Here is a 56526-nt window from a genome sequence, read left to right on the forward strand (position 1 = left end):
CAACGAGGAAGCTTACCTGTTCCAGAAGCTGGTGCGCACCGGTTTCGCCAGCAACAACGTCGACCACTGCACCCGCCTGTGCCATGCCTCCTCGGTGGCAGCGCTGCTCGAAGGCATAGGCTCGGGCGCGGTGTCGAATCCGGTGCGGGATATCGAACAGGCGGACGTTGCCATCATCATCGGCGCCAACCCGACGGTGAACCATCCGGTCGCGGCCACCTGGATGAAGAACGCGGCCGCCGCAGGCACCAGGCTGATCGTGCTGGACCCGCGCCGCTCTGAACTGGCAGCCATCGCCCATCGCCATCTGCAATTCAAGCCGGACACCGATGTGGCGCTGCTCAACGCGATGATGCATGTGATCGTGGAAGAGGGCCTGGTCGATGAAGGCTTCATCGCCGACCGCACCAGCGGTTTCGAGGCGCTCAAGGCAAATGTCGCCGCCTACAGCCCGGAGAAGATGGCGCCGATCTGCGGCATCGATGCCGATACCATCCGCTACGTGGCGCGGTTGTACGCCAGCGCCAAGTCGGCCATGATCCTGTGGGGCATGGGGGTGTCGCAGCATGTGCACGGCACGGATAACGCGCGCTGCCTGATCGCGCTGGCGCTGATGACCGGCCAGATCGGCAGGCCCGGCACCGGCCTGCATCCGCTGCGCGGGCAGAACAACGTGCAGGGCGCGTCCGACGCGGGACTGATCCCGATGATGTATCCCGATTACCAGCGCGTCGACAATCCGGAGGCGAAGGCGAGATTCGAGTCGCTGTGGGGCATGGCGCTCGACGACCGCCCCGGCCTCACGGTGGTGGAAGTGATGAAGGCGATCAAGGCCGGCGAAGTGAAGGGCATGTACATCATGGGCGAGAATCCGGCGATGTCCGATCCGGATGCCAACCACGCCCGGGAGTCGCTGGCGGCGCTCGAGCATCTGGTGGTGCAGGACATCTTCCTCACCGAAACCGCCTACCTGGCCGACGTGGTGCTGCCGGCCTCCGCCTTCGCCGAGAAGACCGGCACCTTCACCAACACCGACCGGCTGGTGCAACTGGGCCGGCAGGCGATCGACCCGCCGGGCGATGCGAGGCAGGACCTCTGGATCATCCAGCAGATGGCCAATGGCTTGGGACTCGACTGGCGCTACGGCGACGTGGCCGAGGTGTTCGACGAGATGCGCCGCTCCATGCCCAGCATAGGCGGCATCACCTGGGAACGGCTGCAGCGGGAAGATGCGGTCACCTATCCCTGTATGCAGGAAGGCGATCCCGGCGCGCCGGTGGTGTTCACCGACAGCTTTCCGACGGCCACCGGCCGTGCGCGCTTCGTGCCGGCCGACATCATCCCGGCGGCGGAAAGGCCGGATGCCGACTATCCCTTGGTGCTGATCACCGGCCGCCAGCTGGAGCATTGGCATACCGGCAGCATGACGCGCCGGGCCGGCGTGCTGGATGCGCTGGAGCCGGATCCGGTGGCCCTGGTGCATCCGCTCGACCTCGCCGATCTCGGCGTGGCGCCGGGCGGCGTTATCACCATCGCTTCGCGGCGCGGCGAGGTCAGCCTGTATGCCCGCGCCGACGACAGCTCGCCGCCCGGCGCGGTGTTCGTCCCGTTCTGCTACTACGAGGCGGCGGCGAACCGGCTCACCAACGATGCTCTCGACCCCTTCGGCAAGATTCCGGAGTTCAAGTACTGCGCCGTCCGCATTACCCCGGGCGGCACGCCGCCGCATCAGTCCAGCTTCGGCGGCGGCCAGATCCTCGCCCGCGCCGGCGACATGCGGGCCGCCTGACGCATGCCGCCGCGGCCGCTGCTGTCGAATGCCGAAGGCGCGCTGATCCACGAAGTGGAAGCGGTGGATGAGCGCGGCCGCACCACCACCATTGCCATTCCGGTGGAGCGGCCGCTCACGCTGTATCTCGACAGGCGCGAGATCGTCACGCTGATGACCATCGGCGCCGCGCCGGAGGCGCTGGCGCTCGGCTACCTGCGCAACCAGCGGCTGGTCAGCGCCATCGAGGATATCGTCGCGGTGCAGGTGGACTGGGAAGTGGATGCGGCCGCCGTGGTGACGGCAAGCGGATCGGCCGGCCTCGACAGCCGGCTTGCCCGCCGCACCATTACCAGCGGCAGCGCCGAAGGTTCGGGTTTCGGCAACCTGATGCAGGAAGTGGATGCCATCCGCCTCCCGCCCGACGCCCGGCTGCAGCAATCGACCTTGTATCGGATTATTGATACCATCCGCCTGCAGCCGTCGATCTACAAGCGCGCCGGTTCCATCCATGGCTGCGCGCTGTTGTCGGCCGGGGGCGACTTGCTGTACTTCGTGGAAGACGTCGGCCGCCACAACGCGGTGGATGCCATCGCCGGCAAGATGTGGCTGGATGGCGTGGCGGGCGGCGACAAGGTGTTCTACACCACCGGCCGCCTGACCTCGGAGATGGTGATGAAGGGAGCTCAGATGGGCATCCCTTTCCTGCTGTCGCGTTCCGGCACCACGCAGATGGGCAACGTGGTCGCCCGCAGGCTCGGCATGACCATGCTGGCGCGCTGCAGCGGCAGGCATTTCCTTTTGCTGTCCGGCGAGGAAAGGTTGGCCATGGATGTGCCGGACGATGACTGAGCCTTTCCCTGATGTCCATACCCGATGCCGTCGGCAGCGCCTTCCTGCTGCTGTTTTCCGGTGATGCCGCGCTCTGGCGCATCATCTGGATCTCCCTCAAGACCTCCATCGTCGGCCTGCTGATCGCCGCGCCGATCGCCATCCTGGCCGGCTATGCCATCGCCAGCTTTTCCTTCCGCGGCCGGCGCGTGCTGATCTGGCTGTCGCAGGCGGCCCTGTCGCTGCCGACGGTGCTGATCGGCCTGCTGCTCTATCTCACCCTGTCGCGCCAGGGTCCGCTGGGCGCATTGCAGATGCTGTTCACCCAGTCGGGCATCATCGCCGGCCAGGTGCTGATCGCGCTGCCGGTGCTGGTGGCCTTCACATTGAGCGCGGTGCAGGCGGCCGACCCGCGCCTGGCGGAAACGGCCATCGCCCACGGCGCTTCGAGCTGGCGGGTGCTGCTCACCGTGCTGCACGAAGTCCGCTTCGGCGTGATGGCGGCGGTGATCAACGGCTTCGGCCGGGTAATCTCCGAAGTCGGCTGCGCCCTCATGGTGGGCGGCAACATCGCCGGCGAAACCCGCACCATCACCACCGCCATCGCGCTCGAAACCAGCAAGGGCGATTTCGCCCAGGGCATCGCCCTCGGCATCGTATTGGTAGCCATCGCACTCGCGATCAACGCGGTGCTGGTTCTGCTGCAAGGCGATACCCGCACGGCGCGGGCGGCGATTTGACCGTATTTCGGAACAACCCATGCACGATCCGCTCACCCTGCACCTGTTTTGCCGTGTCATCGACAATTACGGCGACATCGGCATCTGCTGGCGCTTTGCCAGGCAACTGCATCAGGAGCACGGCATTGCGGTGACGTTGTGGGTGGACGACCTGCGCAGCTTTCACCGTATCTGTCCTGAGGTGTCCGTGGCCATGGACACTCAGGTCGTTGCCGGGATCGGTGTACGCTATTGGCGAACGCAGGACGGTGCGTTCTCTACGGATGACATTGCCGACATGGTCATCGAATTCTTCGGGTGTGATCTTCCCCCGGGCTATATCGCTGCCATGGCGCAGTGCGCGCCCCCGCCGGTTTGGCTCAACCTTGAAGGCTTGACGGCCGAGGAATGGGTCGAGGGCTGCCACACGCTACCGTCGCCGCATCCGCGCTTGCCGTTGACGAAATACTTCTTTTTTCCCGGGTTCACGGCGAAAACCGGTGGCCTGCTCCGGGAAGCTTCCCTGGAGGATGATCGTCTCCGATTCCAGTCGGACCCGGCGCGCGTGAACGCGTTTTTCGCTCGCTTGGGCGTCACGCCGACGGAGTTGGCAGCCTTGAAAGTATCGCTGTTCTGCTATCCGCATGCCCCCGTGGCCTCCTTGTTCGATGCGTGGCAACACGGGGAAAGTCCGGTCACATGCTTCGTTCCCGAGGGCGTGGCCCCTGATGCCGTGCATGCATTTTTTGGCAGGGTTGCAATGTCGGGGGATCTCTGCCGCCAAGGCGCATTGTCGGTCCGCATCCTGCCTTTTGTTCCCCAGCAGGATTACGACAAGCTCTTGTGGGCGTGCGATCTGAACTTCGTGCGCGGGGAAGATTCCTTCGTGCGGGCACAGTGGGCCGAAAAGCCCTTCGTGTGGCATATCTATCCTCAGGACGAAGACCTCCATCACAAGAAATTGCGGGCGTTCCTGGATCGTTATGCTACGGACAATGACGGCTTGCGTTCTTTTTCATTGCATTGGAATGGAGCGCCGCCGGAACAACCTTTGGCAGTGGCCAATACCTTGACGCAGTGGCGCGCTTTGCAGGCAAATCTCCCCAGCTTGGCGAAAAGGGCTGGCCAATGGAAAAGCCTGATGATGTCTCTTGGAGACTTCACCTCGAACCTGCTTGAATTCGTGCACGCACGCCGATCGGCGCCAGCGGAAAAATAGGTATAATGCGCGGTTAATTTACGCCGAGCGTCCTACGCTCGCGGTTCGATCCGATTCGAACTGTCAGCGCCGTTGGCCATGAAGCGGCAAATGGTTTTTATGCAATCCAATTCTTACCACTATTTATTATGAAACCTGCAAAAGAAGTTCGTGTTGGCAATATCATCATGGTCGACGGCAAGCCTTTCATCGTGCTGCGCTCCGATGTCAACGGTTCGAGCCGCACCGGCTTTACCTATAAATGGAAGATGAAAAATCTGTTGACCGGCGCTCCGCTGGAAAACGTCTTCCGCGGCGACGACAAGTTCGATGTCGTCGTCCTCGAAAAGAAACCGGTGACGTTTTCCTACTTTGCCGATCCGCTGTATGTGTTCATGGATGAGGAATACAACCAGTACGAAATCGAGAAGGAAAACCTGGGCGACGCCCTGAATTACCTCGAAGACGGCATGGCATGCGAAGCGGTGTTTTACGACGGCAAGGCGATTTCCGTTGAACTGCCGACCACGATCGTGCGCGAAGTGACCTACACCGAGCCGGCTGTCAAGGGCGATACTTCGGGCAAGGTACTGAAGCCGGCCAAGCTTTCCACCGGTTTCGAAATCCCGGTTCCGCTGTTTGTCGACATCGGCGACAAGATCGAGATCGATACGCGCACCGGCGAATACCGCAGCCGCTCGAAGTAAGCGCTGCGCGTCATGCGTTGAAATCAAAAGCCACGGCAAGCCTGCTTCCGTGGCTTTTTCTTTATCCATCGATTTTCTCAATCCCGATGCCAAAGCTTCTGCCATCCGCCTTGCTTGCCCTGTCCATCCTCGCCGGCTGCGCTACCCATGGCAGTGACCGCACGAGAGCCGATTCCGGCGTGGCCGCGCCATCGACGTCCGTCATTCCGGTTCCTGGTCAGATCACGATTCAGGATCGCGAGGGCGCAGCCGTGCTGGAGAAAGTGCAGCCCCATGTGGGCGTGTCCTCCAACGTGGTGGAGAAGCTGGCCCATGCGCAGGGATGCATGAGCGAGAAGGGCGCGGGATTGATTACCCAGAAGGGACCGGTGGAAATCTATCGCATGCAGTGCGACGACGGCCGCGTCTTCAATGCGCGTTGCGAGCTGCGGCAATGCGGGCCGCTGCGCTGAGCTACATCACCTGCCGTATCCTGGCGATGCGCTCGCTGGTGGCGGGGTGCGTCGAGAGATAGGCGACCGGGCCGTCATCTTTGGGCTTGATCGATTCCAGCAGCCTGACCAGGCTTGCGGCCGGCACGCCATTGGACTTCATCATCGCCAGCGCGTAATCATCCGCCTCCCGTTCTGCATCGCGCGAATAGTGCAGGTCGAGCAGCATGGCCGGCACGCTCGCCACGATGGTCGACACGTCGCCGAATAGCAGGCTCATCCCGGCTCCCACCACGGAAGTTTGAATCAGACGGCGCATGAAATGGCGCTGATCGAGATGGCCCAGTTCATGCGCCAGCACACCGACGATGGCGTCGTCATCCGCTGCCAGTTTCACCAGTTCATCCGTCAGCACGATATCGCCCGAAGGGAGAGCGAATGCATTTGGTCCGACAGGCCCGGAACGGAAATGGAGACGCGGCGTATCGCCTTCCTGATGCGGACGAAGCAATGCGGCGAAGCGCTTGAGTATCGCTTCTTGCCGCTCCTTGGGAACGCTGCTCGCTTTGAACAGTTGGTCATCCAGCATCCTGAAGCTTTCCTTCCCGATGCGCCGCTCGAGCGAGATGGGCGTCATGCCAGCAATCAGTTTCGCGCCGGCCGGCAGCAGCACCTGGTAACCGAAAACCAGGCCGAGCAGCACCAGGACTACCGCGATCAATGCGCCATGCCAGCTTTGCTCCAGGCGTTCGGTCAGCATCTTTGCGTGGCCGGTGCTGCGCAGCAGGTCCTCGAAGGCGGCGTCATCCCGGATTTCCAGGAAGGCGCCATCCGGAAAAGTCACCTTGCGGGGCGCGCCGCCCAACTTGCTGGAAACCCGTAGCTCCCTGATCGGCTGCACCAGCATCAGCGCGCTGTCAATGCCTCTGACATAAGCGACGCCGCGCTGCACGGACAGTTCCACGGAATGCTTGCGGGACGTGCGGCCATCGAAAAAGTAAGCGGCTATGGTCATCGTCGTCAGAGCGCGATATCGAAATCAAAGACGTCAGCCATGCCTTCGCCGAGCGCCGATACCGAGGCGGTTTCCGCGGCTACGAATTCATCCAGGCTGGAGGCCGGCTGCATTTGCATCGATTCGATGCGGTACTTGAGCATGCGGATCTGCGCGAAGGGCGTGAACAGGCCGAAGGTGAGGGCTGTGGCGACGAGATTCGTCAGGATGATGAAAATCGCTTTGCCGGCCTTCGCCCGGCTGCGAAAGCGATGGCGGCCAAGCGTGGTCTGGTTCCATACCAAATTCTGGACTTGAATCAGAACCAGAGAGACGAACGCACCGACCACCGCCATGATGGTGAAGCCGGCCGGTACGAGGAGCAGAAATCCGAGCCACCTTTTTTCAGGGCTGTCGATCGTCTTCTGCAGGAGCATGATCAACATACCGAATCCAAGGACGCTGACCAGGATGATGGGTATGCCGACAAGCGCCCATTTCCCGAAGACCCTGTAGAAGTCCTTCGCGCTGGCGGTGAAGCCGAACCTGGTGACGCCATAGGCGCTTTCGCCATGTTGAAAGCGCTTCAGCCGCTGATAGGCGAGGGGTCCCAGGCAGCCCAATGACAGTCCGCTCAGGGACGGCCACAGCAGGAATGCCGAATAAGCCTTTTTCCGGCTGCCGATGAAGCGAAAGCGCACGCCGCGATAGCTAGTGTTGTGCAGCTTGAATTGCAAGCTCTTCCACATCAGGATGGGTATCAGGACGGTCATTGCGATGGACAGGACGCCCGCAATGCCCGTGCTGAACTTCGCGACGAACTGGTAGGCAATCGCGATGACCACCATCACGATCCGCCCCTTCAGGATGGCGACCGGATCGCCGTGGTACTCGAAGCTGCATCCGTCGAGGCGGGTATGCCGGTAGAAGTAGCGTGTCTTGCGGACCTTGGCCCAGGCCGAGTAGATGCCCAGGGTGAGCACGGTCAAGGCAAGGTTGACGATCCAGATGCGGAAGTATTCGGCGCCGTTGCCGGTGAACTGGAAAGGCTCGACGATATGCTTCGCCTGATGCGCCGGCGGATTGAGCGCGCTCGCCTGAGGGGACGAAGAAAGCTCTGTGGTCATAAGGCTTTTCCTTTCATCAATATGATGGAAAGGTCGACCACAATTACCACTTTGTCAACGTTTTCGGCGCGACTTTTTCCTTGCTGTTGTAGGTATGCCAGAGAAGCGGTGAACGACGTCTTGAATTCACCGCTTCATGGCCGACTTCTACTCGCTCGCCACCTGCAGCACCAGCTTGCCGAAATTGCGGCCTTCGAACAGCATCAGCAGCGCATCTGGAAAATTCTCCAGTCCCTGTACGACGTCCTCGCGTGTCTTGAAACTTCCTTCCTTCATCCAGCGCGCCATCTCCGCGACTGCCAGGTGATAGCGATCGGCGTAGTCGAACACCACCATGCCTTCCATCCGCGCCCGGTTCACCAGCAGCGAGAGATAGTTGGACGGTCCCTTTACCGGCGCCGTGTTGTTGTATTGCGAGATGGCGCCGCAAATGACGATGCGGGCCTTGAGGTTGATGCGGGTCAGCACGTCATCCAGGATGTCGCCGCCGACATTGTCGAAGTAGACGTCCACGCCCTTCGGACAAAGGGTCTTCAATCCCTGCTTCACCGGCTCATGCTTGTAGTCGATACAGGCGTCGAAGCCGAGTTCGTTGACCACGAAGTCGCACTTTTCCCTTCCGCCGGCGATGCCGATGACGCGGCAGCCCTTGTGCCTGGCGATCTGGCCCACGCTCTGGCCAACGGCGCCTGCTGCCCCCGACACCACCACGGTTTCTCCCGGCCTGGGCTGGCCGACTTCGAGCAGGCCGAAGTAGGCGGTCATGCCCGGCATGCCCAAAGCATTTAGATAAGCCGGCAAAGGCGCGGCGCCCGGATCGATCTTGTGAAAGGCAGCGGCGCGATCATCGGCCTGGCCTATCCAGTACTCCTGCACCCCTGTTACGCCGGAAATCACATCGCCCGCCTGGAAGCGCGGCGATCGGGACTCCAGCACCTTGCCAATGCCGCCGGCGCGCATCACTTCACCGATGCCCACGGGCGGAATATACGATTTGCCTTCGTTCATCCACCCGCGCATGGCGGGATCGAGCGAAATGTAAAGGATCTTTACCAGGATTTCCCCATCCTGGAGCGGCCTTGTTGCTGCTTCATCGAATTGCCAGTCGCTGTTCTTGGGCAAGCCCACCGGGCGGGCGGCGAGGCGGAATTGGCGGTTCTTGAGCGTTGGTGCTTGAGTTGTCATTTTCCCTCCTTGATGGGATTGTCCCTCTGAATTGAACGCCATAAGCTTATGGGCGCTGGCGAGATTCGGAAGCATAACGCTAAATTAGAACAGGCGTTCTTTTTTACAAAGTTTAACAGTGGCGGAACTTTCCGGCTGGCATGATGACCAACGCTGGCACCACAACATTGCCGTGTTTAAACACGCAGGCGCCATTCAGTGCAGACGTCGTTCGCACCGTGTAACCGCTCATGCGGCGACGCGCGTTGACCTCGTCGATTCATGCAAATTCAGGACAGGTCCTGCAAACTTTAGGAGGTTCCATGCTTCGATCCGATTCGCTTTTTGGCAAGCGCGACAACCCGACCAATTCGCCGCTCAACGGCTCGCCTGCCACTGGCGTGATGCCGGCCAGCGCCGCTGGCGGCATGACCAAGCCGGCACCGATCGGCGGCCTTTCCGCCGTGCCTTCCGCACCCGCCTCCAGCGATGCCCAGGCCGGCAACGCTGAGGCCGGCAGCAAGCTGATCGTCGGTCCCAACATCAAGCTCAAGGGCGTCGAGATTACCGACTGCCATACCCTCGTGGTCGAAGGCCGCGTGGAAGCCACCATGGATTCCAACGTGATCCAGATTGCCGAATGCGGCGCCTTCATCGGCAAGGCTGAAATCGACATCGCCGAAATCCGCGGCGAGTTCGACGGCGAGCTGATCGTGCGCCAGAAGCTGGTGATTTATGCCACCGGCCGCGTCACCGGCAAGATCCGTTACGGCAAGCTGGTCATCGAAGAAGGCGGCCAGATTTCCGGCGAAATTCAAGTCGGCGTCAACGCTCCGGCCAAGCCGCTCACCGTGGCCAAGGCAGGCTAAGCGCAAGCAACAGCAATTCGAACGCATGCAGCCGCCCTTGGGGAAGAGTGCGGCAGCGTTGCAATGATCGGCCTCCCGCAGGGAAGCCGGTTGCGGGCGGCCCCTCGAAGAACCGCCCGATGACCCGGACCGCATGGCGTGTCCGGGTTTTTTTATGGCTTGCCGAAGACGCCTGTATGGACAGGCAGGCATGATCCGCTCAAGCCATGCGACAATAGCCGACTTTGGCCATCGCGCCCCAAGTGGCGATCGTTCGCCCGGCAACCCGCTTATTCTTTCATGATGCATCCGGAATACATTCTCACGCTTTCCTGTCCCGACCAGCGGGGCATCGTCCACCGCGTCTCCGGCTTTCTCGCCGAGCACGGCTGCAACATCATCGATTCGGCGCAATTCGGCGATGCCCAGTCGCAGCTGTTCTTCATGCGCGTGCATTTCGCGGCGGAGGACGCCAGCGTCAGCGATGCCGGCCTGCGCAGCGATTTCGCGGCTCTTGCCGCTTCCATGCAGATGAACGCGCGCATCGACGACGCCCGCCGCAAGCCGCGGGTGATGATCATGGTGTCGAAGATCGGCCATTGCCTCAACGACCTGCTGTTCCGCTACCGCAGCGGCCTGCTGCCGGTGGAAATTCCGGCCATCGTCTCCAACCACACCGAGTTCTATCAGCTGGCGGCGAGCTACAACATCCCGTTCCATCACCTGCCGCTGGCCGCGGGCGCTTCGCCGGACGCCAAGCGCGCGCAGGAGCAGCGCGTCATGGAGATCGTCGAGTCCAATGACATCGACCTGGTGGTCCTGGCGCGCTACATGCAGATTCTCTCGCCGCAGATGTGCGAGGCGCTGAAGGGCAGGGCGATCAACATTCACCACTCCTTCCTGCCCAGCTTCAAGGGCGCCAAACCTTACTATCAAGCGCATGAGCGCGGCGTGAAGCTGATCGGCGCCACCGCCCATTTCGTCACCAGCGATCTGGACGAGGGACCGATCATCGAGCAGGACGTGGAGCGGGTCGATCATGCGATGGACCCGGAAACATTGACCGCCATAGGCCGCGACGTCGAATGCGTGGTGCTGGCGCGGGCGGTGAAATGGTTCGTCGAGCACCGCATCCTGCTCAATGGCCACAAGACGGTGGTGTTCAAATAACTAGCCCAAGCCGGCATCGCCGGCGGCATGAAAACGAATGGCGCCCGCGGGCGCCATTTTCATTGGACATTCACCAATCTACCCATCAGGCCGGCAACACCCGCCGCAGCCAGCGGCCGATATCCTCGACCTCCTCCTGGCATACGGAATGCGGCATGACGTACTCATGCCACTCCACCGAATAACCCATCTCCACCAGCAGGTCGCGCGATCGTTCGGCGCGATCGATCGTGATGACGGAATCGCTTCTGCCGTGGGCGAGGAAAATAGGCGTCTGCTGGTTGGCGGCATGCCGCTCCGCCGCCACGGTGGCGTGGATCGGCAGATAGCCCGACAGGCAGAGCAGGCCGGCCAGCTTCTCCGGATGGCGCAGCCCGGTCTGCAGCGTCATCGCGCAGCCCTGGGAAAAACCGGCGAGCACGATGCGCTCGGCCGGGATGCCACGCTGCTTTTCCCGGGCAATCAGCTGCTCCACCATGGTCTGCGACTTGCGCAGTCCTGCTTCATCCTCGCGCCGCGACAGGTCGGTGGCGACGATGTCGTACCAGGCCCGCATCACATAGCCGTTGTTGATGGTCACCGGCATGGTGGGCGCATGCGGGAACACGAAGCGGATGGCCGGGCAGTCGGTGAGATCCAGTTCTCGCACGATGGGCACGAAGTCGGAGCCGTCGGCGCCGAGGCCGTGCAGCCAGATGACCGAGGCGGTGGGGTTGGGAGCGGTTTCAATCTGGATGGCGTCGAGTGCCTGAGTCATCGGAAGTCCGTGAAATTGTAAGCGGATGTGTTTTCGGTAAGCGCCCGCCGCAGGCGGCCGGGCGACGGATCAGCGCTGGCGGATGGCCGATTTCGGGCGGAATGCCTTGCACACCGATTCGTCGGTCTCGATGTACGGGCCGCCGATCAGGTCGATGCAATAGGGCACCGCGGCGAAGATGCCCGGTACCAGCTGCTTTCCGTCGGAATCCTTGAGCCCTTCCAGCGTCTCCTTGATGGACTTCGGCTGCCCCGGCAGGTTCATGATCAGCGCCGCATGGCCGGCAGTCTCGCGGATCACCGCCACCTGGCGCGACAGGATGGCGGTCGGCACGAATTTCAGACTGATCTGCCGCATCTGCTCGCCGAAACCCGGCATTTCCTTGGTGCCGACGGCCAGCGTGGCTTCCGGCGTGACGTCGCGCCGCGCCGGGCCGGTGCCGCCGGTGGTGAGCACCAAGTCGCAGCGCATCACATCCACCAGTTCGATCAGCGCCTGCTCGATGCGGTCGCGCTCGTCGGGAATCAGCCGGGTTTCCATCTTCCATGGGCTGGTCAGCGCGGCGCCGAACCAGTCGCGCAGGGCTGGGATGCCCTGGTCCTGGTAGACGCCGCTGGAGGCCCGGTCGGAAATCGACACCAAGCCGATCAGAAGTTCTTCAGGATTGGTCTTCGTCGCTGTCGTCATGCTCGTCGGTGGAAGCTTCGTCGGAAGAAGATGGGGAGGAGGCCTTCTGCAGATCCTTCAGGATCTGGAAGATTTCGCGGTAAGCCTTGGGCGGCTTGCTTTCCGCCTGCTCCTTGCGCGCATTGCGGATCAGGGTGCGCATCTGCTGCGCGTTGAGTTCCGGATGCTGCTCGATCAGGTCGGTCAGCGCCTTGTCGTCGGCCAGCAGCTTCTCGCGCTTGCGTTCGAGCGCATGCAGTGCCGCCGTCTCTGACTTGGAGGCGCCTTTCCAGGCATCGAGGGTGCGCTGGATGGCGGCGACTTCGTCTTCCTCTAGGGTGCGCATCTTCTTGCCGACGAACTGCATCTGGCGCCGGCGGCCTTCATGGTCCTTGATGCGCTGGCATTCGAGGATGGCGTCGCGCACGTCTTCCGGCATCGGCACGCGCATCACGCGCTCGCGCGGCTGCGCCACGAGTTCCGCGCCGAGATCCTGCAGCGCGGTCATTTCCCGTTTCAACTGGGATTTCGATGGGCGGTCGTATTCCTGCTCGAATTCATTCGATTTGAAACCGACCGAGCCCCTGTTTGCATTTGGCATGGTGAGGGAGTGGATCGCCAGAACGGCGATCGCGGTAGCAATTCATAAACGACGCTATGATAGCTGTTTTCCACCTCTTTCGACTGCCTGCCCATGACGACGACCGCGATCTTCACCCATAGCCAGGAACAATTGCAGGAAATCGCCCAGGATGTCCTGCGTTTCGCTAAGGAAAAGGGCGCGTCGCAGGCAGCGGTACAGATCAGCGAAGGCAATGGCTTGTCGGTTTCGGTGCGCAAGGGCGGCATCGAAACCATCGAACAAAACAAGGACAAGGGCATCGGCGTCACCATCTATCTCGGCGAGCCGGGCAATATGCGGCGCGGCAACGCGAACACGTCGGATTTCTCGCCGTCCGCCTTGCGCGATACGGTGGAAGCGGCCTACAACATCGCCCGCTTCACCGCAGTCGACGACTGCGCCGGCCTGCCGGAGGAGGACATGCTTGAGCGCTCACCGCAGGATCTCGGACTGTGCTTTCCCTGGACGGTCACGACCGAGGAAGCGGTGCAGTTGGCGCAGCGCTGCGAAGCCGCCGCCTTCGCGGTCGATTCGCGTATCACCAACAGCGAGGGCGCCAGCGTCTATGCCCAGCAATCGCATTTCGTGTCGGCCAACTCGCTCGGCTTCATGGGCGGCTATCCCTATTCACGCCATACGATGTCGGTGGCGCCAATTGCCGGCAAGGGCGCGAACATGCAACGCGACAGCTGGTATTCATCGGTGCGCGACCCGGCCCGGCTGGCGAATCCCGAAGCGATCGGACGCTATGCCGCCGAACGCGCGCTATCGCGCCTGAATGGCCGCAAGCTCGATACCCGCAAATGCCCGGTGCTGTTCGAAGCGCCGCTGGCCGCCGGCTTGATCGGCGCCTTCGTGCAGGCGGTATCGGGCGGCGCGCTTTACCGCAAGTCCAGCTTCCTGCTCGATTCACTCGGCAAGGAAGTGTTCGCGCCGCACATCCGTATCGCGGAAGACCCGCATATCGTCGGCGGCATCGGCGCCGCGCCCTTCGACGACGAGGGCGTGAAGACCCTCCGCCGCGACGTGGTGAAGGACGGCGTGCTGAATGGCTATTTCCTTTCCACCTATTCCGCCCGCAAGCTCGGCATGCAGACCACCGGCAACGCCGGCGGCTCGCATCACCTTGCGTTCACTTCCAGCCACGGCGCGCCCGAGGATGGCCTGAGCGGCATGCTGCGCCGCATGGGCACCGGCCTGCTGGTGACCGAGCTGATGGGACAGGGCGTCAATTACGTGACGGGGGATTATTCCCGCGGCGCGTCCGGCTTCTGGGTCGAGGATGGGGAGATCGCCTATCCGGTGGAAGAGATCACCATCGCCGGCAATCTGAAGGACATGTTTCGGCACATCGTCGCGGTCGGCGGCGATGTGCTGGCGCGCGGCGGGCGCGAGACCGGCTCCATCCTGGTGGAAAACATGACGGTTGCCGGCGGCTGATGCCTTGACATCCGGCGGCATCTGCCTGACGGTGGCGACGGGCGGCGTTCTTCCCTGCCTTGAGTGCTTGCGATGGTTTGCCTCACACCGGCTTATGTTGGTGCACCGGCGTGCCGTCGTCTTCCAGCAGCGCCTCCGGTTCCTCGGCTTCCGCCGCGCTTTCGCCATCGAGGTGCGCGCGCAGCCGCTGCATGTCGACGTCCCCGGTCCATTTTCCCACCACCACCGTGGCCACGCCGTTGCCGATCAAATTGGTCAGCGCCCTTGCTTCGGACATGAAGCGGTCGATGCCCAGAATAAGCGCCAGGCCGGCTACCGGCACGCCACCGACTGCGGATAGCGTCGCCGCCAGCACGATGAAGCCGCTGCCGGTGATGCCGGCCGCGCCCTTGGAGGTCAAGAGCAACACCGCAAGCAAGGTCAATTGCTGCGTCAGGGTCATCGGCGTGTCGGTCGCCTGGGCGATGAAGACGGCCGCCATGGTCAGGTAGATCGAGGTGCCGTCCAGATTGAAGGAGTAGCCGGTTGGAATCACCAAGCCCACCACCGACTTCCTTACGCCGAGATTTTCCAGCTTGGCCATCATGCGCGGCAGTACCGACTCGGATGAGGAAGTGCCGAGCACGATGAACAGTTCCTCCTTGATGTACTTGACGAACTTCCACACGCTGAATCCATGAAACATCGCGATCAGGCCGAGCACGACAAAGATGAAGATGAGGCAGGTCGCGTAGAAGGTCGCCATCAGCTTGGCCAGGGAAAGCAGGGAGCCCACGCCGTATTTGCCGATGGTGAAAGCCATCGCGCCGAAGGCGCCTATCGGCGCGGCCTTCATGATGATGCCGACGATGCCGAAGAAGACGTGCGAAATCTTCTCGATGAACTCGAACACGATGCTGTTGCGGCCGCCAAAGCGGTGCAGCGCGAAGCCGAAGAGAATGGAGAACAGCAGCACCTGCAGGATGTCGCCCTTGGCGAAGGCATCCACCATGCTTGTGGGGATGATGTTCATCAAGAAGTCGGTGGTGTCTTGCATCTTGCCGGGGCCGGTGTAGGCGGCGATGCTCTTGGTGTCGAGCGCCTTTGGGTCGACATGCATGCCGCCACCCGGCTGCACCACGTTGACGATGATCAGGCCGACGATGAGCGAGATGGTGCTGACGATTTCGAAATACAGCAACGCCAGACCGCCGGTCTTGCCCACCTTCTTCATGTCTTCCATGCCGGCGATGCCGAGCACCACGGTGCAGAAGATGATAGGCGCGATGATCATCTTGATCAGCTTGATGAAACCATCGCCCAACGGTTTCATCTCCGCGCCGAGAGCAGGGTAAAAGTATCCGAGCAGCACGCCGATCACGATGGCGGTGAGGACCTGCAAATAGAGTGATTTGTACAGAGGCTGCTTTTCCATGCTCGACTCCCGAGAGGCGCATCGCATTGCGTCAAGCCTTTGCAGGCCGAGGCCCCTGATCCAAGGAAGGGCGTCCCGGTTGGCTGCCGACACTGATGACGATGACTATTTGCGTAGAGTCGTGGTTTCGGCGGCAATTCCCGAAGATGGCCAAAAACGATGCTCAAAGCGCAAAAAATCGGGCGGTCTCGGATAAATCCCTAGGTTTCGATGGATGGTAGGGTCTAATACGTATTTATACGTAAGTTATTCTCCGAAAATCAGCGTTTTAGATTGCGGGTATGTTGCCACAATTCTAAAATCAGACCGGCTTCAGATTCGTGCATTCTTGCATCTCGGCCGTAATGGGTACTTTCAAGGGTTCTTCACTCTCAAGGAGACAATATGGAACGTCGTTCCTTTCTAAAAAAAGCTGCGGTTGGTGCGTCCGTCGGCGCGGTAGCCGCACCGGCTTTGGCGCAATCTCAGCCCACCATCAATTGGCGTCTGGCGTCGAGCTTCCCCAAGTCGCTTGACACCATTTACGGCGCGGCTGAAGTCTTGTCCCGACGCGTTGCCCAACTGACAGGCGGCAAGTTCAACATCCGTGTCTTTGCCGGCGGTGAAATCGTCCCGGCGCTGCAAGTAATGGATGCCGTCCAGGCCGGTACCGTCGAGATGGGCCACACCGCCTCTTACTACTATTTCGGCAAGGACCCCACATTTGCTTTCGACGGCGTTGTACCCTTCGGCCTCAATTCGCGTCAGCAGACCGCCTGGTTCGACCAGGGCGGCGGCCGCCAGCTGACCCGCGAGTTCTTCAAGGACTACGGTATCGTCAATTTCATGGGCGGCAATACCGGCGCGCAGATGGGTGGCTGGTTCCGCAAGGAAGTGAAGACGGTTCAGGACCTCAATGGCCTGAAGATGCGCATCGGTGGTTTCGCCGGCCGTGTGATGCAGCGTCTTGGCCTGGTGCCTCAGCAGATCGCCGGGGGCGATATTTATCCGGCACTGGAAAAAGGCACCATCGACGCCGCCGAGTGGATCGGTCCTTACGATGATGAAAAATTGGGTTTCAACAAGGTTGCTCCTTTCTACTACACCCCGGGTTGGTGGGAACCGAGCCTACAGCTCTCCTTCTATATCGGCATCAAGGAATGGGAGAAACTGCCCAAGGACTACCAGGCAGCTGTAGAAGCCGCTTCGTATGAATCCCATGTCACCATGCAAGCTGAATACGATGCCCGGAATCCGGCGGCGCTGGCCCGCTTGCTTAAGAACGGCGTCAAGCTGCGCAACTTCTCCAAGGAAATCATGGACGCCTGCTACAAGGCGGCAAATGATGTCATGGAAGAGGAAGCTTCCAAGAACGCCAAGTTCAAGAAAATCTATGATCCCTGGAAGCGTTTCCGTCAAGACCAAAACCAATGGTTCTCGGTGGCGGAAGTTCCCTTGCAAAATTACATGATCAATCGCAAGTAAGCCGACTTAGGTTCGTTAAGCCCGCAAATCAATTGCGGGCTTTTTCTTTTTGCCTTGGATCGGCAATTGAATTGTTTCCTTGACTAAGTTCCAGAAAAATCGGGCCTCTATAACAAATGGAGAACCATTCCGGTAATTACAGCGATTGGGCCGGGAAAATATCCACCAAGCTTGTGCTAGGCTGTTGATCAAAATTCAATGCCATGTTGCGATGCCGCATCGTTTTGTGTTGCAGTGCTTTACATGCGCACCCTACAATTTCCGGCATTCCAAGGGCAGGTAATCACCATCGAGCCACCTCGGATTCGAGACCTAAGTTTTATTCCTACAGGAGACCAAATGGAACGTCGTTCCTTTCTCAAGAAGGCCGCTGTCGGGGCCACGGCTGGAGCCGTTGCCGCTCCGGCGCTGGCCCAATCCCAGCCGACCATCAACTGGCGTCTGGCGTCGAGCTTTCCCAAGTCGCTTGACACCCTTTTCGGCACTGCTGAAATCTTCAGCAAGCGTGTTTCCCAGCTAACCGGCGGCAAGTTCAACATCCGGGTCTTCGCCGGCGGCGAGATCGTGCCTGCACTGCAGGTCATGGACGCGGTTCAGGCCGGTACCGTGGAAATGGGTCATACCGCGCCTTATTATTTCTTTGGCAAGGACCCGACGTTCGCCTTCGATTGCGCGGTGCCGTTCGGTATGAACTCGCGCCAGCAAACCGCTTGGTTTGATCAGGGTGGAGGCCGTGATTTGCTTCGGAATTTCTACAAGGACTACGGCATCATCAATTTCCTCGGCGGTAACACCGGCGCGCAGATGGGTGGCTGGTTCCGCAAGGAAATCAAAACGCTGAACGACATCAAGGGTCTCAAGATGCGTATCAGCGCCTTCGCCGGAAAGGTCATGGCGCCGCTCGGTCTCGTCCCTCAGCAACTGGCCGGTGCCGACATCTATCCTGCCCTGGAAAAAGGCACCTTGGATGCGGTCGAGTGGACCACGCCTTACGACGATGAAAAACTGGGCTTTTATAAAGTGGCGCCTTATTACTACGCACCGGGCTGGTGGGAGTCAGGCGCTCAATTGTCCTTTTACGTCGGCATCAAGGAATGGGAAAAGCTTCCGAAGGAGTACCAAGCTGCCATCGAAGCCGCCAGCGGTGAAGCCCATTTCACGATGCAGGCCGAGTACGATGCCAAGAATCCGGCTGCACTGGCGCGACTGATCAAGAACGGTGCCAAGCTGCGTTTCTTCTCCAAGGAAATCATGGAAGCCTGCTACAAGGCCGCAGTGACGACGATGGAAGAAGAAGCCTCGAAGAATGCCAAGTTCAAGGCGATCTACGAGCCATACAAGCGTTTCCAGCGTGACCAGAACCAGTGGTTCTCGGTCGCGGAAGCGCCGATGATGAATTTCATGAACGGCCGTAAATAAGCTGTCGATTCCCGGCGAGCCCGCTGCACGAAAGTGTCAGCGGGTTTTTTTATGGGTGAAGGTTCCGTAAGGCGGCTGGCAATCCGCACATGCGTGGTTGAACGCGAGCGGCGTACTCATGCTTTTGCCGAGTCCTGGCCAGCATGCGGATTGTCCGGACAAGAAAAAACCCTGCATGGCGAACCACGCAGGGTTTCAGGATGGCGGTAACTGGTTACTTCTTGTCGGAATCGGTCGAGAAGTTTAACTGCGGCGCCTCGCTTTCCTTGGCTTCGCCTTCCTTCTTTTCCTCGCCGGTTGAGAAGTTGAGCTGCGGCGTTTCCTCACCGCCCTGATCGGCGGGGCGATCGATCTTCAGCTCCAGCTGTTCTTTCATGTCGGTGCGCTCGGCTACCGAGACCAGGCTCGGGAAGGCGATGATCAGCGCCACCATGATGACCTGGATCAGCACGAAGGGCACGGCGCCCCAGTAGATGTCCGAGGTCTTCACTTCCTTAGATGCCACGGAGCGTAGATAGAAGAGCGCGAAGCCGAAAGGCGGATGCATGAAGGAAGTCTGCATGTTCACGCCGAGCAGCACACCGAACCAGATCAGGTCGATGCCGAGCTTGTCTGCCACCGGACCGACGAGCGGCACCAGGATGAAGGCCAGCTCGAAAAAGTCGAGGAAGAAGGCAAGGCCGAAGAACAGCAGGTTCACCACGATCAGGAAGCCGGTCGAGCCGCCGGGTAGGGAAGTCAAAAGATGCTCCACCCAGAGATCGCCGTTCACGCCCCGGAACACCAGGCCGAACACGCTCGAGCCGATCAGAATGAACAGCACAAAGCAGGACAAGCGTGTGGTTGAATCCATTGCCTGCTTCAGCAGCGACCAGGACAGACGACGATTCATCAGGGCCAGCACCATCGCACCGAAGGCACCCATGCCGCCGCCCTCGGTCGGCGTCGCGATGCCAACGAAGATCGTGCCGAGCACGAGGAAGATCAGCGCCAGCGGCGGAATCAGCACGAATACCACTTTCTCTGCCATGCGCGACAGCAGGCCGAGCTTCAGCTTGCGGTTCATCAGCGCCAGGATGAAGGCAGCGGCGATGCCGACGCCACCGGAGTAGATGCCGACTTCATCTGCAGCCGCGTTCGGACGAATGGAGCGTAGGTATGTCGCGAAAACGTAGGAAACTGCGATTGCGAAAACCGTAAGCAGCAGCAGTGAAATCACGCCGCTGCGTCCGTTCGGTTCCCGCAGATTGCGGGCTTCCAGCGGCAGTGCAGGAGCGGTCGCCGGGCGAACGATCGTCATCAGCATTACATAGCCGGCGTACATCAGGGTAAGCAGCAGACCGGGGAAAAAGGCTGCCTTGTACATGTCGCCAACCGAACGTCCAAGCTGGTCTGCCATCACGATCAGGACCAGCGACGGCGGAATGATTTGCGCCAGAGTGCCTGATGCCGCGATCACGCCAGAGGCGAGACGTTTGTCATAGCCGTAGCGCAGCATGACCGGTAGGGAGATCAGGCCCATCGAGATCACCGAAGCCGCCACGACGCCGGTGGTTGCCGCCAGCAATGCGCCAACGAAGATCACCGCATAGGCGACGCCGCCGCGGATCGGGCCGAACAGCTGGCCGATGGTGTCGAGCAGATCCTCCGCCATGCCGGAGCGCTCCAGGATGAGGCCCATGAAGGTGAAGAAGGGAATGGCCAGCAGCGTATCGTTGGCCATGATGCCGAAGATACGGTTGGGCAGCGCCTGCAGCAGTTCAGGCTTGAGCAGGCCGACCTCGATCCCGAGAAAGCCGAAAAACAGGCCATTGGCTGCCAGGGCGAATGCCACCGGGAAGCCGGACAGCAGGAACACCACCAGGGCGCCGAACATGATCGGCGCCATGTTGGCAACGAAAAATTGCTCCATTATTAGTCTCCGACGCTCAGTTGATTCAGTTAAGTTTGTTGGCAGCCTTGATTGCCTCGATTTCTTCCTCGGGCGTCGTGCCATGCTTTTCGAACGCGCTGGCATCGATCTTCCCTTGCAGGAAGGCGATGCGCTTGATGAGTTCGGAAATCCCTTGAAGAACCAGCAGCATGAAGCCGGCCGGAATAAGGAACTTCGCCGGCCAGACGATCAGTCCGCCGGCATTGCTCGATACTTCCTGCGCTTGGAATGAAATCCAGGCGTAGGGAATGGCGTAGTACAGAATGATCAGCGTGATCGGGAGCAGGAAGACCAGAAAGCCGAAGATGTCGATCCAGACCTGAGTACGCTTCGAGAAACGGCCGGCAATAACGTCAATGCGGACATGCTCATTGCGTTTCAAGGTGTAGGAAGTGGCCAGCAGGAAGATGGCCGAGAACAGATACCACTGGATTTCAAGCCAGGCATTGGAGCTGGTGTTGAGGAGGTAGCGGACAAAGGCATTGCCGGTGCAAATGAGCACCGCGGCCAGCAACGCCCAGCTCACAAGGCTGCCAACCTTTTCATTGAGGGCATCAATGAATTTGGATAGCGACAAGAGAAAGGACATGAAGAGTCTCCACGATTCGATGAAACAAGTGATTTGGCTGGCTCGCTCCGGAGGGCCGAATCCTTTGGATTTTTAATGGCTGGCGAAGTATAAGATATTTCGTCTTGCAAACAAGTACTTAAGGCTTGCAAGAAAGCTAAATTACACCAAGCAACGCTGGAAAATTTTCTTTTTGAAACCTTTTTCCTCATTGTCGGTAAGCGGCTCTAAGTAATACTACTGAAGATTCGGCCGATTAAAAGGAAAAGGCGCCTTGAGGAACCGGGAAGCAAAAAGGGCCGGATGATCCGGCCCTTTCTCATCGTCGCCTGCCAACACAGGCATCGACATACTGCTTACTTGTGCTGTCGGTCGACGCGTTGCTTCAATCCTGCAGCAGCTTGCGCACACGTTCAATGGCGGCGCGAACCTGCTGGGGCGCGGTGCCGCCAAGATGATTGCGCGCGGCGACCGAGCCTTCGAGAGTCAGCACCGAAAATACATCGGCTTCGATCAGCGGCGAAAAGCCGCGCAGTTCATCCAGCGATAGGTCGCTCAGGTCGCACTGGCGGTCGACGCAGGCGCGGACCGCGAGCGCCACGGCTTCGTGGGCGTCCCGGAAGGGCAAGCCTTTCTTCACCAGATAGTCGGCCAGGTCGGTGGCCGTGGCGTAGCCCTGGAGGGCGGCGGCACGCATGGCATCCGGCTTGACCGAAATGCCGGTCGCCATGTCGGCGAAGATGCGCAGCGTGTCGACCACCGTATCCACGGTATCGAATAGCGGTTCCTTGTCTTCCTGATTGTCCTTGTTGTAGGCCAGCGGCTGGCCTTTCATCAGGGTCAGCAGACTGACGAGGTGACCGTTGACGCGGCCGGTCTTGCCCCGCGCCAGTTCCGGCACATCCGGGTTTTTCTTCTGCGGCATGATGGAGGAGCCGGTGCAGAAGCGGTCGGCGATGTCGATGAAGCCGACGCGCGGGCTCATCCAGATCACCAGCTCTTCCGACATGCGCGAGACGTGCGTCATGACCAGCGCGGCGGCGGCGCAGAATTCGATGGCGAAGTCGCGATCCGATACCGCGTCGAGCGAGTTGTGGCAGACGTCTTCGAACCCGAGCGTCTTGGCCACGCGCTCCCGGTCGATCGGGAAGGTGGTGCCGGCCAGGGCGGCGGCGCCCAGGGGCAGGCGGTTGACGCGCCGGCGGCAGTCGGCCATGCGCTCGGCGTCGCGGTTGAACATTTCAACATAGGCAAGCATGTGGTGGCCGAAGGTGATCGGCTGCGCCACCTGCATGTGGGTGAAGCCGGGCAGGATGGTATCGGCATTGGCTTCTGCCAGATCGACCAGCGCCAGGCGCAGGTCGCGCAGCAGGGCGAGAATGTCATCGATCGCCGAGCGCATGTAGAGGCGGATGTCGGTGGCGACCTGGTCATTGCGCGAGCGGCCGGTGTGCAGGCGCTTGCCGGCGTCGCCGACGAGTTCGGTCAGGCGCTTTTCGATGTTCAAATGCACGTCTTCGAGATCGAGCAGCCACTCGAAGCGGCCGGCGTCAATCTCGGTGAGGATCTGCGCCATGCCGCGCTGGATGTCGGCATGGTCCTGAGCGCTGATGATGCCTTGGTGCGCCAGCATCTCTGCATGGGCGAGGGATCCCTGGATATCGGCATGGGCCAGGCGCTTGTCAAAAAATACCGAAGCGGTATAGCGTTTTACCAAATCGGATACAGGTTCGGAAAAGCGGGCCGACCAAGCCTCGCTTTTTTTGGAGAGTTGTGCTGTCATAATTGGATTCCGGTGAATCCGCGATTATAAAACAAGCGCAACACCGGAATCGCCAAACATTGCGCCGCGACCCAGCGGCCTTCACCGCAATTCCAACAATCAGGAGATCCTACGATTGCAGCAGGCTTTCGCGACTCGCCCGAATGAACTCGTGATTCCGGATTGCTGCAACATCGGCGTGATCTTCCGGGCGCTGATTGCGGTGAATCTTGCCGTGTTCGTTGCCCTCCTGTTACGCACGCAGTCGCTGCGCGCCGGACTGCAGGAATTCTTCGAAGCTTGCATGCTGATCGAGCTGGCCTGCCTGTTTTCCCTGTTCATGCTGTGCGGGCTGAGGCAAGCCATCGGCACCGCGGCGCCAGGCTGGCAGCGCCTGGCCTGCAGCGTCGTGCCGAGCGCGGTGACGGGCGTAATCGTTCATCTGATGTCCGGGCTGGACTGGCTATGGAACAGTTTCAGCCATCTGGATACCAGCAGGGGCATGCTGGCCGCAGCGCTGCTGGCGGCGGCGCTGCAGCACTATTTCGAGCTGCGCATGCGCGCGTTTTCCCCGGCGCTGACCGAAGCACGGCTGCAGGCGCTGCAAGCCCGCATCCGTCCGCATTTCCTGTTCAACAGCCTGAACGCGGTGCTGTCATTGATCCGCGACGAGCCGCGCCGCGCCGAAGCGACGCTGGAGGATCTCGCCGACCTGTTCCGGTCCCTGATGAGCGACCCGCGCAACATCACTACGCTGGATGGCGAGATCCGCCTGTGCCAGCAATACCTGTCGGTGGAAAAGCTGCGGCTGGGCGAGCGGCTGCAGGTGACGTGGCGCATCGAGAACCTGACGGCGGAGGCGCAGCGCAAGGCGCGCATCCCGGTGTTGCTGCTGCAGCCCCTGCTGGAAAACGCGGTTCACTACGGCGTGGAGCCCGCGAGCGAGCCGGTGCCCGTCCTGATAGAAATCGGCCGCTCGGTGGACCGGCTGCATATCGTGGTGCGCAATCCCGTCCACCCCGGCGCCAGGGTCGATGGGGGCAACCACATGGCGCTCAATAACATTCGTGAACGCCTCGACCTGCTGTATGACGTGGAAGCGCAATTCAGCGCCGGACAGGTCGACAACATGTTCGAAGTCCAACTCCGATTCCCCTACGTGACCCAGAACCTATGACGCCAAGCCTGTTCATCGTCGACGACGAAGCGCCTGCAAGAATGCGCCTGAAAACCCTGCTGGCCGACATCGCCGGCGAATTTCCTCACCGTGTGGTCGGCGAGGCGGAGACTGCGCGAGCGGCGCTGGCCGGCATCGTCCAGGCATCGCCCGACATCGTGCTGCTCGACATCCAGATGCCGGGCAAAAGCGGCATGGCGCTGGCCTCCGAGATGAGCATGCAGATGGCGCAGCCGCCTGTGGTGATTTTCGTCACCGCCTATGATGAGCATGCGGTCGAAGCCTTTGAAGTCAGGGCGGCCGACTACCTGCTCAAGCCGGTGCGGGCTGAGCGGCTGCTGCAGGCGGTCAGGCGTGCCGGCGTCCTGTGCCAGCGTTCCGAAAGCGTAGCGGAAGCGATTCCGGATGAGGCCGATGCAGCGCGCCGGCGCGAGCAGCGCAGCCACTTTACCGTGCAGGACCGGGGGCGCCTGCTGCTGGTGCCGGCGACCGAAGTCATTTTCCTGAAGGCCGAACTGAAGTACGTGACGCTGCAGACGGCGCAACGTCAATACCTGATCGAGGAATCCCTGACCTCGATCGAGGAGCGATTCCCCACCTTGTTCGTGCGCGCCCATCGCAGCATCCTGGTGGCGCGCGACGCGATCGCCGGAGTCGAGCGCGGCATCGTCGTGCGCGACTGCGATCCGGACGGCGACCTTGCCAACGAAGCCTGGCATATCCTCCTTCGCGGCAGCAGCGAACGGCTGCCTATATCGCGCCGGCAGTGGCCGGTGATCAAGGCGCTGGTGAAATAGCGCCTTGATCGTCGCTGCGGCATCAACCGCTGTTGCGCAGGCCGGCGGCGATGCCGTTGATCGACAGATGGATGCCGCGCCGAACCCGTTCGTCCAGTTCACGGCCGGCCTGCGCAGCGGCGCGATGCCGCTTGATCAGTTCCACCTGCAGGTGGTTGAGCGGATCGAGATAAGGGAAGCGGTTTTTGATGGACCGCGCCAGCAGCGGATTGGCGGCCAGCCGTTCGCGCGTGCCGGTGATCAGGGATAGGCACTCCAACGTCCGCTGATATTCCTCCATCAGGCGACCGAAGATCTGCCGGCGCAGCTTCTTGTCCGGCACCAGTTCCGCATAGCGCGAGGCCACCGCAAGATCGGTCTTCGCCAGCACCATGTCCATGTTCGAGAGCAGGGTGGCGAAGAAGGGCCATTCCTTCAGCATTTGCCGCAGCATGTTGGTGCGGCGCGATTTTTCCCGGCTGCTCGGGCTTTCCTCCAGCCAGGACTGCACCGCGCTGCCGAAACCGTACCAGCCCGGCAGCAGCAGGCGGCACTGCCCCCAGGAAAAGCCCCAAGGAATCGCGCGCAAGTCTTCGATGCGGCGCGACGCCTTGCGCGACGCCGGGCGGGAGCCGATGTTCAGTTCGGCGATCTCCGCGATCGGGGTGGCGGCGAAGAAGTAATCCGTGAAGCCCGGCGTCTCGTACACCAGGTTGCGGTAAGCGCGGTAGGCGCGCTCCGACAATGCCTCCATCACCGCTTCAAAGCCGCTCAGCCGGCGCAACTCCTTTTCATGGGTCGCCGGCGGCATCAGGCTGGCTTCCAGGGTTGCCGCCACCAGCAGTTCCAGGTTGCGTCGGCCGATCTCCGGATTGGAGAACTTGGAAGCGATGATCTCGCCCTGTTCGGTGAGCCGGATCTGGCCGTTCACCGTGCCGGCCGGCTGCGCCAGGATGGCGTCGTAGCTCGGGCCGCCGCCGCGCCCGACCGTGCCGCCCCGGCCATGGAACAGCCGCAGGCGGATGCCGATTTCGCCGAACAGCTCCACCAACTGCGTCTCGGCCTTGTACAGCTCCCAGTTGGAAGTGAGGAAGCCGCCATCCTTGTTGGAATCCGAATAGCCGAGCATCACTTCCTGCAGGTCGCCATGGGCTTCGATCAGCGGCCGCACCGCCGGCAGGGCCATGAAGTCGCGCATGATCTCCGCGGCGCGGCGCAGGTCGGGAATGGTTTCGAACAGCGGGATTACCAGCAGCTCGGCCGATGCCGGGCCGCCGCGCCGGGCCGGATCGAAACGCAGCAGGCCGGTTTCCTTTTGCAGCAGCAGCACTTCCACCAGGTCCGATACCGTCTCGGTGTGGGAAATGATGTAGTGGCGGATGGCGCGCTCGCCATAACGCTGGCGGATCTCGCGCGCCGCCCGCAGAACCTGCAGTTCGCTCTGCGTTTCCTCGCTGTAGTCCAGATAAGGGGAATGCAGCAGCTGCGGCTTTCCCAGTTCGGACAGCAGCAGTTCCAGCCGCCGCTCTTCCGGCAGGCCGGCATAGTCCGGCTCCACGCCGGCGCGGGCAAACAGCTCGGCCAGCACCCGCTCATGCACGTCGGAGCTCTGGCGCATGTCCAGCGTCGCGAGATGGAAGCCGAATGCTTCTGCGGCGCGCTTCAGGCAGGCCAGACGAGGCTTGATCAGCGCCGCGCCATGGTGGCCGCGCAGCGAGGCCACGACCACGTCGAGATCGGCGCAGAAAGCGGCCGCCGATGCATAGGGTTCTGCCATGCCGACCTCCTGCCGCACCACATGCGAAGCGCCCAAGGTGCGGGCGGTGGACGCCAGCCGGGCGTACATGCCGATCAGGGCGCGCCGGTACGGCTCGTCGTTGCGATGGTCGGAGCGGTCGGGCGAGCTGTTGGCCAGCGCGAGAAGTTCCGGGCTGGCCGGCACCAGCAGCGTCGAAATCGACAGCTCGGCGCCGAGTGCATGCACCTCGTCGAGGTAGAAGTCGAAGATGGCGGTGGACTGGCGCACCAGCGCGTGGCGCATGGTGGCAGCGTTGACATTCGGATTGCCATCCCGGTCGCCGCCGATCCAGCTGCCCATCTGGAGGAAGGCAGGAAACTCGCGGCTGGCAGCGCCGCGCTGCGGATAGTGGCTGGCGATTTCGGTTTCGATGTCCTCGTATAAAGCGGGCAGCTCGCGCAGAAAAGTGATGCGGTAGTAGGACAGCGCGTTCTCGATTTCATCCGCCACCGTCAGGCGCGAGTAGCGCAGCATGCGCGTTTGCCACAGCGTGGCGATGCGGGCATGCAGCAGCTCTTCATTGCGCATTTTTTCACGCGGCGTGAGCGGCAGGTCGCGCTCGGCCAGCAGGCGGGCGATCTCGCGCTCGGCATCGAGGATGCTCTTGCGCTGCACCTCGGTGGGATGAGCGGTGAGCACCGGGGCGATCAGCGCTTCGCGGAAGAACTTGCGCACCTCCGTGCCGGACACGCCGGCATCATCCAGCTGTGCCAGCGCATGGGCCATGCTGCCCCGATTCGGCGCCGAGCCGGCCAGCAGGTGGGCGCGGCGGCGGCGGTTGTGATGCTGGTCCTCGGCAATGTTGGCCAGATGGGAGAAATAGGAGAAGGCGCGCACCACCGAAATGGTCTGCTCCCGTGTCAACTTCTTCAGCAGACGGTCGAGTTCCGCGCCGGAGTCGGCTTCCGATTCGCGCCGGAAGCGCACTGCGGTCTGGCGCACGGTTTCCACGACCTGAAACACGTCCTCGCCTTCCTGGTCGCGCAGCACATTGCCCAGCAACCGGCCGAGCAGACGGATGTCCTCCTTGAGCGGCGCATCCTTGTCAGCGACGCGTGGCGCCGCTGTCGGCTTGGAAGAAGCAGGGGAGGCGGATGGTTTTTTCTCGGTTTTTGCCATGGCGAATGATTGCTGTCTGCTAAGGGCGGAACACCGATCGATGTCCCGATGCGTTTGCTGCACATGCTAAAATCGGCGCCTGTTTTTTGAAGCCATCCCACTGATGCGCAGCGTTTCCTTCGCATCGTCACACGTCGAAAGATCGTCTTGACTCCTTCTCTACCTACCCGCCTCGTGATCGCTTCGCGCGAAAGTCGGCTGGCGATGTGGCAGGCCGAACATGTTCAGGCCAGGCTGCGCAAATTATATCCGCAGTGCAGCATTGAAATTCTCGGCATGACGACTCGTGGCGACCAGATCCTCGACCGTACCCTTTCCAAGGTCGGCGGAAAGGGCTTGTTCGTCAAGGAACTGGAAGTTGCCATGGCCGAGGGCCGCGCCGATCTGGCGGTGCATTCGCTCAAAGACGTGCCGATGGACCTGCCTGAAGGCTTCATCCTGGCCGCCGTCCTGGAACGTGAAGACCCGCGCGATGCCTTCGTCTCCAATGACTATGGTTCATTGGATGAATTGCCGGCGGGCGCCGTGGTCGGCACCAGCAGCCTGCGCCGCCAGGCGCTGATCTCGGCGCGCTATCCCCATCTGGTGATCAAGCCGTTGCGGGGCAATCTCGATACCCGGCTCGGCAAGCTCGACCGCGGCGAGTATGCGGCCATCATCCTCGCCGCCGCCGGGCTGAAGCGGCTCGGATTGCCGCAGCGGATCCGCGCGCTGATCGAGCCGGAGCAGAATCTGCCTGCGCCGGGGCAGGGCGCAATGGCGATCGAAGTCCCGGCCGGCCGGGAAGATCTGCTCCAGATGCTGGCGCCGCTCAACCACCAGCCCACCGCCGAAGCGACCCGCGCCGAGCGCACCGTCTCGCGCACCTTCGGCGGCAGCTGCCAGATTCCGCTGGCTGCTTTCGCCACGGTGCATGACGGCGTCATGCGCCTGCGCGGCATGGTGGCCACGCCGGATGGCACCCGCGTGGCATCGGCCGATCTCAGCGGCGCCTCGGCACAGCCCGAAACCCTGGGCGAACATGTGGCGCTTGCGCTCAAGATGCAGAATGCCGGCGAAATCCTGGCGGCCTGCAAAGCGGCGGATGCCTAAAGTCGTCGTTACCCGGCCGCTGTCACAAGCCAGGCCGCTGGCGCAGCGGCTGGCCGCCGCTGGCTACGAGACGGCGCTGTTTCCGCTGCTTGAAATCAGCCCGCTTGCGGATGAAGGGCCTCTGAAGAGCGCGCTGCAGGAACTGAGCCGCTTCGCGCTGGTGGCTTTCGTGAGCCCGAACGCGATCGATGCCGCCTTTGCCCATGTGCGGCAATGGCCGGCGGAAGTGCCGATCGGGATCATGGGCGAAGGCAGCCGCAGGGCCCTGGAAGCCCATGGGATCGGCGCGGCCAATGCCACCATCATCAGTCCTCGCGATCCGGCCCGCACCGATTCCGAAACCCTGCTTCAGGTCCTCGACCTGGAACTGCTGCGCGGACGAACCGTATTGATTCTGCGCGGCGAGAGCGGTCGTGAATTGCTGGCCGATGCCTTGCGCGCGGCGGGAATCGACGTTCTGCAGGTGGCAGCCTACCGCCGCACCGCGCCGGCATTCGACGAGACTCGGCGCGTTCAGCTTCGGCAGCTGCTCGCCGACGATTCGGCGTGGATCATCACGAGTTCGGAGGCGCTGCGGTTCCTGATGCAGATGGCAAGCGAACTCGGCGCAGCCTTTGTTGCTAGGATGCAACATAAACGACTCATCATTCCCCATGTCCGCATAGCGGAAACCGCAAAGGCGCTCGGATTTTCCAGCATCGTCACCGCTTCTTCCGGAGACGATGGCATTCTTGCCGCGCTACAATCCTCAGCATGAACGATTTGCCAACCTCATCCGATCATCCGACGTCGTCCCAGAATCACGCCGAAGCCTCCCGAAACGGCGCGTCCTCCCTCCATTCGGGCGACCGTGCCACGCATACTGATCCACTGCTTCGGCAAACCCGGCGCATTGCCTTCGGCGGCCTCGGGGCGCTGACTCTGCTGATCATCCTGCAAGCTTGGTCGACCCACACGCAACTTTCGATGATGCGTGAAGAGGTCGCCCAGCGCCTCAAGAACGGCGATGCCGTCAATGCCGAAAACCGGGTGCTGCTGAAATCCATCCAGGATGCGGTGAAGGAGATGCAATCCAAGGTCAGCGTGCTGGAAAGCCGGCAGCAGGAATCGCAGAGCCAGCAGCTGGCGCTCGAGCAGCTCTACCAGGACCTCGCCAGGAATCGCGACGACTGGGCGCTCGCCGAAATCGAGCAGGTGCTGTCCACCGCCAGCCAGCAGCTGCAGCTGGCGGGCAATGTGCAGGGTGCGTTGATCGCCTTGCAGAATGCCGACGCCAAGCTGTCGCATTCCGACAAGCCGCAGTTCATCAATATTCGCCGCGCCATCGCTCGTGACCAGGACAAGCTGAAGGCCTTGCCGAGCATCGACCTGACCGGCACCGCGCTGCGTCTCGACAGCATCATTGCTCAGATCGACGGCATGCCCTTGCTCGCTGACGAAAAGCCGGCGGCGTCGGCGCCCGCCCAGCGTGGCGGCAAGCCTGGAAGCACTGGCGGCGGCGCGGCCAAACCCGGCGTCATCGGCAGCTGGCTGTCCGGCCTAAACGATGCCTGGCACAGTTGGACCGATGACATGTGGTCGGAAGTGCGACAGCTCATCCGGGTTCGCAACGTCGAGACGTCCGATGCGCTGCTGCTGTCGCCGACCCAGGCCTACTATGTCCGCGAGAACCTGAAGCTGCGCCTGCTCAACGCGCGGCTGGCGCTGCTGAGCCGGAACGAGAGCGGCTTCAGAGGCGACCTGAACGTGGCGCAGGAAACCATCGTCCGCTTCTTCGACACCCGCGCGCGTCAGACGCAGACGGTGCAGTCGCAGCTGCGCCAGGTGCAGGGCAGCACGCTGGCCATCGAGATGCCGACTCTGGCCGACAGCCTGAATGCAGTGCGCAACTACAAGGCGAAACCGTAGATGCGCATCTTCCTCTATCTCCTGATCCTGCTTGCGGTCGCAGTGGGCCTCGCGGTCGGCGCCCGCTTCAATCCGGGCAACGTGGTGTTCTTCTATCCGCCATACCGCATCGACCTGTCGCTCAACTTCTTCCTGCTGCTGCTGGCCGTGCTGTTTTCGGTGGTCTATCTCACGCTGGGCGCGCTGCGCAATGCGCGCGCCATGCCGGAACGGGTTGCCGCTTATCGTCGCGGCAAGCGCGAGCGGGAGGCAAACCTGTCCCTGCGCGAGGCGGTGAAATCGCTGTTCGAAGGCCGTTTCGGCCACGCGGAAAAGGCGGCGGCGCGCGCCAATGAGAGCGACGACAATGCCGGCCTGTCGGCGCTGATCGCCGCCCGCGCTGCTCATCGCCTCGGCCAGCCGGCGCGGCGCGACGACTGGCTGTCGAAGGCCGGCGGCGATGTCTCGCTGAAGACGGCACGGCTGATGACCACCATCGAATTGCTGGTCGACGAGCAGCAGCCGGAAACCGCCCTGCAGGCGGTGGATGAACTCAATGCCAGCGGCACGCGCCACATCCATGCGCTGCGCCTGGCCCTCAAGGCCAATCAGCGCGCGCAGAACTGGCCCGAAGTGCTGCGTCTGGTGCGTCTGCTCGACAAGCGCAATGCGCTGCATCCGGTGGTGTCGCGCCGGCTGCGCGAGCTGGCCTACGATGCCTTGCTGTCGGACCGCAGCCACGATGGCGAGTCGCTGCATCGCGTCTGGGCCACGATACCGTCCGATGAAAGGGCGCAGCCGCTGGTGGCTCTGCGCGCGGCCAATGCCTTCAACGCCTGCGGCCAGCATGAAGAGGCGCGCGACATCGTCGAGCGGGCGCTGGCGCTTGAGTGGGATGAGCGGCTGGTGCGCGCCTACGGCGAATCGGCCGCCGGCGCCGGTTCGCCGGCCTTGCTGGCCCAGATCGAGCGCTGCGAAGAGTGGGTGCGGCAGCGTCCGGCGGATACCACCCTGGCGCTCACGCTCGGCACGCTTTGCCTCAAGCAGAAGCTTTGGGGAAAGGCGCAGCGCCACCTGGAGCAGGCGCTGTCGAATGCCACCGAGCCGGACATCGTCCGCGCCGCCCATCTGCGTCTGGCTCAACTGCATGAAGCCTTGAACCAACCGGACGAGGCAGCGCTCCATTATCGGCAGTGCGCGCTCGCCACGATGCTGTGAGCCGCCGCCCGCTTGCCCGGGGCAAGCGGAATCGCAGGCGAAAGCCGCTATAATCTGACCTTTTGCCAGTTTCCATTCTTACTACGAGAACATCATGAGCTTGAACAATGTGCCCGCCGGCCGCGATCTGCCGAATGATTTCAACGTGATCATCGAAATCCCGATGAATGCGGATCCGATCAAATACGAAGTGGACAAGGATACCGGCGCGATCTTCGTCGACCGCTTCATGGGCACTGCCATGCACTATCCGTGCAACTACGGCTACATTCCGCAAACCCTGTCCGACGATGGCGACCCGGTGGACGTGCTGGTCGTGACGCCGTTCCCGCTGTTCCCGGGCGTGGTGGTGCGCTGCCGCCCGATCGGCGTGCTGAAGATGGAAGACGAGTCCGGCGTCGATGCGAAGCTGTTGGCGGTGCCGGTGGACAAGATCCTGCCTATCTACACCCACTGGCAGAAGCCGGAAGACATGAATGACCTGCGCCTGCAGCAGATCCAGCATTTCTTCGAGCACTACAAGGACCTGGAAAAGGGCAAGTGGGTCAAGGTGCAGGGCTGGCATGGCCCCGATGAAGCGCGCAAGGAAATTCTCGCCGGCGTGGAAAACTTCAACAAGAACAACAAGGCCTGATCGGGCCGCAAATGACGCGGCAACGCGGAACGAAAGCGCGCTTCGGCGCGCTTTTTTATTGGCCGTCGTAAGGACCCGGGGGGGCCGAGCGAAACGGGCTGTGCTCGTTGAGTTCATCGATGTAGGCGTCGATGCCGTTGCCTTCCTGCTCCAGGAAGCGCTGCACCGCGTCGGCGAATGCCGGATGCGCCAGCCAATGCGCCGACCAGGTTTTCTGCGGCAGGAAACCGCGCGCCATCTTGTGCTCGCCCTGGGCGCCACCCTCGAACGTCTTGATGCCGCGCTCGATGCAGAATTCCAGCGGCTGGTAATACGCCGTTTCGAAATGCAGGCAGGGCACATGCCGCAGCGCGCCCCAATAGCGGCCATAGAGCGTCTCTTCGTCGTGGATCAGCAGCGAGGCGGCGATCCGCTCGCCGCGGTCCTGAGCCACGACCAGCAAGATGTTCTCCGGCATGGTGGCGCCGATGCGCAGGAAAAAATCGAGATTGAGGTAGGGCGTCGAATAATGCTCGGCGTAAGTCTGGTCGTAGCAGCGCTTGAAGAAGCGCCAGTCGGCGTCGCTTGCCTGTGCGCCCGGGATCCGTTGGAAAACGATGCCGTACTCTGCCACCTTGCGGCGCTCGGCGCGGATGTTCTTGCGCTTCTTTCGTTCCAGCGTGGCGAGGAAGGCTTCGAAGTCCCGGTAGCCCGGATTGAGCCAGTGGAACTGCACGCCGGAACGCAGCAGGAAGCCAGCCTGCTCCAGTTGTTCCGCCTGCTCCGCCGGCGGGTACAGGACATGGGTGGACGATACGCCCAGGTCTTGCTGCAGCTGATCGAGGGCATCGACCAGCGCCTGCCGTGATGGGCCATCGACCGCGAGCAATCGGGCGCCCGATACCGGAGTGAAGGGGATGGCGGACAGGAGCTTCGGGTAGTAGGCGAGGCCGTTGCGGCGATAGGCATCGGCCCATGCCCAATCGAACACATACTCGCCGTACGAGTGACTTTTCAGGTACATCGGCAGGGCGGCGCACAAGTCCTTGCCGCGCCACAGGCAGAGGTACTGCGGCTTCCAGCCGGTGCGGGCGGTGGCAGAGCCGGACTCGTGCAAGGCATGCAGAAAAGCGAAGCTGAGAAAGGGATTGCGCTCGGCCTGACATCGCACCAGTCCGTCCCACTCGGCCTGGCCGATTTCTGTCAGAGAGGAAACGATTCGCGTGCGATAATTCACTATGGCTTGGGGATCTGACAATCGAATGAATGGTCCGGGCAAAATCTTCGACGCCCGCCTTTCCGATGCATTCTACGCACATTCGGCTGGTGCCATCTTTCGGCACCAGTCCTGCGCTCAAGCACAGTGCGGCCTGCAGCAGGCTCCGGGTTGACTTGCCGATATCCCGGAGGCGGGTTATCGTAGGTCAATAGCCTGGCGCATCAATCCCTGCATGCTGCACCTGTCATCGTATTGAATACACAAGGAGTTTTCATGAAGCTGATCACAGCAATCATCAAACCGTTCAAGCTCGACGAAGTGCGCGAAGCGCTCGGCGAGATGGGCGTGACTGGCCTGACCGTGACTGAAGTCAAGGGCTTCGGCCGTCAGAAAGGACATACCGAACTCTACCGGGGCGCGGAATATGTGGTCGATTTCCTGCCCAAGGTGAAGGTCGAGGCCGTGGTGGATGACAAGGTCGTGGAGCAGGCGGTCGATGCCATTATCAAGTCTGCCCGCACCGGCAAGATCGGCGACGGCAAGATCTTCGTTCGCGACGTCGAGCAGGTCATCCGCATCCGCACCGGCGAAACCGGCCCCGACGCCGTTTGACCGGCTTCCGCTTTCCGGCGCTGTCGGCGCCGCAGTCCCGGGGCCGCCGCTCGATGAAGCCGGTGGCCGTCAAATCAATTCTCAAAGATATCCAGGAAAGACCATGTTCGACCGTCGTTCCTTTCTGAACGGCCTTCTCGCCATGGCCGGCAGCGGCATGGTGCCGGCCGTCGCCCGCGCCGAAGCCGGCATCAGCGATAGCCGCATCCTCCTCGGTCAGTCGGCTGCATTTTCCGGGCCGGCGGCCCAACTCGGCATCCAGATGCATGCCGGCGCCAAGATTTATTTCGATGCCCTCAATGAGCAGGGCGGCCTGTTCGGCCGCAAGATCGAGATCGTCACCGCCGACGATAAATATGAAGCCGACCTCGCCGCGGCCAATACCCGCCATCTGATCGACAAGGTGGGCGTATTTGCCCTGTTCGGCTATGTCGGCACGCCTACGTCCAATGCCGCGCTGCCCATCTTCACCGCCGCCAAAGTGCCATTCTTCGCGCCGTTCACCGGCGCGCAGTCGCTGCGCGAACCGCTGCACAAGGAAGTGTTCAATATCCGCGCCAGCTATTTCGACGAGACCGAGCATCTGGTGGAGCGCCTGGTGCGCACCGGCCTCGGGAAGATTGCGGTGTTCTACCAGAACGATGCCTATGGCCAGGCCGGCTTGCAGGGCGTGGAGCGGGCGCTGAAGAAGATGAACATGCCACTGCTGGAAACTGCCACAGTGGAGCGCAACAGCGTCGAAGTGAAGCAGGCGGTGGATAAGCTGCTGCCGAAGCGGCCGGATGCCATCATCCAGATCAGCGCCTACGCGTCGTGCGCCGCCTTCATCAAGCAGATGCGCCGCGCCGGCTATACCGGCCAGTTCTTTAATGTGTCCTTCGTCGGCAGCCAGCCGCTGGCCGACGCGCTCGGCGCCGACGGCCCCGGCGTGGTGATTTCCCAGGTCGTGCCCTTCCCTTGGAAGCAGTCGGTGCCGGTAGTGGCCGAATACCGCAAGGCGCTGACCAAGGCCGGCATCAAGGAGCCGAACTTTTCCAGCCTGGAGGGGTACCTGGCAGCCAAGGTGTTCGCCGAAGGCGTGCGCCGCGCCGGACGCGATCTGACGCGCGACAAGCTGATCCGCGCGCTGGAAAGCATCAACACCAGCAATTACGATGCCGGCGGCTTCGATCTCAACTTCTCGCCGACCAACCACAACGGCTCGAAATTCGTCGACATGACGCTCATCATCAAGGATGGCAAGTTCATGGACTGACTGCCCGGGGGCTAGCGGATGCGGATGTCCCTGGCCCAGGTCACCAGCCGCATGGCGGTGATGGCCAGCGCGCTGAACCAGAGCGTGAAATCGGCCGGAGCGCCGGTCTTGCGCATCAGGAGGAAGAGACCGCAGCCGAGCAGGGAACAGGTGGCGTAGGGCATGCGGTCCTGCAGCAGCATCGGCACTTCGTTGCAGACGATATCGCGTAGCACGCCGCCAAAGGTGCCGGTAATCACGCCCATGATGGCGGCGATGAAGGGCGGCATGCCGGCCGCCAGCGCCACCGAGATGCCGGCAATCGACAGCATGCCCAGCCCGATGGCGTCGGCAATCACCAGCAGCCGTTCCGACAGCAGCTTCTCCAGCGTGTTCAGAAGCGGGCGGGCCACCAGTGCCAGCGCGAAGATGAGGACGGTGTACTCCTGATGGTCCACCCAGAACAGCGGCCGCCGGTCGAGCAGGATATCGCGGAGCGTGCCGCCGCCGAAGGCGGTGACGAAAGCCACGATGAAGAAACCCACCGTATCCATCTTGCGGTTGCGGGCTTCGATGAAGCCGGAGGTGGCGTTGACGAGAATGGAAAAGACTTCGAGAAAATTAAGCAGGGTCATCAGCGGCGGGTTGTTGTTTTTCTTGTTTCCGGCGCGGGCCTGACGCCCGGCGTCATGCCTTGAGCAGCACCACCAGCGCCCCGGCGCCGCCTTCGGCCGGCGTGGCCTGGCAGAAGGCGATCACTTCATCTTTCTGCACCAGCCAGTTGCGCACCTTGTTCTTCAGCACCGGCTCGCGGTTCACCGAGCCAAGACCCTTGCCGTGGATGATGCGCACGCAGCGGATGCCGCGCTTGACGGCATTGCGAAGATATTCGCCGAGCGCTTCGCGCGCCTCGTCGCGGCGCATGCCGTGCAGATCGAGCTGGCTCTGGATTACCCAGTGGCCGCGCCTGAGCTTGCGTATCGTGTCCGGGCCAATGCCTTCGCGGGCGAAGCTGAGTTCGCCATCGGTGTCGAGCAGGGTGTCGGCGTTGAATTCGTCGGACAGGGATTCGCGCAGGGCCGCTTCCTCGTCCGCCAGATGCTGGCGTGCGATCGGCGCCGGGCGCGGCCCGGAACTGTGCGCCTTGTCGGGGGACTTAAGCGGCGCGACTTCGCCGACGCTGCGCCGGAACAGGTCGGCATCCTGGCGCGCCTGCTGTGCCTGGCGCTGGCGTTCGGCTTCGGCGGCCTTGCGCGCCTCATCCTGCGCCTTGAGTTCGGCGCGCAGGGACTTGAGCCCGGAAAAATCCTTGATGGGGCGCATGATGCAGACTCCGCGAAGGCCGCCGGCGCGATGCGGCGCAGGCGACGGTAACAGACTTACTGGTCCAGGCTCTCCAGGTAGCGCTGGGCGTCCAGCGCGGCCATGCAGCCGGAGCCGGAACTGGTGATGGCCTGGCGGTACACGTGGTCCTGGACGTCGCCTGCGGCGAATACGCCCGGGACGCTGGTGGCGGTGGCCATGCCTTCGGAGCCGCCACGGGTCCTGATGTAGCCGTTCTGCATGTCCAGCTGGCCCTCGAAGATGCCGGTATTCGGCTTGTGGCCGATGGCGATGAACACGCCATGCAGCTTCACCTCGGTTACCTTCTCGTCCAGCATCGACTTCAGGCGCACGCCGGTCACACCGCTGTCATCACCGACCACTTCATCCAGCACATGGTTCCACTTCACCTCGATCTTGCCTTCGGCAACCTTGGCCATCAGGCGATCTACCAGAATTGGCTCGGCGCGGAAGCGGTCGCGGCGATGCACCAACGTGACCTTGGTGGCGATGTTGGACAGGTACAGGGCTTCCTCGACGGCGGTATTGCCGCCGCCGACCACCGCCACTTCCTGGCCCTTGTAGAAGAAGCCGTCGCAGGTGGCGCAGGCGGATACGCCCTTGCCCATGAAGGCTTCTTCCGACGGCAGGCCCAGGTACTGGGCCGAAGCGCCGGTGGCGATGATGAGCGCGTCGCAGGTGTACTCGCCCGCGTCGCCGATCAGGCGGATCGGTTTTTCATTGAGGCGGGTGGTGTGGATATGGTCGAAGATCAGCTCGGTGTTGAAGCGCTCGGCATGCTGCTGCAGGCGCTGCATCAGTTCCGGTCCCTGCACGCCCAGCGGATCGCCCGGCCAGTTTTCCACATCGGTGGTGGTCATCAGCTGGCCGCCCTGTTCGATGCCGGTGATCAGCACCGGCTTCAGATTGGCCCGCGCAGCGTAGACGGCGGCGCTGTAACCGGCCGGGCCGGAACCGAGGATGAGGACGTGGGCGTGTTTGGGGGTAGCCATAGAAGATAACCTGGGTCGATGGTGGGATGGTCAAAAAGGCAGCAGAAGCAGGGCACAAATCGCGTGCCTGTCGCGGATATATATCGCCGTTACGCAATTTTTCAACTGGGGAAGGCGATATCCGGCGTTGCACATGAAAAACTCGGTAAGATTATAGTCGATGCCGCATTTCCCGGCGGTCGGCGGAACAGCGCGCTTGACGCCAGTTCCGCCGATGCCACCGCCGCAAGCCCATAACATGACAAGAACCGCTCAAGCCTATACCCGCAACGCCGCACCGGACGAAAACCGTTCCCCGCCCAACCGCTTCGTGCGCCTTATTTCGGAGGCGCGCTGGCTGTTGATGGCGGTGCTGGCAGCCTATCTCGTGCTGATCCTGGCGACCTACGCGAAGACCGATCCCGGCTGGTCGCAGGCCAACGTGGTGCCGCGCCTGCACAACTGGGGCGGCCATCTCGGCGCCTGGGTGGCGGACCTGATGCTCTTCATCTTCGGCATCTCCGCCTGGTGGTGGTGCGTGCTGCTGCTGCGATCGGTCGGCGCCGGCTACCGGCGACTGTCCCAGCGCTTCCTCCTGCAGCAGGAACCGGAGCCGGAACATCACCAGGAAGTCTGGATCCGAGGCATCGGCTTTGCCCTCCTGCTGGCTGGCAGCGTGGCCATCGAACACCTGCGCATGCACAGCATCAAGGCGCAGCTGCCGCGCGCCCCCGGCGGCGTGCTGGGCGAACTGCTCGGCGGCACGATCCACAAGGCCTTCGGATTCACCGGCGGCACGCTGTTCCTGCTGCTGATGTTCGGCGTCGGCTTCAGCCTCTTCTTTCATGTGTCCTGGCTGACAGTGGCGGAAAAGGTCGGCGGCGCCATCGAGGATCTGCTGGCGGCCGTCAACAAGCTGTACGCCACCCGCGAAGACCGCAAGGTCGGCCACGTGGCCGCCGTCAAGCGCGAAGAAGTGGTGGAGCAGGAGCGGGCCAAGATCGTCGAGGCACCGCCCATCCGCATCGAGCCGCAGGTGGTGGCGGTGCCGAAGTCGGAGCGGGTGGAAAAGGAAAAGCAGGTGGCGCTGTTCCAGGACATGCCCGACACCAACCTGCCGCCGCTGTCGCTGCTGGACGATCCGCCGCCGGCGCAGGAAACCGTCAGCGTCGAGACGCTCGAATTCACCAGCCGCCTGATCGAGAAAAAGCTCTCCGACTTCGGCGTGGAAGTGAAGGTCATCGCCGCCTATCCCGGCCCGGTGATCACCCGCTACGAGATCGAGCCGGCCACCGGCGTCAAGGGCAGCCAGATCGTGAACCTGGCGCGCGACCTCGCCCGCTCGCTGTCGCTGACCTCGATCCGCGTGGTCGAGACCATCCCTGGCAAGAATTACATGGGCCTGGAACTGCCGAACCCCAAGCGCCAGATCGTGCGGCTGACCGAGATCCTCGGCTCCAAGGTGTACAACGACAGCGCGTCCAGCCTCACGGTCGCGCTCGGCAAGGACATCGCCGGCAATCCGGTGGTGGCCGATCTGGCGAAGATGCCGCACCTGCTGGTGGCCGGCACCACCGGCTCGGGCAAGTCGGTCGGCATCAATGCCACCATCCTGTCGCTGCTGTACAAGTCCGACCCGAACAATGTGCGGATGATCCTGATCGATCCGAAGATGCTGGAAATGTCGGTCTATGAAGGCATCCCGCACCTGCTGGCGCCGGTGGTGACCGACATGCGCCAGGCCGGCCATGCGCTGAACTGGGCAGTGGCCGAGATGGAGCGGCGCTATAAGCTGATGTCCAAGCTGGGCGTGCGCAATCTCGCTGGCTACAACCACAAGATCGAGGAAGCGACGAAGAAGGAAGAGAAGATCTCGAACCCGTTCTCCCTCACGCCGGATGCGCCTGAGCCGCTGGAGAAGCTGCCGACCATCGTCATCATCATCGACGAACTGGCCGACCTGATGATGGTGGTGGGCAAGAAGGTGGAAGAGCTGATCGCCCGCATCGCCCAGAAGGCGCGCGCCGCCGGCATCCATCTGATCCTGGCGACGCAGCGGCCGTCGGTGGATGTGATCACCGGCCTGATCAAGGCCAACATTCCGACCCGCATCGCTTTCCAGGTCAGCAGCAAGATCGACTCCCGCACCATCCTCGATCAGATGGGCGCCGAGACGCTGCTCGGCATGGGCGACATGCTCTACATGCCGCCCGGCACCGGGCTGCCGGTACGGGTTCACGGCGCCTTCGTCTCGGACGACGAGGTGCATCGGGTGGTGCAGCACCTCAAGTCCCAGGGCGAACCAAATTACATTGAGGGAATCCTAGAAGGAGGCGTGGCCGACGAAGGCGCCGAAGGCGCCGGCGCGGGTGGGGAAGGCGGCGTCAGCGGCGAAGCCGATCCCATGTACGACCAGGCGGTGGAGGTGGTGCTCAAGCATCGGCGCGCCTCGATCTCGCTGGTGCAGCGCCACCTGCGCATCGGTTACAATCGCGCCGCCCGCCTGCTTGAACAGATGGAGCAGAGCGGCCTAGTCTCCACCATGCAGTCCAACGGCAACCGGGAAATCCTGGTGCCGGCTGGCAATACTGCGGAATAGGACAACCCTTGATTCGTGATCTGATTTCTCAAAACGCCGTATCTTCAAGGCTGCCGCGTAGCAGCCGCTTCGCCGCTTTCGCCGGCGCCGTTCTTGCCGTGCTCCCGATGCTGGCATCGGCTTCGGCGCTGGATCAGTTCAAGTCCTTCGTCGCCAGCACCAAGTCGGCCCGCGGCGAATTCGTGCAGCGCCAAGTGAAGCAGGAAGGCGGCGCCGGCGCCCGGGTTTCCACGCCGGCCAGCGGCAGCTTTTCCTTCGCCCGGCCGGGCAAATTCATCTGGACCTATCAGAAGCCTTATGAACAGGTATTGCAGGCCGATGGCGACAAGCTCTTCATCTACGACAAGGACCTGAACCAGGTCACCGTGCGCTCTCTCGGCAACGCCCTCGGTTCTTCGCCGGCGGCCATTCTCTTCGGCAGCAACGACCTGGAGAAGAACTTCAATCTGAAGGAAGGCGGCAGCAAGGACGGCCTGGAGTGGCTGGAAGCCACGCCCAAATCCAAGGACACTACCTTCGATCGCATCGGCATCGGCCTCAAGGATGGCTTGCCGCAGGCGATGGAGCTGCGCGATTCCTTCGGCCAGATTTCCCTCCTGTCCTTCAGCAAGTTCGAAAAGAATCCGCCGCTGCCGGCCGACCAGTTCAAGTTCGTGATCCCGAAAGGCGCCGATGTCTTCCAGCAGTGACCGTGGAGTCGCGCCGAGGCGGCGATGAGCGCGGCCTCGAACGCCGTTCCGCTCGCCGAGCGTCTGCGCCCGCATTCGCTCGACGAGGTGATCGGCCAGCAGCATCTCCTTGGCCCGGGCAAGCCGCTGCGGGTGGCTTTCGAATCCGGCCAGCCGCATTCCATGATCCTCTGGGGGCCGCCGGGCGTAGGCAAGACCACCTTGGCGCGGCTGATGGCGCAAGGCTTCCACGCCGACTTCATTGCGCTGTCGGCGGTGCTGTCCGGGGTGAAGGACATCCGCGAGGCGGTGGAGCGGGCGCAGATCACCCAGGCCAATTCCGGCCGCCGCACCATCCTCTTTGTCGATGAGGTGCATCGCTTCAACAAGAGCCAGCAGGATGCCTTCCTGCCCCATGTCGAGAGCGGACTGTTCACCTTCATCGGCGCCACCACCGAGAATCCCTCGTTCGAGGTCAACAGCGCGCTGCTTTCGCGCGCCGCCGTCTATGTGCTGAAGTCGCTGTCTGACCCGGACCTGGGCGCGCTGCTGGATCGCGCCTGCATGCAGGCACTGGATGGCTTGCGCTTCACCGAAGAGGCGCGCGCCATTCTGGTGGCCAGTGCCGACGGCGACGGTCGCAAGCTGCTCAACAATCTGGAGATCGTCGCCCGCGCCGCGCAAGCGGCGCAGCAAACGGAAGTCGATGAAGCCTTGCTGGCCACGGCGCTGGCGGAGAACCTGCGCCGCTTCGACAAGGGCGGCGACGCCTTCTACGATCAGATCTCGGCGCTGCACAAATCGGTGCGCGGTTCCAATCCCGACGCCTCCCTCTACTGGCTGGTGCGCATGCTCGATGGCGGCGCCGACCCGCGCTACCTCTCGCGGCGCATCGTGCGCATGGCGGTGGAGGATATCGGCCTGGCCGATCCGCGCGCGCTGCGGCTGTCGCTCGATGCCGCCGAAACCTATGAACGTCTCGGCTCGCCGGAAGGCGAATTGGCGCTGGCGGAAGCGGTGGTCTATCTCGCTTGCGCTGCCAAGTCGAATGCCGTCTACAACGCCTACAATGCAGCGCGCGCCTTCGTCGCCAAGGACAAGTCGCGTCCGGTGCCGGAACACCTGCGCAATGCGCCGACCAAGCTGATGAAGGAACTCGGCTACGGCAAGCTGTACCGCTACGCGCACGACGAACCGGATGCCTACGCCGCCGGCGAGACCTATCTGCCGGAGGGCATGCGGGAGCCGCACTGGTACCAGCCGACGCCGCGCGGCCTGGAAGGCAAGATCGGCGAAAAGCTGGCCTACCTCGCCAGTCTGGACAGGGAAGCTCGCAAGAACGGCGGCAAGTAATCCGCGCGGCCAATTGCTCCGCCCGCGGCCTTGGCCGCACTCAAGCCAAGGCTTGCAGCTTCGGTAAACGACAAGCCGCTTGGTACAATGCGGGTTTTCGTCCAACGAATCCGCTATCCATGATCGACATCCAACTCCTCCGCAAAGATATCGACGGCGTCGCCGCGCGTCTTGCCAGCCGCAAGTTCAAGCTCGACGTCGATGCCTTCAATGCGCTCGAAGCCGAGCGCAAGCAGATCCAGACCCGCACCGAGGAATTGCAGAGCCGCCGCAATGCGTTGTCGAAGCAGATCGGCATGCTGAAAGGCAAGGGCGAGGACACCAGCGCGGTCATGGCGGAAGTGGCGGGCATCGGCGATGAGCTCAAGGCGTCGGCCGAGCGTCTGGATGTCGTGCAGGCCAAGCTGTCGGAATTCATGCTTGCCATCCCGAACCTGCCGCATGAGTCGGTGCCGGTGGGGCAGGACGAGGGCGGCAATGTCGAACTGCGCAAGGTCGGCACGCCGCGCAGCTTCGACTTCGCGGTGCGCGACCACGTCGACGTCGGCGCCGGTCTCGGCCTCGATTTCGATACCGCGGCCAAGCTCACCGGCTCCCGCTTTGCGGTGATGAAGGGCGCCGCCGCCCGCCTGCACCGGGCGCTCGCGCAATTCATGCTCGATACCCATACCGTGGAGCATGGCTACACCGAGTGCTACACGCCTTACATCGTGAATGCCGATTCCCTGCGCGGCACGGGCCAGTTGCCGAAATTCGAGGCCGACCTGTTTGCCGCGAAGAAGGGCGGCCAGGAGGGCGAGGGCGAGGCGCTCTATCTGATTCCAACCTCGGAAGTGCCGCTGACCAACATGGTGCGCGACCAGATCGTCAATGCCGATGCGCTGCCGATCAAGTTCACCGCGCACACGCCGTGCTTCCGCTCGGAAGCGGGCAGCTATGGCCGCGATACGCGCGGCATGATTCGCCAGCACCAGTTCGACAAGGTGGAGATGGTGCAGATCGTCTATCCGGAAACCTCCTACGACGCGCTGGAGGAAATGCTCGGCCATGCGGAAGCCATCCTGAAGAAGCTCGGCCTGCCGTATCGCGTCATTACACTGTGTACCGGCGACATGGGTTTCGGCGCTGCCAAGACCTACGACATCGAAGTGTGGCTGCCGGCGCAGAACACTTATCGCGAGATTTCTTCCATCTCCAATTGTGAGGCATTCCAGGCGCGGCGCATGCAGGCCCGCTTCCGCAATTCACAAGGCAAGCCGGAACTGCTGCATACGCTGAACGGTTCCGGTCTGGCGGTTGGCCGTACGCTTGTGGCCATCCTCGAAAACTACCAGCAGGCCGACGGCAGCGTCGAGGTTCCGGCGGCATTGCGGCCCTACATGGGCGGTTTGGAGCGCCTCGCTGTCGAGCAGTAAAGGTTGATGGCTGCATGCAATTTCTACTTGCATGCAGCCAAGGATCCTCTGCTATAATCGCACGCTTTCGCGGCACACCTTCGCCGCGGACGACCAAGCAGGAAAGGTGGCAGAGTGGTCGAATGCGCCGGACTCGAAATCCGGTATAGGGTAACTCCCTATCGTGGGTTCGAATCCCACCCTTTCCGCCAGCAGGATAAAAAATTGCGACCTACGGGTCGCTTTTTTATTTCCATTGTCGAAAGTGCGGAAGAGGGGAGTCGCTCAGGTTTTTCCATCGATGGAGAAACCGGTATCGACATGCCTCGCAGCGACTTCGCTCCACTCGACTTCACTCCACTCATTTGCCGCACCGGCAAAAATCGGCGATGTCGTATTGACGCGCCCGATCACCGCTTGGCTCAAGCGGCGATTTCGGGCGATGAAAAGCTGCTTCAGGTGCCGGACTCATCGGAGCCGGCACCGTCATCTTCACCCAGCCTGACGAATGCCTTGCCAGGATTGTCTTCATACGGCATTCGGCGCTTTACCCCTGCTCGAAGCCCATATCAATTTCGAGTTATCGAGGCCGTGCGCCTCGACCAATGTTCCTAGTCTGGAAAGATGGCGACGATGCAGGCGGTCAAGATGCAAAGCGATGCAGCGTTCGATCGGCGATTGCGTCGGTGCTGTCAACTTCCTGTTCCATGCCGACTCGAATCGGCATTGCCGCAGGTGCTCAATCCCGCGTTTTGCGGCATCGGCATCCGGTTTCAATAGGGAAGCATTTGCAGGCATGGTTGCCTTGCCTGCGAAAATCTGCCTGATGACAAGCTACGCAAGCAAAGGCCTTGAGCGTCCCCCCTTTGCTTGGATGTGGCGTGGACGCAAAGCGGATGCGCCAACATCTGGGAAATGACTAGGGCTCAGACGCACGGCATCCGGAATTTACATTCCCACCTTCCACCAGCAACCGAGGCCCAAGCGCATCTTTCGTTGGCGAATTGTCAACCTGTGCGGGCTGAAACAATTTGTAAGCACGCGTCTTTCATGTAATCCGTCTGACTACTTCGTGCGTTTGTCACCTATACCAATACCTTGGAGACCAAAATGCAGAAGAGTCGGGTTGTTGTCATTATTGAAAATCACAGCGTCTCGGAAGTCATCAAGAACGATCCCGATGTCGACGTGCTCGTCATCGACCGGGACACTTATGCCTGTGACCGCCATACCCGCCTGCGTGGCGTGTGCGGTGATGATGCAGCCCTGGATGCGATGGCGCATGGCTTGGCAATTCATAATCCTGAGAAAGTGGACAAGGCTTTCGTCCAGGTTTACGAAGCGCTGAAGAAAAAGGGAGAAAACTCCCTTGCCGAATGCGTGGCCGAGGCCTTGTTCGGCAAAACGCCGGCGAAATCCAATACGGTCAAGCCGGGAGCTCATGCCGGAACCCACGCCGTCCTGAATTGAAGCGTAAATGCGGCGGGTGTGGCGGCACCGGTGGCCAAGACCTGAACCGCTGAAAACGATGAAAAAGAAAAAGGCTGGCGCCGATGGCGGCCAGCCTTTTTTCATTACCCGTTTCTGCTAGCAATACTCAGCGGGTCGCCAAGCTGCCTACCGTCCTGCCTGCCGGACGGATCCAGGCGCGCTGGCTTTCCCAGAGATTGGTCGATGTATCGCCGATCAGGTTGCGAAGTTCGCGAATGCTGATGCCGGTGATTTCATGCACCTGAAGAAGCACGGCGGAGCTGACCGGCACATGCTGGTTGCGTATCTTGCTGATTGCAGCGGGCGACAGCCCGAGCATGCGTGCCAGCACGGCGTCATTTGGCGCGTTCAGCGTCGAGCGCAGCATGTCCAGCAGGGGAGCGGGATTATAAGTATGTGTCGTGGCTTGCATGTAACCCTCGTTCAAGAATGTCATTTTATATTGCCACATGGCAACTTTACATGCAGTAAATTTGTGAAACTATTTGAAACTGCGCAAGCCTTGATCAACACTCAATTCAGGGGCTGAAAATCTCCGGCGTCCTTCACGTCGCGTGCCTTCAATGCCTCGCCAGCCAACGTCGGAAACGGCCTAACTGGATCGGCAGACGCGCCCGCTTCCAAAAGCGCCGCTGCTTGATTCAACCGTTCGGCCTCAAGGCCTGCGGCCCACGCGGCATCGCCGCATTCACCAGTTTGCGTTCCCTCACCACTGCAGCCGACGTTATGCTCGATAGTGGCTGCATCGACTTCCGTTCCCGTCACGGGATGCCGCCATGAGCTATCGCACCGTGGTACGGTCCTGCGCGTATCGCTTTGATGACCTGAAGACCTTGCTTGCCAAGGCGAGTCCGCCTCGCTCCGGTGATTTCCTGGCGGGTGTGGCAGCGACCAGCGCCGAAGAAAGAATGGCGGCAAGGCTGGCTCTGGCGGAGGTGCCGCTGGAAGCCTTCCTTCAGGACCTGCCAGTGCCTTACGAAGAGGATGAAGTCAGCCGCCTCATCATCGATACGCATGATGAAGCCGCCTTTTCCGAGGTCCGCGGCCTGACCGTTGGCGATTTCCGCGATTGGCTGCTGCTTGACGGCACGGATACGGCGACGCTGGCTCGCCTCGCCCAGGGCATCACGCCCGAGATGGCGGCAGCGGTGAGCAAGCTGATGCGCAATCAGGACCTGATCCTGGTGGCGAGCAAATGCTCGGTCGTTACCCGGTTTCGCACGACGCTCGGCCTGCCTGGGCGGCTGGCAGTGCGGCTGCAGCCGAACCATCCCAGCGATGACCTTGTGGGCATCGCCGCGAGCATGCTCGACGGCTTGCTGTACGGGGCGGGCGACGCCGTCATCGGCATCAATCCCGCCAGCGATTCACTGGCGAAAATGCTTCCCCTCTGGCAGATGATGGACGAACTGCGCCGTCGCTTCGAGATTCCGATGCAGAGCTGCGTGCTGACGCATGTGACACGCCAGATCGAAGCCATCCAGCTCGGCGCGCCTGTCGACCTGGTGTTCCAGTCGATTGCCGGCACACAGCAGGCGAACGCCGGCTTCGGCATCGACCTTGCGCTATTGCGCGAAGCCCGCGACGCCGCTGCATCGCTTGGGCGCGGCACCGTTGGAAACAATCTGATGTACTTCGAGACCGGCCAGGGGAGCGCGCTATCGGCCGGTGCGCATCATGGCATGGACCAGCAAACCTGCGAAGCGCGCGCGTACGCGGTGGCGCGGGCCTTCGATCCGCTGCTGGTGAACACCGTGGTCGGCTTCATCGGGCCGGAATATCTCTACGACGGAAAGCAGATCATCCGCGCCGGCCTGGAAGATCATTTCTGCGGCAAGCTGATGGGATTGCCCATGGGCTGCGACATCTGCTACACCAATCACGCCGAAGCCGACCAGGATGACATGGACAACCTGCTGACCCTGCTCGGCACGGCCGGCATCAACTTCATCATGGGCGTGCCCGGTGCGGACGATGTCATGTTGAACTACCAAAGCACCTCTTTCCACGATGCGCTCTACCTGCGCCGTCTGCTCGGCCTGAAACGGGCGCCGGAATTCGAAGATTGGCTGCAGCGCATGGGGATGACCGATGCGACGGGCAGCCTGCGCGAGATCCCTGTTGACCACAGGCTGCTGCATGAGGTGCCGCTGCTGGCGGGAGGCGCGCCATGAGCAAGCCGCGCGCGCCCGTCACTGGCGATCCTTGGCGCGCGCTGCGGCTGCGCACGCCTGCGCGCATCGGCCTGGGCCGTGCCGGCGCCAGTCTGCCGACACGGGAAGTGCTCGCATTCGGCATGGCGCATGCGCAAGCGCGCGACGCAGTGCATGAGGCGCTGGATGTCGACGATCTGATGCCGAAATTGCAAGCGCTCGGCTTTCCGGCTGTTCGGGTGCGCAGCCGGGCAAGGGACAGAGCCGCTTATCTGATGCGCCCGGATCTCGGCCGGCGCCTCGATGCCGATTGCGTGCCGCTTCTCCAGGCGCTGCCATCGCATGCGCGGCTGGCGATCGTGCTGGCGGACGGTCTTTCCGCACAAGCCGTGCAACGGCATGCGCTGCCGCTGCTGATGCTGCTGCGCCAGCAGCTTGGCGACGAGTGGAATCCGCTGCCGGTGGTGGTCGCGGAACAGGGCAGGGTAGCGCTCGGGGACGAGGTCGGCGAACTGCTCGCTGCCCAGCTGATTGCCGTGTTCATCGGTGAACGCCCCGGCCTTTCCTCGCCGGACAGCCTGGGCGTCTACCTCACCTTCCAGCCTCGGATCGGCCGGCGCGACAGCGAACGCAATTGCGTTTCGAACATCCGGCCGGAAGGCCTGGCGTATACGGACGCAGCGCGTACGCTCGGTTTCCTGGTGACGGCGGCGCTTCGCCTTGGACTCACCGGCGTTGGTCTGGCGGACGAAAGCGGCATGAGCGCCGGCGGCAGCATTGAGGCGGAACCATGAGCACCGTGGTTGGAAGCGGAGGCCAACAAAGTTTCAGCGAGATCAAACCGGCAGCCTATGGCTTCATTAAAGTAGATTTCATGAGCCGCAGCTTCCGCCCCGGCGCATTGCCCGAGGGGCGCATGTCTTCATCAGGCAGCCGGCCCGGCATCCCATTTTCAGTGGCCGATAATATTGGCAGATCATCAAGAGGAAACACCATGCAGCGCGCAGATACGGTGGTGGTCGCATTTCTGGTTGTTCTCGTTCTTGCCGCCTTGCTTGGCATCTTCGTCGTTCCGCATTAGCCGGCACCTGGTAGGAATCTGCCAATTCCAAGCGCTAAACCCGCAAAGTAGAGAGGAAATAGGGGGATAACGCCCTGTTTTACCCAAGTTAAATCAAAGCTACCCAAGTTAAATCAAAGCAAGTCGGTGTAGACTTAGGGAAATTATCCGTTCTACGCCGTGAAGCGAAGCCTATTCCTGCAGACTTGCTGCTCCCTGTTCCTCATGCTCTTGAGCATGCTGGTGCTGTCCGGGTGGCTCATGCCGAACGCCTTCATGCTGCGCGTCTTTCCGGCAGTGCTTGGCATGGGTCTGCCGAATGCCTTGGCTTTCCTGCTGCTCGGACTGGCGCTGATGCCGTTCGGCTCCGGCAGATGGGGGCACCAGGCACTGCAAGTGGCGGCCGGCTGCGCTTTGGTGGGTATCGGCACCGCCTCCCTGGTTGTGCGTGGCGCGCCTGATGGCATGCTGTCCCCTGCCGGTATGGCCTGGCTAGAGGCCTTTCTCTTCCTTGGGCGCAGCGCCCACGACGCGTACGCTGCCACACCCAGTCTCGCTTTCATTGCTGCCGGCTTTGCGCTGATCCTGCTGCCCTCCGCCCGCCGCAAGCTGGCCGGATCGCTGATTCCCCTGTGGGCCTTCTTCATCTTCGTCGCGGGGCTGATCGGCCTGGCCGGCATTCCGCTCGACCTCGATCATTTTTATCCCCGCTTTCAGGGACCCGACATGCCGCTGCTCAGCGCCGCTGCGCTGATCGCCGCCAGCATCTCGATCTGGCAGGCCTGGCGTCGGGCCGATGCCTTCTGGTCCAGGAGCCGGCTGGAAGAAGATGAAAAGGTCAGCCTCATCGGCGGCGCAGTGTTGATGCTGGTCGCCCTGACCGCCGGCATTGCGATTTCCAGCACCCAGTATCGGACCCTGGAAGCCACGCTGAGCGAGACCCTGCAGGGAGCACTGAACCGTCGCATCAACCTGTTCCGCCATTTCCTGGAGCAGCGCCATGCCGATGCGCTTTCGATCGCGGTCCGCCACGTGACAGTCGACGCCGCTTCCGCGCTGGCTGCCGCTCCTACCGATGCCGCGGCCCGCGAAGGCTGGCGCATGGCCGCCGAAGCGAGCCTCAGCACGTCCATCACTGGCATTTCTCTGATGGATTTGAACGGGAACGTGCTGGCCCGAGCGGGCAGCTTCCATGACGACGGGCAGGTCGATGCCGACCTCAGCCCCGCCATGCCAGCCCGACTTCAATGGCATGAAGACAGCATGTACCTCCAGAGCCGCGTGGCGGTGACGGCCGAAGGCCGAACGATTGCGGCACTGCTGGTGCAGCAAAGACTTCCCGTCATCACCCGTGAATTGCTTTCCCCGCCCAGCGGCGCGACCGGGGAGATGGGTCTGTGCACCCGCGGCTCGGGCCAGAATATCTGCTTTCCGCAGGCACGAAACCCCAGGCCTTACATCACCAGCCAGGTCGACCACAGCGGTAATCCGCTCGCCATGACACTGGCGCTGGATGGAAGGGCCGGCATCTACCGCGGCCAGGACTATCGCGGGCACGAAGTCATTTCCGCATACGGAACCTTTCCGGGAATGAAGCTCGGCATGGTGGTCAAGCAGGATGCCGACGAGCTTTACCAGCCGATCCGGGCGCAGCTCGAGCAGACTTTCCCGCTGCTGCTGGCGATCGTCCTGGTCGGGGCATGCCTGCTGCGCGCCAGCCTGAAGCCGCTGGCCGCGCGCCTGCTGCAGTCGGAGCGCCAGGCAAGGGACAAGGAAATGCGCATTCGCAGCGTGGTCGACAACGTCGGCGAGGGCATCATCACCTTCGGCCATGACGGAAGAATCGAATCCTTCAACCATGCCGCCGCAAGCATCTTCGGTTACGCCTCGGCGGAGGCGATCGGCATGCCCATCGACCGACTTTTGCCGGAGCATGCCCGCCGCTTGTCCCGCATCGAGATCCGGCGCCATGTGCGCAACGGTCAAGGAAAGGTGATCGGCCGGCGCAACGTCGAAATGTTCGGCTTGCGCCGCGACGGCGCCGCCTTTGCCATGGAATTGACCGTCACTGCCTCGCAGAATGATGGCGCCGCTCTCCTGGTCGCCATCGTGCGCGACATCACCGAAAGGCTGCGCACCCGGGAAGCCCTGCGTCAGGCGAATGTCGATCTCGAGCAAAGGGTTGAGCAGCGAACTGCCGAACTGAAGGCGGCCAACCAGCTGCTGACCCAGGAAATCGTCCAGCGCGGGCAGGTGGAGCAGACCTTGCGCGAGTCGGAAGAGCAGCTGAGAGGCATCGCCGCCTATCAGAGCCGGCTGAAGGAAGAGGAGCGCAAGCGTATCGCGCGCGAAATCCATGACGAGCTCGGCGGACTGCTTACCGGCATCAAGTCCTACCTGTCCTACGCCATCGATGCCATCGAGAACGGCGGCGCGGTTGGCGGCGAGCACTTGCAGCAGACCGCAAACCTGGCGGACAGCGCCATCGACACCGTGCGGCGGGTGATCACCGATCTGCGGCCGAGCGTGCTCGACCACCTCGGCCTGTGGCCGGCGCTGGAGTGGCATGTCGACCAGGTACGCAAGCGCAGCGGCTTGGCATGCAGCATGGACATCGACGCCCTCGCGGAAGCGACCAGCCTGGATGCGGAGAGAAGCACTGCGGTGTTTCGCATCATCCAGGAAAGCCTGACCAACGTGGTCCGCCATGCGCAAGCCAGCGCCGTCACCATACGCGCCGTGCGCGAGGAGGATTCGGTGCTGATCGAATTGGAGGATAATGGCCGCGGCGTCGAGCCGGGCAGTTATCTCAACAGCCGGTCATGGGGTATCGTTGGGATGCATGAGAGAGCCCGCTATCTTGGTGGTGAATTATCGATTGCCGGCGTAGCCGGCCAGGGAACCGTAGTAACGCTGCGAATGCCGATTGAGGTTGTCGATGTCAGTTGAAAAAATTCGTGTATTGCTGGTGGACGATCATACTGTCGCGCGCAACGGCATGCGCCTGATGCTGGGCGCGGCCCCCGACCTGGAAGTAACGGGCGAGGCCGAAACGGTAAGGGATGCGTTGGCGCAGATGAAGCGCGAAGCCTTCGATGTGGCGCTGGTGGATATCAGCCTGCCGGACAAGAGCGGGCTCGAGCTGCTGAAGCTGATGCGTGAGCAGAATCCGAAGATGGCAGTCGTCATCATGAGCATGTATGGCGAGGATGTGTACGCGATTCGTGCCTTCAAGCATGGCGCCGCCGGTTATCTCACGAAGAACAGCAGTTCCGCCGAAGTGGTGTCGGCGGTGCGCAAGGCTGCCGGCGGCGGCAAGTACGTCAGCCCGGCCATGGTGGAAAAGATGGCTAGCATGCTGGGCGGGGGAAATCTGTCCTCCCACGAAGGCCTGTCTGATCGTGAACTTGATGTGATGAAGATGATCGCCGCCGGCGAAAGCCTGGTCGCCATCGCGGAACGGCTGCATCTGAGCCCGAGCACCGTCACCACCTACCGCGCCCGCATCCTCGAAAAGATGGGGATGAAGAGCAATGCCGAGCTGACGCGTTACGCCTTCGAACACGGACTGCTGGGCTAGCCGCCTCGTTCGCGGTTCCCTTAATCTCTTCACATACAGCCGCTCCGAAGCGCGGGGCGGCTTCCACCTGGCGGCGTGCCCAGCCGCTGATCTCGCCCGCTGTCGTGGAACCACTACAGCGCCGTGTCGATTTTTCCGCTACAGAAAATCCCGACGATCCCCGATAGGCGCCCCGTATCGATCCCGCGATACTGGCAGCATGTCGAATCCACCTGTTTCCCCATGCTCAATGTGATGATCGTCGAGGATTCCGACTTCGTTCGGGCGATCCTGCGCAACCTGTTGCTCGATATCGGCGGCATCGCGCTATCCGGGGAATATGTCGCCGCGCCCGCCGCGATCTCAGCCTTGCGCGTCAATCCGCCCGACGTGGTCTTGCTGGACATCCAGCTCGAACAAGGCAGCGGCATGGATGTGATGAACGTCGTCCGCAATGAGCATAGCGATGTGAAGGTCATCGTGGTGAGCAACTCGCCGGAAGAGGCGATACGCACCAGCTACCTCGCCGCGGGCGCCTACCGCTTCTACGACAAGAGCTTCGAGATCCGTTCCCTGCGCAAGAAGCTTGCACGCCTGGCGTTTCCCGAAACCGATGTTGAAGACATTTGCTGACGGGAGGGGATCAACCCCGCCAGCAGACAACGACCTGCCGCCGGACAGCCGGGGGCTCAAATCAAGAATCAAAGGAGGCACACTATGAACATCGCAACTCTCAAGGTCAGTACCCGGCTTGCCATCGGTTTCGGGATGCTGGTCGGTTTGCTGCTGCTGCTGGGCGGCATGGGCATCAAGAGCATGGCCAGCATCGAAAAGAACCTCGAAGCCATCACCCGGGAAAACAATGTGCAGGCCCGGCTCGCCACCAACATGCGCATGACAGTTACCGACCGCATGATCGCCATCCGCAACCTGATTCTGTTGACCGATGCAGCGGAGATGCAGCCGGAAGCGGAACGAATCAAGGTTCAGGGCAAGAAATACGAAGAAGCGGAAGGAAAGCTGAACCATCTGTTCGCCACGCTGCCCAGCACCACGGCGGATGAAAAGGCGATGATGGTGAAGCTGAAAGAATTCGAGAATGCGGCGCTTCCGATCATCGATCGTGTGGCGCAGCTCGGCCTTGCCAACAAAAACGACGAAGCCATCCGCATCATGATCCGGGACCTTCGCCCGGTACAGTTCAAGTGGACCGGCCTGCTCTCCGAACTGGTCGAGTTCGAAGACAAGCTGAACGAGACGGCCGCGGCCGACGCGGAGCGGGAGTACGCTTCCGCTCGCAACCTGATCATCGGCACCGCCGCGCTGGCCTTGCTGCTCGCGGTCATCGCGGCAGTGGCCATCACGCGCAGCTTGGTCAACCAGCTTGGCGCCGAGCCGCAATACGTTGCAGAGGTCGCGGGCAAGATTGCCAGCGGCGACCTGACCGTGCAGATCGACGCCGCCAACGCCCGGCAGAACAGCTTGATCCACGCCATCAAGACCATGCGCGACAATCTGGCCGTCATCGTTGGCGAAGTCCGGACCGGCACCGATACCATCGCCACGGCTTCTTCCCAGATCGCCGCCGGCAACATGGACCTGTCTTCCCGCACGGAGGAACAGGCGAGTTCTCTTGAGGAAACCGCTTCTTCGATGGAGGAGCTGACCTCCACGGTGAAACAGAATGCCGACAATGCGCGCCAAGCCAACAAGCTCGCCGAAACTGCTTCCGAGGTTGCCGGCCGGGGCGGCGCAGTCGTGGCGGAAGTGGTGCAAACCATGGGCGCGATCAACGACTCGTCCAGGAAGATCGTCGACATCATCGGCGTGATCGACGGCATCGCCTTCCAGACGAATATCCTGGCGCTCAACGCCGCGGTGGAAGCCGCTCGTGCCGGCGAGCAGGGCAGGGGCTTCGCCGTGGTGGCGTCGGAAGTCCGGAACCTGGCCCAGCGTTCCGGCGCGGCGGCGAAGGAAATCAAGCATCTGATCGATGATTCCGTCGAGAAAGTCGAGACCGGCGCAAAACTCGTGGATCAAGCCGGCCTGACGATGAAGGAGATCGTCGACAGCGTGCACCGGGTAACGGACATCATGGAAGAAATTACCGCCGCCAGCCAGGAGCAGACCGCTGGCATCGACCAGATCAATCAGGCGATCAGCCAGATGGATCACGTGACGCAGCAGAATGCAGGGCTGGTGGAAGAAGCCGCTTCGGCGGCGGAAGCGATGCAGTCCCAGGTACAGAAACTTTCCGAGGCAGTCGGTGTTTTCCGCCTGCACGGCAGCGCGTTATCTGCCGAGCCTTCCGCAGCCATGGCGCTGCAGGCGCCGGCGCAGCGACCGCGGTCCGGCATCAAGGTCCTGCCGAAGAAGCAGGCCGCTCCCCGCATCATTCCAGCGGTGCCGCAGGGCCTGGCCGCCGCTGGGGTGACCGGTGGAGACTGGGCGGAATTTTGAAGCGCTTCGGATGGCAGGCCATGCACAGACGGTGATTATTTCGGGTGTGCAGCCGACACAAGTTGTCTCCGCCGCAGTGGCCAATTCCTGCGGACTTCCAGCCCGGTCGAGTGACCGGGCTTTTTTCATTAGGCAGGGTGGTATTAAGCAGGTGGCCCACACCCCTTAAAAGGGTAAAAAGCAGTCTTTCCAAAAGCCTGGCAAGAGCGGAGGGCCGGGCCGCAGGTCAGCCGCCTGCCGGTGCAGCATCGGCTAAACGCTTGGCCTGAAGGACCAGTCCCTCAAAAATCGGCTCGGCGACGTTCGCCGGAAAGCCTTGGGGAAGCGCCGCGTTGACAGCTTCCACGACTGCAGGTGTTTTTTCCAGAATAGATTCAATCACAGTCTCGAAATCCTCGCCCAGCGCGTTGCGCTTAGCGACGGCATTCCAGTGCCGACGCCGAATATCCTGCATCCGGTAATGCGCATTTTTCGAGCGCACAGCCATCGCCAGCTTGATTTTCTGCCACGGGAAATGGCGCGGCCCTTGGCCAATGACGGGCCAAGCGGACATGACGTCATAGAACGGCGTCAGCTCGAATGCACTTCCAGCCAGCAAGCGAATACTGAAGTTTTTTGCGTGCCCGTCCGGTGCCGCCAGCATCCAAAATAGCAGATGGGCAGTCAAGAACCGGTTCCGGTCTTGTTCAGCGTTCTCGCTGCCGCGCAATCTATCTAGTATTTCATCTATCCCCGGTCCGCCCTTTTCTTCATACTTTTGGGAATAACTCTTTCCAAAGACCTGGCAGAAATCCTCCTGAGGGAGCCGGGCAATCCATCCCGAGGCCATCCACCGGCGGTCAAAACGCTCGACGATGAGTACCTTGTGCCGGCCGAACTGCCCGATGTCACAATGGGCAGCAGGTAGTCCGTAGGACTGCATGATTTTTGCGCATAGCCACTCGTTCTCGACCGAGGTGGAGAAGTCGGCTCGAACCTGGCCAACCTCGCCCATCGGCAGCTTGAAAATATGCGTCGTTGGCGTAGCGCCTTGCGGCAAGTGCCAGCTACCGTTGTGATACAGAAAAGCCGTTTTTTCCTGTGCGCCAGCGAGTGAGATGCGCAGCTCGTCTTCTGCCGGCACACCGAAGCCTACGCCGGCGACAACTGCATCCAGCTGCGCCTCAATTTCTAATGCCGTCAATGGACGGCTGGTGATGTGCCGAACATCAGGCACTGCGCTACCGGCCGGCAGCAGCTGCACGGCACCAACACAGTCACGGCCAATCTTTTCAAGAAGGTCAAACGCTGCGGGGGAGTCGGCCCCGTGGCGGCTGGCTATCCGATTACGGATGGCCGGGCTGTCCGGCAGCAGATTGTCAAAATAACTGGCTACAGCGGGTCCGCTTACTGTTTTAGTGCCGAGATTCAGCGGCAGGGACAGCGACAATGGACGGGCCGCGGGACTGCCTTGCCAGGATGCGTCATAAGCAAACTGCTGAACGCCGGTTGGCGCGAGGCTCCACTGCCCGACAAGTTGTGCATTCATCCAGACGTCCAGGCGCCGGGTCTTTGAGGGGCGTCCGGCCATTACCAGTTTTCTTTATCGCCAATGCCCAGAGTTGCGCTAGCCGAGACCGAAGCCACGGCTTGTCCTTGCAGGGAATGACGCGGTTCCACGGAGAAAGCAGCGTCCAATGCCATCAGCACGGTCAGGAGCTGGTCCACCGTGATGGACTCGGGCCGGC

Annotated in this window: 52 protein-coding genes and 1 tRNA gene (2 of these 53 only partly in view); 34 read left to right on the forward strand and 19 right to left on the reverse strand. The window is 62.0% G+C overall.

What is annotated here, in order from left to right:
- From fdhF to CHB88_RS10695, 6 genes are all read left to right on the forward strand, one after another.
- Positions 1 to 1789, forward strand: partial view of a formate dehydrogenase subunit alpha gene (gene fdhF, locus CHB88_RS10670; RefSeq protein WP_089399301.1) — the 3' portion only. It extends 1040 nt beyond the left edge of the window; only the last 1789 of its 2829 coding nucleotides appear in the window; the start codon falls outside the window, past its left edge; it ends in the stop codon at positions 1787 to 1789.
- Between the two features lie 3 nt (positions 1790 to 1792).
- A complete protein-coding gene (locus CHB88_RS10675; protein WP_089399302.1) occupies positions 1793 to 2620 on the forward strand; it encodes a formate dehydrogenase accessory sulfurtransferase FdhD in 828 nt (275 codons plus the stop codon).
- Positions 2621 to 2631: 11 nt separating this feature from the next.
- Positions 2632 to 3339, forward strand: a complete 708-nt coding sequence (locus CHB88_RS10680; RefSeq protein WP_089399303.1) for an ABC transporter permease — start codon at positions 2632 to 2634, stop codon at positions 3337 to 3339.
- Positions 3340 to 3358: 19 nt separating this feature from the next.
- On the forward strand, positions 3359 to 4537 hold the full coding sequence (earP, locus tag CHB88_RS10685; RefSeq protein ID WP_089399304.1) for an elongation factor P maturation arginine rhamnosyltransferase EarP: 1179 nt from the start codon (positions 3359 to 3361) through the stop codon (positions 4535 to 4537).
- A gap of 128 nt (positions 4538 to 4665) precedes the next feature.
- The gene (gene efp, locus CHB88_RS10690; protein ID WP_089399305.1) at positions 4666 to 5223 is read left to right on the forward strand and encodes an elongation factor P; all 558 of its coding nucleotides are present in this window, start codon (positions 4666 to 4668) and stop codon (positions 5221 to 5223) included.
- Between the two features lie 86 nt (positions 5224 to 5309).
- Positions 5310 to 5675, forward strand: coding sequence for a hypothetical protein (locus CHB88_RS10695; RefSeq protein ID WP_089399306.1), 366 nt, complete (start codon positions 5310 to 5312; stop codon positions 5673 to 5675).
- A 1-nt stretch (position 5676) separates the two neighbouring features.
- On the opposite strand, the gene CHB88_RS10700 is transcribed toward CHB88_RS10695, so the two are convergent.
- The 3 genes from CHB88_RS10700 to CHB88_RS10710 form a co-directional block, all read right to left on the reverse strand.
- Entirely contained in the window at positions 5677 to 6669 is a 993-nt protein-coding gene (locus tag CHB88_RS10700) for a M48 family metallopeptidase (RefSeq protein ID WP_089399307.1), read from the reverse strand.
- A gap of 5 nt (positions 6670 to 6674) precedes the next feature.
- The gene (locus CHB88_RS10705) at positions 6675 to 7775 is read right to left on the reverse strand and encodes a YjgN family protein (protein ID WP_089399308.1); all 1101 of its coding nucleotides are present in this window, start codon (positions 7773 to 7775) and stop codon (positions 6675 to 6677) included.
- Positions 7776 to 7922: 147 nt separating this feature from the next.
- A complete protein-coding gene (locus CHB88_RS10710; RefSeq protein ID WP_089399309.1) occupies positions 7923 to 8960 on the reverse strand; it encodes an NADP-dependent oxidoreductase in 1038 nt (345 codons plus the stop codon).
- A gap of 302 nt (positions 8961 to 9262) precedes the next feature.
- On the opposite strand from CHB88_RS10710, the gene CHB88_RS10715 reads away from it, so the two are divergent.
- Both CHB88_RS10715 and purU read left to right on the forward strand, forming a co-directional pair.
- Positions 9263 to 9808 carry a bactofilin family protein gene (locus tag CHB88_RS10715; protein ID WP_089399310.1) on the forward strand — a complete coding sequence of 182 codons (546 nt, stop codon included), beginning with the start codon at positions 9263 to 9265 and terminating at the stop codon, positions 9806 to 9808.
- Between the two features lie 279 nt (positions 9809 to 10087).
- Complete coding sequence (gene purU / locus CHB88_RS10720) at positions 10088 to 10957, forward strand: formyltetrahydrofolate deformylase (protein ID WP_089399311.1); 870 nt, start codon at positions 10088 to 10090, stop codon at positions 10955 to 10957.
- An 85-nt stretch (positions 10958 to 11042) separates the two neighbouring features.
- Here purU and CHB88_RS10725 read toward each other — a convergent pair whose 3' ends face one another.
- From CHB88_RS10725 to yjgA, 3 genes are all read right to left on the reverse strand, one after another.
- Complete coding sequence (locus CHB88_RS10725) at positions 11043 to 11714, reverse strand: alpha/beta hydrolase (RefSeq protein ID WP_089399312.1); 672 nt, start codon at positions 11712 to 11714, stop codon at positions 11043 to 11045.
- A 69-nt stretch (positions 11715 to 11783) separates the two neighbouring features.
- Positions 11784 to 12401 (reverse strand): molybdopterin adenylyltransferase, encoded by a 618-nt coding sequence (mog, locus tag CHB88_RS10730; RefSeq protein WP_089399313.1) that lies wholly within the window; start codon positions 12399 to 12401, stop codon positions 11784 to 11786.
- Complete coding sequence (gene yjgA, locus CHB88_RS10735; RefSeq protein ID WP_089399314.1) at positions 12373 to 12981, reverse strand: ribosome biogenesis factor YjgA; 609 nt, start codon at positions 12979 to 12981, stop codon at positions 12373 to 12375. Before yjgA ends, mog begins: the two co-directional genes overlap by 29 nt.
- 93 nt (positions 12982 to 13074) lie before the next feature.
- On the opposite strand from yjgA, the gene pmbA reads away from it, so the two are divergent.
- On the forward strand, positions 13075 to 14442 hold the full coding sequence (gene pmbA / locus CHB88_RS10740; protein WP_089399315.1) for a metalloprotease PmbA: 1368 nt from the start codon (positions 13075 to 13077) through the stop codon (positions 14440 to 14442).
- An 82-nt stretch (positions 14443 to 14524) separates the two neighbouring features.
- On the opposite strand, the gene CHB88_RS10745 is transcribed toward pmbA, so the two are convergent.
- Positions 14525 to 15856, reverse strand: a complete 1332-nt coding sequence (locus tag CHB88_RS10745; RefSeq protein ID WP_089399316.1) for a dicarboxylate/amino acid:cation symporter — start codon at positions 15854 to 15856, stop codon at positions 14525 to 14527.
- Between the two features lie 384 nt (positions 15857 to 16240).
- Between CHB88_RS10745 and CHB88_RS10750 the strand changes: the two genes are divergently transcribed.
- Both CHB88_RS10750 and CHB88_RS10755 read left to right on the forward strand, forming a co-directional pair.
- Positions 16241 to 17320: a TRAP transporter substrate-binding protein gene (locus tag CHB88_RS10750; protein ID WP_089399317.1), complete on the forward strand. Its 1080-nt coding sequence runs from the start codon at positions 16241 to 16243 to the stop codon at positions 17318 to 17320.
- 339 nt (positions 17321 to 17659) lie between these two features.
- Positions 17660 to 18739, forward strand: coding sequence for a TRAP transporter substrate-binding protein (locus tag CHB88_RS10755; protein ID WP_089399318.1), 1080 nt, complete (start codon positions 17660 to 17662; stop codon positions 18737 to 18739).
- 214 nt (positions 18740 to 18953) lie between these two features.
- Here the strand turns inward: CHB88_RS10755 and CHB88_RS10760 are convergent, their stop codons facing one another.
- The 3 genes from CHB88_RS10760 to argH all read right to left on the reverse strand — a co-directional run bounded on the left by CHB88_RS10760 (position 18954) and on the right by argH (position 23023).
- Entirely contained in the window at positions 18954 to 20651 is a 1698-nt protein-coding gene (locus CHB88_RS10760; RefSeq protein ID WP_089399319.1) for a TRAP transporter large permease, read from the reverse strand.
- A gap of 25 nt (positions 20652 to 20676) precedes the next feature.
- Positions 20677 to 21261, reverse strand: a complete 585-nt coding sequence (locus CHB88_RS10765) for a TRAP transporter small permease subunit (protein ID WP_089399320.1) — start codon at positions 21259 to 21261, stop codon at positions 20677 to 20679.
- Between the two features lie 364 nt (positions 21262 to 21625).
- Positions 21626 to 23023: an argininosuccinate lyase gene (argH, locus tag CHB88_RS10770; protein WP_089399321.1), complete on the reverse strand. Its 1398-nt coding sequence runs from the start codon at positions 23021 to 23023 to the stop codon at positions 21626 to 21628.
- A gap of 115 nt (positions 23024 to 23138) precedes the next feature.
- On the opposite strand from argH, the gene CHB88_RS10775 reads away from it, so the two are divergent.
- Together CHB88_RS10775 and CHB88_RS10780 are read left to right on the forward strand one after the other, a co-directional pair.
- Positions 23139 to 24179 (forward strand): sensor histidine kinase, encoded by a 1041-nt coding sequence (locus CHB88_RS10775; protein WP_245844892.1) that lies wholly within the window; start codon positions 23139 to 23141, stop codon positions 24177 to 24179.
- Positions 24176 to 24976 (forward strand): LytR/AlgR family response regulator transcription factor, encoded by an 801-nt coding sequence (locus tag CHB88_RS10780; RefSeq protein WP_089399322.1) that lies wholly within the window; start codon positions 24176 to 24178, stop codon positions 24974 to 24976. The genes CHB88_RS10775 and CHB88_RS10780 overlap by 4 nt, the downstream gene beginning before the upstream one ends.
- A gap of 22 nt (positions 24977 to 24998) precedes the next feature.
- On the opposite strand, the gene ppc is transcribed toward CHB88_RS10780, so the two are convergent.
- Positions 24999 to 27872 (reverse strand): phosphoenolpyruvate carboxylase, encoded by a 2874-nt coding sequence (ppc, locus tag CHB88_RS10785; protein ID WP_089399323.1) that lies wholly within the window; start codon positions 27870 to 27872, stop codon positions 24999 to 25001.
- 147 nt (positions 27873 to 28019) lie between these two features.
- Here ppc and hemC point away from each other — a divergent pair, with 147 nt between their 5' ends.
- From hemC to ppa, 5 genes are all read left to right on the forward strand, one after another.
- The gene (hemC, locus tag CHB88_RS10790; RefSeq protein WP_089399324.1) at positions 28020 to 28964 is read left to right on the forward strand and encodes a hydroxymethylbilane synthase; all 945 of its coding nucleotides are present in this window, start codon (positions 28020 to 28022) and stop codon (positions 28962 to 28964) included.
- Positions 28921 to 29721: a uroporphyrinogen-III synthase gene (locus CHB88_RS10795; RefSeq protein WP_245844894.1), complete on the forward strand. Its 801-nt coding sequence runs from the start codon at positions 28921 to 28923 to the stop codon at positions 29719 to 29721. Before hemC ends, CHB88_RS10795 begins: the two co-directional genes overlap by 44 nt.
- Entirely contained in the window at positions 29718 to 30872 is a 1155-nt protein-coding gene (locus CHB88_RS10800; RefSeq protein WP_089399326.1) for a uroporphyrinogen-III C-methyltransferase, read from the forward strand. The genes CHB88_RS10795 and CHB88_RS10800 overlap by 4 nt, the downstream gene beginning before the upstream one ends.
- Positions 30873 to 32069, forward strand: coding sequence for a heme biosynthesis HemY N-terminal domain-containing protein (locus CHB88_RS10805; RefSeq protein ID WP_089399327.1), 1197 nt, complete (start codon positions 30873 to 30875; stop codon positions 32067 to 32069). It begins immediately after the preceding gene.
- 94 nt (positions 32070 to 32163) lie between these two features.
- Positions 32164 to 32703 (forward strand): inorganic diphosphatase, encoded by a 540-nt coding sequence (gene ppa, locus CHB88_RS10810; RefSeq protein WP_089399328.1) that lies wholly within the window; start codon positions 32164 to 32166, stop codon positions 32701 to 32703.
- Between the two features lie 55 nt (positions 32704 to 32758).
- Here the strand turns inward: ppa and CHB88_RS10815 are convergent, their stop codons facing one another.
- Positions 32759 to 33919 carry a GNAT family N-acetyltransferase gene (locus CHB88_RS10815; RefSeq protein ID WP_089399329.1) on the reverse strand — a complete coding sequence of 387 codons (1161 nt, stop codon included), beginning with the start codon at positions 33917 to 33919 and terminating at the stop codon, positions 32759 to 32761.
- A 255-nt stretch (positions 33920 to 34174) separates the two neighbouring features.
- Between CHB88_RS10815 and CHB88_RS10820 the strand changes: the two genes are divergently transcribed.
- Positions 34175 to 34513 carry a P-II family nitrogen regulator gene (locus CHB88_RS10820; protein WP_089399330.1) on the forward strand — a complete coding sequence of 113 codons (339 nt, stop codon included), beginning with the start codon at positions 34175 to 34177 and terminating at the stop codon, positions 34511 to 34513.
- 103 nt (positions 34514 to 34616) lie between these two features.
- Positions 34617 to 35768 (forward strand): ABC transporter substrate-binding protein, encoded by a 1152-nt coding sequence (locus CHB88_RS10825; protein WP_089399331.1) that lies wholly within the window; start codon positions 34617 to 34619, stop codon positions 35766 to 35768.
- Positions 35769 to 35779: 11 nt separating this feature from the next.
- Here CHB88_RS10825 and CHB88_RS10830 read toward each other — a convergent pair whose 3' ends face one another.
- The 3 genes from CHB88_RS10830 to trxB are packed head-to-tail and all read right to left on the reverse strand — an operon-like array spanning position 35780 to position 38083.
- The gene (locus tag CHB88_RS10830; RefSeq protein WP_089399332.1) at positions 35780 to 36382 is read right to left on the reverse strand and encodes a trimeric intracellular cation channel family protein; all 603 of its coding nucleotides are present in this window, start codon (positions 36380 to 36382) and stop codon (positions 35780 to 35782) included.
- 52 nt (positions 36383 to 36434) lie between these two features.
- A complete protein-coding gene (locus CHB88_RS10835; RefSeq protein ID WP_089399333.1) occupies positions 36435 to 37070 on the reverse strand; it encodes a Smr/MutS family protein in 636 nt (211 codons plus the stop codon).
- A 56-nt stretch (positions 37071 to 37126) separates the two neighbouring features.
- Positions 37127 to 38083, reverse strand: coding sequence for a thioredoxin-disulfide reductase (trxB, locus tag CHB88_RS10840; protein ID WP_089399334.1), 957 nt, complete (start codon positions 38081 to 38083; stop codon positions 37127 to 37129).
- 238 nt (positions 38084 to 38321) lie between these two features.
- Between trxB and CHB88_RS10845 the strand changes: the two genes are divergently transcribed.
- The 7 genes from CHB88_RS10845 to CHB88_RS10870 all read left to right on the forward strand — a co-directional run bounded on the left by CHB88_RS10845 (position 38322) and on the right by CHB88_RS10870 (position 45546).
- Positions 38322 to 40661, forward strand: a complete 2340-nt coding sequence (locus tag CHB88_RS10845; protein ID WP_089399384.1) for a DNA translocase FtsK — start codon at positions 38322 to 38324, stop codon at positions 40659 to 40661.
- Positions 40662 to 40711: 50 nt separating this feature from the next.
- Positions 40712 to 41350, forward strand: coding sequence for an outer membrane lipoprotein chaperone LolA (gene lolA, locus CHB88_RS10850; protein ID WP_281255012.1), 639 nt, complete (start codon positions 40712 to 40714; stop codon positions 41348 to 41350).
- Positions 41351 to 41374: 24 nt separating this feature from the next.
- Positions 41375 to 42682 carry a replication-associated recombination protein A gene (locus CHB88_RS10855; RefSeq protein ID WP_089399335.1) on the forward strand — a complete coding sequence of 436 codons (1308 nt, stop codon included), beginning with the start codon at positions 41375 to 41377 and terminating at the stop codon, positions 42680 to 42682.
- A gap of 119 nt (positions 42683 to 42801) precedes the next feature.
- A complete protein-coding gene (gene serS / locus CHB88_RS10860) occupies positions 42802 to 44097 on the forward strand; it encodes a serine--tRNA ligase (RefSeq protein WP_089399336.1) in 1296 nt (431 codons plus the stop codon).
- Positions 44098 to 44197: 100 nt separating this feature from the next.
- Positions 44198 to 44288: transfer RNA gene (locus CHB88_RS10865), tRNA-Ser, on the forward strand.
- A gap of 13 nt (positions 44289 to 44301) precedes the next feature.
- Positions 44302 to 44691 (forward strand): hypothetical protein, encoded by a 390-nt coding sequence (locus CHB88_RS25135; protein WP_176442413.1) that lies wholly within the window; start codon positions 44302 to 44304, stop codon positions 44689 to 44691.
- Between the two features lie 495 nt (positions 44692 to 45186).
- Complete coding sequence (locus tag CHB88_RS10870; RefSeq protein ID WP_089399337.1) at positions 45187 to 45546, forward strand: hypothetical protein; 360 nt, start codon at positions 45187 to 45189, stop codon at positions 45544 to 45546.
- Positions 45547 to 45673: 127 nt separating this feature from the next.
- On the opposite strand, the gene CHB88_RS10875 is transcribed toward CHB88_RS10870, so the two are convergent.
- Together CHB88_RS10875 and CHB88_RS24390 are read right to left on the reverse strand one after the other, a co-directional pair.
- Entirely contained in the window at positions 45674 to 45979 is a 306-nt protein-coding gene (locus CHB88_RS10875) for a helix-turn-helix domain-containing protein (RefSeq protein ID WP_143131212.1), read from the reverse strand.
- 101 nt (positions 45980 to 46080) lie between these two features.
- On the reverse strand, positions 46081 to 46332 hold the full coding sequence (locus CHB88_RS24390) for a hypothetical protein (protein ID WP_143131213.1): 252 nt from the start codon (positions 46330 to 46332) through the stop codon (positions 46081 to 46083).
- Between the two features lie 11 nt (positions 46333 to 46343).
- Here CHB88_RS24390 and CHB88_RS10880 point away from each other — a divergent pair, with 11 nt between their 5' ends.
- From CHB88_RS10880 to CHB88_RS25860, 7 genes are all read left to right on the forward strand, one after another.
- On the forward strand, positions 46344 to 47741 hold the full coding sequence (locus CHB88_RS10880; RefSeq protein WP_089399339.1) for an ethanolamine ammonia-lyase subunit EutB: 1398 nt from the start codon (positions 46344 to 46346) through the stop codon (positions 47739 to 47741).
- Positions 47738 to 48514, forward strand: a complete 777-nt coding sequence (eutC, locus tag CHB88_RS10885; RefSeq protein WP_089399340.1) for an ethanolamine ammonia-lyase subunit EutC — start codon at positions 47738 to 47740, stop codon at positions 48512 to 48514. Before CHB88_RS10880 ends, eutC begins: the two co-directional genes overlap by 4 nt.
- Positions 48511 to 48801 (forward strand): hypothetical protein, encoded by a 291-nt coding sequence (locus tag CHB88_RS24395; protein ID WP_143131214.1) that lies wholly within the window; start codon positions 48511 to 48513, stop codon positions 48799 to 48801. The genes eutC and CHB88_RS24395 overlap by 4 nt, the downstream gene beginning before the upstream one ends.
- A 204-nt stretch (positions 48802 to 49005) precedes the next feature.
- Positions 49006 to 51729, forward strand: coding sequence for a sensor histidine kinase (locus CHB88_RS10890; protein WP_089399341.1), 2724 nt, complete (start codon positions 49006 to 49008; stop codon positions 51727 to 51729).
- Positions 51719 to 52360, forward strand: coding sequence for a response regulator (locus CHB88_RS10895; RefSeq protein WP_089399342.1), 642 nt, complete (start codon positions 51719 to 51721; stop codon positions 52358 to 52360). Before CHB88_RS10890 ends, CHB88_RS10895 begins: the two co-directional genes overlap by 11 nt.
- Positions 52361 to 52582: 222 nt before the next feature.
- Complete coding sequence (locus tag CHB88_RS10900) at positions 52583 to 52972, forward strand: response regulator (RefSeq protein ID WP_089399343.1); 390 nt, start codon at positions 52583 to 52585, stop codon at positions 52970 to 52972.
- Between the two features lie 84 nt (positions 52973 to 53056).
- Complete coding sequence (locus CHB88_RS25860) at positions 53057 to 54799, forward strand: methyl-accepting chemotaxis protein (RefSeq protein ID WP_089399344.1); 1743 nt, start codon at positions 53057 to 53059, stop codon at positions 54797 to 54799.
- A 226-nt stretch (positions 54800 to 55025) separates the two neighbouring features.
- Here the strand turns inward: CHB88_RS25860 and CHB88_RS10910 are convergent, their stop codons facing one another.
- The gene (locus CHB88_RS10910; RefSeq protein WP_245844896.1) at positions 55026 to 56327 is read right to left on the reverse strand and encodes a type II toxin-antitoxin system HipA family toxin; all 1302 of its coding nucleotides are present in this window, start codon (positions 56325 to 56327) and stop codon (positions 55026 to 55028) included.
- 41 nt (positions 56328 to 56368) lie between these two features.
- On the reverse strand, positions 56369 to 56526 hold the 3' portion of the coding sequence (locus CHB88_RS10915; protein ID WP_089399346.1) for a helix-turn-helix domain-containing protein. The gene runs 133 nt beyond the window's last position; only the last 158 of its 291 coding nucleotides appear in the window; its start codon lies off the right edge, out of view; it ends in the stop codon at positions 56369 to 56371.

The organism is Noviherbaspirillum humi (assembly GCF_900188095.1).
Taxonomy (GTDB): Bacteria; Pseudomonadota; Gammaproteobacteria; order Burkholderiales; family Burkholderiaceae_D; genus Noviherbaspirillum; species Noviherbaspirillum humi.

Coding starts and splice junctions, on each gene's coding strand:
- CHB88_RS10675 (WP_089399302.1), top strand. CDS start 1,793: ATGCCGCCGCGGCCGCTGCTGTCGAATGCCGAAGGCGCGCTGATCCAC.
- CHB88_RS10680 (WP_089399303.1), top strand. CDS start 2,632: ATGTCCATACCCGATGCCGTCGGCAGCGCCTTCCTGCTGCTGTTTTCC.
- earP (WP_089399304.1), top strand. CDS start 3,359: ATGCACGATCCGCTCACCCTGCACCTGTTTTGCCGTGTCATCGACAAT.
- efp (WP_089399305.1), top strand. CDS start 4,666: ATGAAACCTGCAAAAGAAGTTCGTGTTGGCAATATCATCATGGTCGAC.
- CHB88_RS10695 (WP_089399306.1), top strand. CDS start 5,310: ATGCCAAAGCTTCTGCCATCCGCCTTGCTTGCCCTGTCCATCCTCGCC.
- CHB88_RS10700 (WP_089399307.1), bottom strand. CDS start 6,669: ATGACCATAGCCGCTTACTTTTTCGATGGCCGCACGTCCCGCAAGCAT.
- CHB88_RS10705 (WP_089399308.1), bottom strand. CDS start 7,775: ATGACCACAGAGCTTTCTTCGTCCCCTCAGGCGAGCGCGCTCAATCCG.
- CHB88_RS10710 (WP_089399309.1), bottom strand. CDS start 8,960: ATGACAACTCAAGCACCAACGCTCAAGAACCGCCAATTCCGCCTCGCC.
- CHB88_RS10715 (WP_089399310.1), top strand. CDS start 9,263: ATGCTTCGATCCGATTCGCTTTTTGGCAAGCGCGACAACCCGACCAAT.
- purU (WP_089399311.1), top strand. CDS start 10,088: ATGATGCATCCGGAATACATTCTCACGCTTTCCTGTCCCGACCAGCGG.
- CHB88_RS10725 (WP_089399312.1), bottom strand. CDS start 11,714: ATGACTCAGGCACTCGACGCCATCCAGATTGAAACCGCTCCCAACCCC.
- mog (WP_089399313.1), bottom strand. CDS start 12,401: ATGACGACAGCGACGAAGACCAATCCTGAAGAACTTCTGATCGGCTTG.
- yjgA (WP_089399314.1), bottom strand. CDS start 12,981: ATGCCAAATGCAAACAGGGGCTCGGTCGGTTTCAAATCGAATGAATTC.
- pmbA (WP_089399315.1), top strand. CDS start 13,075: ATGACGACGACCGCGATCTTCACCCATAGCCAGGAACAATTGCAGGAA.
- CHB88_RS10745 (WP_089399316.1), bottom strand. CDS start 15,856: ATGGAAAAGCAGCCTCTGTACAAATCACTCTATTTGCAGGTCCTCACC.
- CHB88_RS10750 (WP_089399317.1), top strand. CDS start 16,241: ATGGAACGTCGTTCCTTTCTAAAAAAAGCTGCGGTTGGTGCGTCCGTC.
- CHB88_RS10755 (WP_089399318.1), top strand. CDS start 17,660: ATGGAACGTCGTTCCTTTCTCAAGAAGGCCGCTGTCGGGGCCACGGCT.
- CHB88_RS10760 (WP_089399319.1), bottom strand. CDS start 20,651: ATGGAGCAATTTTTCGTTGCCAACATGGCGCCGATCATGTTCGGCGCC.
- CHB88_RS10765 (WP_089399320.1), bottom strand. CDS start 21,261: ATGTCCTTTCTCTTGTCGCTATCCAAATTCATTGATGCCCTCAATGAA.
- argH (WP_089399321.1), bottom strand. CDS start 23,023: ATGACAGCACAACTCTCCAAAAAAAGCGAGGCTTGGTCGGCCCGCTTT.
- CHB88_RS10780 (WP_089399322.1), top strand. CDS start 24,176: ATGACGCCAAGCCTGTTCATCGTCGACGACGAAGCGCCTGCAAGAATG.
- ppc (WP_089399323.1), bottom strand. CDS start 27,872: ATGGCAAAAACCGAGAAAAAACCATCCGCCTCCCCTGCTTCTTCCAAG.
- CHB88_RS10795 (WP_245844894.1), top strand. CDS start 28,921: ATGCCGGCGAAATCCTGGCGGCCTGCAAAGCGGCGGATGCCTAAAGTC.
- CHB88_RS10800 (WP_089399326.1), top strand. CDS start 29,718: ATGAACGATTTGCCAACCTCATCCGATCATCCGACGTCGTCCCAGAAT.
- CHB88_RS10805 (WP_089399327.1), top strand. CDS start 30,873: ATGCGCATCTTCCTCTATCTCCTGATCCTGCTTGCGGTCGCAGTGGGC.
- ppa (WP_089399328.1), top strand. CDS start 32,164: ATGAGCTTGAACAATGTGCCCGCCGGCCGCGATCTGCCGAATGATTTC.
- CHB88_RS10820 (WP_089399330.1), top strand. CDS start 34,175: ATGAAGCTGATCACAGCAATCATCAAACCGTTCAAGCTCGACGAAGTG.
- CHB88_RS10825 (WP_089399331.1), top strand. CDS start 34,617: ATGTTCGACCGTCGTTCCTTTCTGAACGGCCTTCTCGCCATGGCCGGC.
- CHB88_RS10830 (WP_089399332.1), bottom strand. CDS start 36,382: ATGACCCTGCTTAATTTTCTCGAAGTCTTTTCCATTCTCGTCAACGCC.
- CHB88_RS10835 (WP_089399333.1), bottom strand. CDS start 37,070: ATGCGCCCCATCAAGGATTTTTCCGGGCTCAAGTCCCTGCGCGCCGAA.
- trxB (WP_089399334.1), bottom strand. CDS start 38,083: ATGGCTACCCCCAAACACGCCCACGTCCTCATCCTCGGTTCCGGCCCG.
- CHB88_RS10845 (WP_089399384.1), top strand. CDS start 38,322: ATGACAAGAACCGCTCAAGCCTATACCCGCAACGCCGCACCGGACGAA.
- CHB88_RS10855 (WP_089399335.1), top strand. CDS start 41,375: ATGAGCGCGGCCTCGAACGCCGTTCCGCTCGCCGAGCGTCTGCGCCCG.
- serS (WP_089399336.1), top strand. CDS start 42,802: ATGATCGACATCCAACTCCTCCGCAAAGATATCGACGGCGTCGCCGCG.
- CHB88_RS10870 (WP_089399337.1), top strand. CDS start 45,187: ATGCAGAAGAGTCGGGTTGTTGTCATTATTGAAAATCACAGCGTCTCG.
- CHB88_RS10875 (WP_143131212.1), bottom strand. CDS start 45,979: ATGCAAGCCACGACACATACTTATAATCCCGCTCCCCTGCTGGACATG.
- CHB88_RS10880 (WP_089399339.1), top strand. CDS start 46,344: ATGAGCTATCGCACCGTGGTACGGTCCTGCGCGTATCGCTTTGATGAC.
- eutC (WP_089399340.1), top strand. CDS start 47,738: ATGAGCAAGCCGCGCGCGCCCGTCACTGGCGATCCTTGGCGCGCGCTG.
- CHB88_RS24395 (WP_143131214.1), top strand. CDS start 48,511: ATGAGCACCGTGGTTGGAAGCGGAGGCCAACAAAGTTTCAGCGAGATC.
- CHB88_RS10890 (WP_089399341.1), top strand. CDS start 49,006: ATGCTCTTGAGCATGCTGGTGCTGTCCGGGTGGCTCATGCCGAACGCC.
- CHB88_RS10895 (WP_089399342.1), top strand. CDS start 51,719: ATGTCAGTTGAAAAAATTCGTGTATTGCTGGTGGACGATCATACTGTC.
- CHB88_RS10900 (WP_089399343.1), top strand. CDS start 52,583: ATGCTCAATGTGATGATCGTCGAGGATTCCGACTTCGTTCGGGCGATC.
- CHB88_RS25860 (WP_089399344.1), top strand. CDS start 53,057: ATGAACATCGCAACTCTCAAGGTCAGTACCCGGCTTGCCATCGGTTTC.
- CHB88_RS10910 (WP_245844896.1), bottom strand. CDS start 56,327: ATGAATGCACAACTTGTCGGGCAGTGGAGCCTCGCGCCAACCGGCGTT.